General features: G+C 73.8%; 62 protein-coding genes and 3 tRNA genes (1 of these 65 only partly in view). 40 read left to right on the top strand and 25 right to left on the bottom strand.

All coding sequences use genetic code 11. The features are described 5' to 3' along the window. Positions 1–1,335 carry the 5' portion of a DUF1800 domain-containing protein gene (locus E8D37_RS10320; RefSeq protein WP_168929711.1) on the bottom strand. Its footprint begins 129 nt before the window's first position, so only the first 1,335 of its 1,464 coding nucleotides appear in the window; its start codon is at positions 1,333–1,335; its stop codon lies off the left edge, out of view. A gap of 178 nt (positions 1,336–1,513) precedes the next feature. Here E8D37_RS10320 and E8D37_RS10315 point away from each other — a divergent pair, with 178 nt between their 5' ends. The 5 genes from E8D37_RS10315 to E8D37_RS10295 all read left to right on the top strand — a co-directional run bounded on the left by E8D37_RS10315 (position 1,514) and on the right by E8D37_RS10295 (position 6,151). Continuing rightward, the gene (locus tag E8D37_RS10315; RefSeq protein ID WP_136569704.1) at positions 1,514–3,139 is read left to right on the top strand and encodes a M15 family metallopeptidase; all 1,626 of its coding nucleotides are present in this window, start codon (positions 1,514–1,516) and stop codon (positions 3,137–3,139) included. Beyond that, complete coding sequence (locus tag E8D37_RS10310; RefSeq protein WP_240770337.1) at positions 3,130–3,570, top strand: HIT family protein; 441 nt, start codon at positions 3,130–3,132, stop codon at positions 3,568–3,570. Before E8D37_RS10315 ends, E8D37_RS10310 begins: the two co-directional genes overlap by 10 nt. 134 nt (positions 3,571–3,704) lie before the next feature. After that, the gene (locus E8D37_RS10305; protein WP_240770336.1) at positions 3,705–4,052 is read left to right on the top strand and encodes a hypothetical protein; all 348 of its coding nucleotides are present in this window, start codon (positions 3,705–3,707) and stop codon (positions 4,050–4,052) included. Positions 4,053–4,108: 56 nt separating this feature from the next. Beyond that, a complete protein-coding gene (gene fabG / locus E8D37_RS10300) occupies positions 4,109–4,912 on the top strand; it encodes a 3-oxoacyl-ACP reductase FabG (protein ID WP_136569703.1) in 804 nt (267 codons plus the stop codon). Positions 4,913–5,083: 171 nt separating this feature from the next. After that, complete coding sequence (locus E8D37_RS10295; RefSeq protein ID WP_168929710.1) at positions 5,084–6,151, top strand: DUF3048 domain-containing protein; 1,068 nt, start codon at positions 5,084–5,086, stop codon at positions 6,149–6,151. A gap of 41 nt (positions 6,152–6,192) precedes the next feature. Here E8D37_RS10295 and E8D37_RS10290 read toward each other — a convergent pair whose 3' ends face one another. Beyond that, a complete protein-coding gene (locus E8D37_RS10290; protein WP_136569701.1) occupies positions 6,193–6,870 on the bottom strand; it encodes a TetR/AcrR family transcriptional regulator in 678 nt (225 codons plus the stop codon). 177 nt (positions 6,871–7,047) lie between these two features. Between E8D37_RS10290 and E8D37_RS10285 the strand changes: the two genes are divergently transcribed. From E8D37_RS10285 to E8D37_RS10265, 5 genes are all read left to right on the top strand, one after another. Beyond that, positions 7,048–7,599, top strand: a complete 552-nt coding sequence (locus tag E8D37_RS10285; protein ID WP_136569700.1) for a hypothetical protein — start codon at positions 7,048–7,050, stop codon at positions 7,597–7,599. A gap of 170 nt (positions 7,600–7,769) precedes the next feature. Beyond that, positions 7,770–8,372, top strand: coding sequence for a YqgE/AlgH family protein (locus tag E8D37_RS10280; protein WP_136569699.1), 603 nt, complete (start codon positions 7,770–7,772; stop codon positions 8,370–8,372). Positions 8,373–8,431: 59 nt separating this feature from the next. Beyond that, positions 8,432–8,716 carry a DUF3039 domain-containing protein gene (locus E8D37_RS10275; RefSeq protein ID WP_136569698.1) on the top strand — a complete coding sequence of 95 codons (285 nt, stop codon included), beginning with the start codon at positions 8,432–8,434 and terminating at the stop codon, positions 8,714–8,716. Between the two features lie 95 nt (positions 8,717–8,811). Next, positions 8,812–10,554, top strand: coding sequence for a DEAD/DEAH box helicase (locus E8D37_RS10270; RefSeq protein WP_276606490.1), 1,743 nt, complete (start codon positions 8,812–8,814; stop codon positions 10,552–10,554). A 100-nt stretch (positions 10,555–10,654) separates the two neighbouring features. Next, the gene (locus E8D37_RS10265) at positions 10,655–11,305 is read left to right on the top strand and encodes a helix-turn-helix domain-containing protein (RefSeq protein ID WP_136569696.1); all 651 of its coding nucleotides are present in this window, start codon (positions 10,655–10,657) and stop codon (positions 11,303–11,305) included. Positions 11,306–11,440: 135 nt separating this feature from the next. Here E8D37_RS10265 and E8D37_RS10260 read toward each other — a convergent pair whose 3' ends face one another. Further along, complete coding sequence (locus E8D37_RS10260; RefSeq protein ID WP_136569695.1) at positions 11,441–12,778, bottom strand: MFS transporter; 1,338 nt, start codon at positions 12,776–12,778, stop codon at positions 11,441–11,443. After that, a complete protein-coding gene (locus E8D37_RS10255; protein ID WP_206055687.1) occupies positions 12,775–13,290 on the bottom strand; it encodes a MarR family transcriptional regulator in 516 nt (171 codons plus the stop codon). The genes E8D37_RS10260 and E8D37_RS10255 overlap by 4 nt, the downstream gene beginning before the upstream one ends. Before the next feature lie 55 nt (positions 13,291–13,345). On the opposite strand from E8D37_RS10255, the gene E8D37_RS10250 reads away from it, so the two are divergent. After that, entirely contained in the window at positions 13,346–13,876 is a 531-nt protein-coding gene (locus E8D37_RS10250; protein WP_240770335.1) for a DUF1697 domain-containing protein, read from the top strand. A 528-nt stretch (positions 13,877–14,404) separates the two neighbouring features. Here E8D37_RS10250 and E8D37_RS10245 read toward each other — a convergent pair. From E8D37_RS10245 to E8D37_RS10225, 5 genes are all read right to left on the bottom strand, one after another. Beyond that, positions 14,405–15,700: an MFS transporter gene (locus E8D37_RS10245; RefSeq protein WP_136569693.1), complete on the bottom strand. Its 1,296-nt coding sequence runs from the start codon at positions 15,698–15,700 to the stop codon at positions 14,405–14,407. Next, complete coding sequence (locus E8D37_RS10240; RefSeq protein ID WP_136569692.1) at positions 15,697–16,329, bottom strand: helix-turn-helix domain-containing protein; 633 nt, start codon at positions 16,327–16,329, stop codon at positions 15,697–15,699. Before E8D37_RS10240 ends, E8D37_RS10245 begins: the two co-directional genes overlap by 4 nt. Before the next feature lie 89 nt (positions 16,330–16,418). Next, positions 16,419–17,084 (bottom strand): enoyl-CoA hydratase-related protein, encoded by a 666-nt coding sequence (locus tag E8D37_RS10235; RefSeq protein ID WP_136569691.1) that lies wholly within the window; start codon positions 17,082–17,084, stop codon positions 16,419–16,421. Beyond that, positions 17,077–17,652, bottom strand: a complete 576-nt coding sequence (locus E8D37_RS10230; protein WP_276606481.1) for an isochorismatase family protein — start codon at positions 17,650–17,652, stop codon at positions 17,077–17,079. The genes E8D37_RS10235 and E8D37_RS10230 overlap by 8 nt, the downstream gene beginning before the upstream one ends. Before the next feature lie 141 nt (positions 17,653–17,793). Further along, positions 17,794–19,077, bottom strand: a complete 1,284-nt coding sequence (locus E8D37_RS10225) for a nicotinate phosphoribosyltransferase (RefSeq protein ID WP_276606480.1) — start codon at positions 19,075–19,077, stop codon at positions 17,794–17,796. 196 nt (positions 19,078–19,273) lie between these two features. Here E8D37_RS10225 and clpS point away from each other — a divergent pair, with 196 nt between their 5' ends. The 14 genes from clpS (at position 19,274) to E8D37_RS10155 (ending at position 29,421) form a co-directional block, all read left to right on the top strand. Next, entirely contained in the window at positions 19,274–19,522 is a 249-nt protein-coding gene (gene clpS, locus E8D37_RS10220; protein WP_240770378.1) for an ATP-dependent Clp protease adapter ClpS, read from the top strand. Positions 19,523–19,526: 4 nt separating this feature from the next. Beyond that, a complete protein-coding gene (locus tag E8D37_RS10215; protein ID WP_136569689.1) occupies positions 19,527–20,111 on the top strand; it encodes a DUF2017 domain-containing protein in 585 nt (194 codons plus the stop codon). A 24-nt stretch (positions 20,112–20,135) separates the two neighbouring features. Beyond that, on the top strand, positions 20,136–20,603 hold the full coding sequence (locus E8D37_RS10210; protein ID WP_240770334.1) for an NUDIX domain-containing protein: 468 nt from the start codon (positions 20,136–20,138) through the stop codon (positions 20,601–20,603). A gap of 96 nt (positions 20,604–20,699) precedes the next feature. Continuing rightward, positions 20,700–21,134 carry a M67 family metallopeptidase gene (locus E8D37_RS10205; RefSeq protein ID WP_136569688.1) on the top strand — a complete coding sequence of 145 codons (435 nt, stop codon included), beginning with the start codon at positions 20,700–20,702 and terminating at the stop codon, positions 21,132–21,134. Positions 21,135–21,259: 125 nt separating this feature from the next. Continuing rightward, a complete protein-coding gene (locus E8D37_RS10200; protein ID WP_136569687.1) occupies positions 21,260–21,547 on the top strand; it encodes a MoaD/ThiS family protein in 288 nt (95 codons plus the stop codon). 121 nt (positions 21,548–21,668) lie between these two features. Continuing rightward, positions 21,669–22,250, top strand: a complete 582-nt coding sequence (locus tag E8D37_RS10195) for an NYN domain-containing protein (RefSeq protein ID WP_136569686.1) — start codon at positions 21,669–21,671, stop codon at positions 22,248–22,250. Between the two features lie 65 nt (positions 22,251–22,315). Continuing rightward, entirely contained in the window at positions 22,316–23,263 is a 948-nt protein-coding gene (locus tag E8D37_RS10190) for a cysteine synthase (protein ID WP_136569685.1), read from the top strand. Between the two features lie 56 nt (positions 23,264–23,319). Further along, a complete protein-coding gene (locus E8D37_RS10185) occupies positions 23,320–24,375 on the top strand; it encodes a DUF3152 domain-containing protein (protein WP_168929709.1) in 1,056 nt (351 codons plus the stop codon). Positions 24,376–24,547: 172 nt separating this feature from the next. Further along, complete coding sequence (murI, locus tag E8D37_RS10180; protein WP_136569683.1) at positions 24,548–25,396, top strand: glutamate racemase; 849 nt, start codon at positions 24,548–24,550, stop codon at positions 25,394–25,396. Next, a complete protein-coding gene (locus E8D37_RS10175; RefSeq protein WP_240770333.1) occupies positions 25,393–26,193 on the top strand; it encodes an MBL fold metallo-hydrolase in 801 nt (266 codons plus the stop codon). Before murI ends, E8D37_RS10175 begins: the two co-directional genes overlap by 4 nt. Before the next feature lie 77 nt (positions 26,194–26,270). After that, positions 26,271–27,188 (top strand): ATP-binding cassette domain-containing protein, encoded by a 918-nt coding sequence (locus E8D37_RS10170; protein WP_206055684.1) that lies wholly within the window; start codon positions 26,271–26,273, stop codon positions 27,186–27,188. Then, the gene (locus E8D37_RS10165; protein WP_136569681.1) at positions 27,185–28,021 is read left to right on the top strand and encodes a hypothetical protein; all 837 of its coding nucleotides are present in this window, start codon (positions 27,185–27,187) and stop codon (positions 28,019–28,021) included. Before E8D37_RS10170 ends, E8D37_RS10165 begins: the two co-directional genes overlap by 4 nt. Before the next feature lie 48 nt (positions 28,022–28,069). Further along, positions 28,070–28,792, top strand: coding sequence for a ribonuclease PH (rph, locus tag E8D37_RS10160; RefSeq protein ID WP_136569680.1), 723 nt, complete (start codon positions 28,070–28,072; stop codon positions 28,790–28,792). Further along, positions 28,789–29,421 carry a non-canonical purine NTP pyrophosphatase gene (locus tag E8D37_RS10155; RefSeq protein ID WP_276606479.1) on the top strand — a complete coding sequence of 211 codons (633 nt, stop codon included), beginning with the start codon at positions 28,789–28,791 and terminating at the stop codon, positions 29,419–29,421. The genes rph and E8D37_RS10155 overlap by 4 nt, the downstream gene beginning before the upstream one ends. A gap of 29 nt (positions 29,422–29,450) precedes the next feature. Here E8D37_RS10155 and E8D37_RS10150 read toward each other — a convergent pair. Continuing rightward, positions 29,451–29,532, bottom strand: a tRNA-Leu gene (locus E8D37_RS10150). Between the two features lie 88 nt (positions 29,533–29,620). On the opposite strand from E8D37_RS10150, the gene E8D37_RS10145 reads away from it, so the two are divergent. Beyond that, positions 29,621–30,262, top strand: coding sequence for a GNAT family protein (locus E8D37_RS10145; RefSeq protein ID WP_136570065.1), 642 nt, complete (start codon positions 29,621–29,623; stop codon positions 30,260–30,262). Positions 30,263–30,296: 34 nt separating this feature from the next. Here E8D37_RS10145 and bcp read toward each other — a convergent pair whose 3' ends face one another. After that, complete coding sequence (bcp, locus tag E8D37_RS10140; protein WP_136569679.1) at positions 30,297–30,767, bottom strand: thioredoxin-dependent thiol peroxidase; 471 nt, start codon at positions 30,765–30,767, stop codon at positions 30,297–30,299. 165 nt (positions 30,768–30,932) lie between these two features. Here bcp and E8D37_RS10135 point away from each other — a divergent pair, with 165 nt between their 5' ends. Genes E8D37_RS10135 through E8D37_RS10110 form a run of 6 tightly spaced genes read left to right on the top strand, consistent with a single transcriptional unit; the run spans position 30,933 to position 34,238 of the window. After that, entirely contained in the window at positions 30,933–31,694 is a 762-nt protein-coding gene (locus tag E8D37_RS10135) for an energy-coupling factor ABC transporter permease (RefSeq protein ID WP_136569678.1), read from the top strand. Continuing rightward, positions 31,691–32,047, top strand: coding sequence for a PDGLE domain-containing protein (locus E8D37_RS20090; protein ID WP_136569677.1), 357 nt, complete (start codon positions 31,691–31,693; stop codon positions 32,045–32,047). Before E8D37_RS10135 ends, E8D37_RS20090 begins: the two co-directional genes overlap by 4 nt. Further along, a complete protein-coding gene (cbiQ, locus tag E8D37_RS10125) occupies positions 32,047–32,835 on the top strand; it encodes a cobalt ECF transporter T component CbiQ (protein ID WP_136569676.1) in 789 nt (262 codons plus the stop codon). Before E8D37_RS20090 ends, cbiQ begins: the two co-directional genes overlap by 1 nt. Next, positions 32,832–33,605 (top strand): ABC transporter ATP-binding protein, encoded by a 774-nt coding sequence (locus tag E8D37_RS10120; protein ID WP_136569675.1) that lies wholly within the window; start codon positions 32,832–32,834, stop codon positions 33,603–33,605. Before cbiQ ends, E8D37_RS10120 begins: the two co-directional genes overlap by 4 nt. A 34-nt stretch (positions 33,606–33,639) precedes the next feature. After that, positions 33,640–33,888: a DUF3618 domain-containing protein gene (locus E8D37_RS10115; RefSeq protein ID WP_136569674.1), complete on the top strand. Its 249-nt coding sequence runs from the start codon at positions 33,640–33,642 to the stop codon at positions 33,886–33,888. A 50-nt stretch (positions 33,889–33,938) separates the two neighbouring features. Further along, entirely contained in the window at positions 33,939–34,238 is a 300-nt protein-coding gene (locus E8D37_RS10110) for a co-chaperone GroES (RefSeq protein WP_136570064.1), read from the top strand. A 161-nt stretch (positions 34,239–34,399) separates the two neighbouring features. On the opposite strand, the gene E8D37_RS19855 is transcribed toward E8D37_RS10110, so the two are convergent. Next, a complete protein-coding gene (locus E8D37_RS19855; RefSeq protein ID WP_168929708.1) occupies positions 34,400–35,737 on the bottom strand; it encodes a hypothetical protein in 1,338 nt (445 codons plus the stop codon). Between the two features lie 422 nt (positions 35,738–36,159). Here E8D37_RS19855 and E8D37_RS10100 point away from each other — a divergent pair, with 422 nt between their 5' ends. Beyond that, positions 36,160–37,635 (top strand): DUF1800 domain-containing protein, encoded by a 1,476-nt coding sequence (locus E8D37_RS10100; protein ID WP_136569673.1) that lies wholly within the window; start codon positions 36,160–36,162, stop codon positions 37,633–37,635. Positions 37,636–37,723: 88 nt separating this feature from the next. Then, a complete protein-coding gene (locus E8D37_RS10095) occupies positions 37,724–39,022 on the top strand; it encodes a DUF1501 domain-containing protein (RefSeq protein ID WP_136569672.1) in 1,299 nt (432 codons plus the stop codon). Between the two features lie 19 nt (positions 39,023–39,041). On the opposite strand, the gene E8D37_RS10090 is transcribed toward E8D37_RS10095, so the two are convergent. Further along, positions 39,042–39,440 carry a hypothetical protein gene (locus tag E8D37_RS10090; RefSeq protein WP_136569671.1) on the bottom strand — a complete coding sequence of 133 codons (399 nt, stop codon included), beginning with the start codon at positions 39,438–39,440 and terminating at the stop codon, positions 39,042–39,044. Positions 39,441–39,449: 9 nt separating this feature from the next. Further along, positions 39,450–40,220, bottom strand: a complete 771-nt coding sequence (locus E8D37_RS10085) for a GntR family transcriptional regulator (RefSeq protein WP_136569670.1) — start codon at positions 40,218–40,220, stop codon at positions 39,450–39,452. Positions 40,221–40,673: 453 nt separating this feature from the next. Here E8D37_RS10085 and E8D37_RS10080 point away from each other — a divergent pair, with 453 nt between their 5' ends. Further along, positions 40,674–41,387, top strand: a complete 714-nt coding sequence (locus E8D37_RS10080; protein ID WP_136569669.1) for a nucleoside/nucleotide kinase family protein — start codon at positions 40,674–40,676, stop codon at positions 41,385–41,387. 11 nt (positions 41,388–41,398) lie between these two features. Here E8D37_RS10080 and E8D37_RS10075 read toward each other — a convergent pair whose 3' ends face one another. From E8D37_RS10075 to E8D37_RS10045, 7 genes are all read right to left on the bottom strand, one after another. Continuing rightward, the gene (locus E8D37_RS10075) at positions 41,399–42,451 is read right to left on the bottom strand and encodes a biotin/lipoate A/B protein ligase family protein (protein ID WP_136569668.1); all 1,053 of its coding nucleotides are present in this window, start codon (positions 42,449–42,451) and stop codon (positions 41,399–41,401) included. A 57-nt stretch (positions 42,452–42,508) separates the two neighbouring features. After that, complete coding sequence (locus E8D37_RS10070) at positions 42,509–42,931, bottom strand: PPOX class F420-dependent oxidoreductase (RefSeq protein WP_136569667.1); 423 nt, start codon at positions 42,929–42,931, stop codon at positions 42,509–42,511. Positions 42,932–43,004: 73 nt separating this feature from the next. After that, entirely contained in the window at positions 43,005–43,625 is a 621-nt protein-coding gene (locus E8D37_RS10065; RefSeq protein WP_136569666.1) for a malonic semialdehyde reductase, read from the bottom strand. Between the two features lie 29 nt (positions 43,626–43,654). After that, positions 43,655–44,293, bottom strand: coding sequence for a hypothetical protein (locus E8D37_RS10060; RefSeq protein WP_136569665.1), 639 nt, complete (start codon positions 44,291–44,293; stop codon positions 43,655–43,657). 108 nt (positions 44,294–44,401) lie between these two features. Further along, positions 44,402–44,474: transfer RNA gene (locus E8D37_RS10055), tRNA-Lys, on the bottom strand. A gap of 115 nt (positions 44,475–44,589) precedes the next feature. Beyond that, entirely contained in the window at positions 44,590–46,176 is a 1,587-nt protein-coding gene (locus tag E8D37_RS10050) for an NAD(P)/FAD-dependent oxidoreductase (protein WP_136569664.1), read from the bottom strand. Between the two features lie 75 nt (positions 46,177–46,251). Further along, complete coding sequence (locus tag E8D37_RS10045; RefSeq protein ID WP_136569663.1) at positions 46,252–47,133, bottom strand: helix-turn-helix domain-containing GNAT family N-acetyltransferase; 882 nt, start codon at positions 47,131–47,133, stop codon at positions 46,252–46,254. 161 nt (positions 47,134–47,294) lie between these two features. On the opposite strand from E8D37_RS10045, the gene E8D37_RS10040 reads away from it, so the two are divergent. Continuing rightward, on the top strand, positions 47,295–48,203 hold the full coding sequence (locus tag E8D37_RS10040; protein ID WP_136569662.1) for a sigma-70 family RNA polymerase sigma factor: 909 nt from the start codon (positions 47,295–47,297) through the stop codon (positions 48,201–48,203). 192 nt (positions 48,204–48,395) lie between these two features. Here E8D37_RS10040 and E8D37_RS10035 read toward each other — a convergent pair whose 3' ends face one another. From E8D37_RS10035 to orn, 3 genes are all read right to left on the bottom strand, one after another. Beyond that, the gene (locus tag E8D37_RS10035; RefSeq protein ID WP_136569661.1) at positions 48,396–48,620 is read right to left on the bottom strand and encodes a hypothetical protein; all 225 of its coding nucleotides are present in this window, start codon (positions 48,618–48,620) and stop codon (positions 48,396–48,398) included. Positions 48,621–48,769: 149 nt separating this feature from the next. Next, positions 48,770–48,845, bottom strand: a tRNA-His gene (locus tag E8D37_RS10030). Between the two features lie 66 nt (positions 48,846–48,911). Then, positions 48,912–49,535, bottom strand: coding sequence for an oligoribonuclease (orn, locus tag E8D37_RS10025; protein WP_136569660.1), 624 nt, complete (start codon positions 49,533–49,535; stop codon positions 48,912–48,914). A gap of 163 nt (positions 49,536–49,698) precedes the next feature. Between orn and E8D37_RS10020 the strand changes: the two genes are divergently transcribed. The 3 genes from E8D37_RS10020 to E8D37_RS10010 all read left to right on the top strand — a co-directional run bounded on the left by E8D37_RS10020 (position 49,699) and on the right by E8D37_RS10010 (position 52,176). Further along, positions 49,699–50,268 carry a MauE/DoxX family redox-associated membrane protein gene (locus tag E8D37_RS10020; RefSeq protein ID WP_240770332.1) on the top strand — a complete coding sequence of 190 codons (570 nt, stop codon included), beginning with the start codon at positions 49,699–49,701 and terminating at the stop codon, positions 50,266–50,268. A gap of 10 nt (positions 50,269–50,278) precedes the next feature. Continuing rightward, positions 50,279–51,016: a thioredoxin domain-containing protein gene (locus tag E8D37_RS10015; RefSeq protein WP_136569659.1), complete on the top strand. Its 738-nt coding sequence runs from the start codon at positions 50,279–50,281 to the stop codon at positions 51,014–51,016. Positions 51,017–51,138: 122 nt separating this feature from the next. Continuing rightward, the gene (locus E8D37_RS10010) at positions 51,139–52,176 is read left to right on the top strand and encodes an adenosine deaminase (protein WP_136569658.1); all 1,038 of its coding nucleotides are present in this window, start codon (positions 51,139–51,141) and stop codon (positions 52,174–52,176) included. Between the two features lie 5 nt (positions 52,177–52,181). Here E8D37_RS10010 and E8D37_RS10005 read toward each other — a convergent pair whose 3' ends face one another. Further along, positions 52,182–52,976: a PIG-L family deacetylase gene (locus E8D37_RS10005; RefSeq protein WP_136569657.1), complete on the bottom strand. Its 795-nt coding sequence runs from the start codon at positions 52,974–52,976 to the stop codon at positions 52,182–52,184. Positions 52,977–53,086: 110 nt separating this feature from the next. Between E8D37_RS10005 and E8D37_RS10000 the strand changes: the two genes are divergently transcribed. Next, positions 53,087–53,827, top strand: coding sequence for a response regulator transcription factor (locus tag E8D37_RS10000; protein ID WP_136569656.1), 741 nt, complete (start codon positions 53,087–53,089; stop codon positions 53,825–53,827). The last annotated feature ends 182 nt before the right edge of the window (positions 53,828–54,009 follow it).

The raw sequence follows: 54,009 nt of genomic DNA, 5'->3' as shown, positions 1-54,009 counted from the left end.
GGCAAGCAGGCGCGCGTTGAGCGGGCGGTAGAGCAGCTCGCGGCACATGTGCTCGGCGATCGTGCGGAACGAGGCGGGCAGCGGGGGCAGCCAGGCGTCCGGCGTCCGGTAGACCGTGTCCTGGGTCGGGTAGTACCGGTTGGCCACGTTCCAGTGGACGCCCACCGACGCCAGCGCGCGCAGGGGAGTGGCGTAGAAGTCGGCCGTGAGGGGTGCCCCGTTCGGCGCGGGCCAGCTGCCGGTGGACAGGCCGAGGCTGCCCGTCCAGCTGCGCAGCACGGCGGGACCGGAGTTGCCGTCGACCTGCCCCGTGAGCCGCATCCGCAGCGCCCGGAACGTCGCCAGCAGGTCCTCGTCCGCCGTCCGGAGCTTCGCGTCGACGCTCGCCTTGAACGCGCTGCTGCGGACCAGCGTCCGCAGCACGGGGACGATGGCGGTGTCGTGCGCGAGGTACGTGCGGGCCAGGGTGCGCACCAGCGCGGCGGGCGGGTCGTCGGAGACGAACGCGGTCGCCAGCCTGGTGGCCAGGTGCGTCGCGGTGTCGGGGTGGTGGGCCAGGTAGCGCAAGTAGGCCTTCGTCACGGCGCGGCCGTCGGTGGAGCGGTTGGCGTGCCGGAACGAGCCCACCCTCACCGCGCCCGTCGCGTGGTACTCCGGCACGTACAGCCGCTGCCAGGTGTCGTTGATGTCCACCCGCCACCCGGTGAGGATCGCGGCCGAGCTCTTCACGTCCGACTCGGTGTAGTTCCCCACGCCCACGGTGTGCAGCTCGAGCAGCTCGCGGCCGAGGTTCTCGTTCGGGGCGGCCTTCGTGGAGATCGCGGCGTCGAGGTAGACCAGCATCGCCGGGTGGGTGACGGCGGCCTGGAGCATCTGGTCGAAGCGGCCCAGGGCGTGGGCGCGGATGGTGAGCGCGTAGTCGGGGCGCCAGACGAAGTGGCCGTCGGTGGTGAGGGGGACGTGCAGGTGGTTCTCCCAGAAGGCGGTCATCACCTCGTGCACGTGGCGGTTCGAGACCAGCCGCCGCGTCATCACCCAGCGGCCGTGGTCGATGTACATGTCGTAGTTGGACTTCGTGCCGTCCCGGTAGCGCAGCCACTGGTCGAGCGGGGTGCGCCAGAGGTCGGGGAACCAGCCGTCCACGCGGGCGCCCGGGCCGTCCTTCACGGACGCCGGCTTCAGCTGTGCCTCGAACCAGTCCAGGTGCCGTCCGCCGCGGACCGCGCGGGCCAGGCCCGGGGTGAGGCCGTGGCTGAACCGGTTGACCAGGTGCCGTGCCGCGGGGGTGGGCAACGGGGTGGCACGGGCGGCCGTGAGGGACGCAGGGTCGTCCACGAGGGGCTCCAGGGGGTCAGGGCCGCGGACCCGACCGCGCGCCTGGCGAGTCACGATGGTCCAGTCCGGATCACGCTGACGAACGGCGAATTCCGGGCACCTTCATGATTTCTTCACAGCCCGATCTCAGGGCTACCCGGGTGAGGTCATGTCACTCCTGCCCCAGCAGAATCACGTCATGCGTCCGGCGAGAACCCCCCTCTGTCCGCGCCGCCGCCCCCTCACCGGCCCCCGTGCCGGCTCGGGCCCCGCGTCGGCCGTGCTCGCCGCCCTGACCGCGACCTGCCTCGGCGTCGGGCTCGGCGCCTCCGGTCTCCTCGGGGCCTCCGGCTCGCTGGCGGCTGCTGCCGCGGCGGACGTCTCGGCCGGCCCGTCCGCGGCAGCGACGAGCGGGAGCGTCACCGCGACGGCCACGGCGACTGCCACCACGACCTCGACCGCCACCAGCACCGCCACCGCGACCTCGACCAGCACCCCGGCCGCCCGCACGGACCTCGCGCTGGCCCCCCGCGAGGGGCGCGCGGACGCGGAGGTCACCGTGCGCGCCCGCCTGACCCTGAGCGGCGACGGCACCGGGGTGGCGGACGCCGCGGTGGTGCTGCGCCGCCGCACCGCCGACGGCGGCTGGCGGGTCGTGGGTCGCACCACGACGAGCAGCACGGGCACGGCCCGCTGGGTCCTCACCCTGGCCCGTGACCCCGCCCGCAACCGGCTGCGGGCGAGCTTCGCCGGCGACACGGCGCTCACCTCGGCGTCCGACACCGCGCGGGTGACGCTGGTGCGCCGCACGCCGCGGCTGCACGTCTCCGGGCCGTCCTCGGTGGTGGACGGTCGCAAGGTCGCGCTCCGGGTCCGCCTCGCCACCCCGCGGGGCGCCCCGGTCTCGACCCGCGTCCGGCTCCAGCGCAAGGAGTCGGGGCACTGGCGCACGGTCCGCCTGCTGCGCACCGACGCCGACGGGATGGCCCGCCTGCGCGTGCGGCCCCGCGTGGACTCGGCCTGGCGCGCCGTCCTGCGCCGCTCCGCCTGGGTGGAGCGGACGCAGAGCCGCGTGCACCGCATCGACAACACCCCGCCCGGGCGGGCCGTCACGCTGCCCGCGGCGGCGCCGACCCCGCGCCGGCACCTGCCGCGGCAGGCGCGCGCCACGGAGAAGGGCGCGCACGCCGTGGTGACCCGCATCCCGGAGAAGGTGTGGTCCTCGATGGTCGGCCGTACCTGGCACTACGGCTGCCCCGTGGGGCGCGCCCAGCTGCGCCTGCTGCGCATCAACTACTGGGGCTACGACGGCTACCGGTACCGGGGCGAGCTCGTCGCCAACGCCGACGTGGTCGCCCAGATGGCCGCCGCCCTGAGCGAGATGTACCGCAAGAAGCTGCCGATCCGCTCGATGTACCGCGAGGACCGCTTCGGCTGGAGCTCGACGCTGCACGGAGCCAACGACTACGCCTCCATGGCGGCCGGCAACACCTCGGCCTTCAACTGCCGCCAGGTGGTGGGTCGGCCCGGGGTGATGTCGCCGCACGCCTACGGTCGGGCGCTGGACCTCAACACGTGGGAGAACCCCTACCGCTCGAGCGGCGGGATCGTGCCGGACGACTGGTGGCAGTACCACGCGCACCCGCGCGTCGCCTGGCGCTCGTCCTCGCACGAGGTGGTGCGGATCATGCGCGCCCACGGGCTGGCCTGGACCTACGGGCTGGGGGACACCCAGCACTTCGACGCCTATCCCAGCGGGGGCAAGCGGGCGACCTCGGCCTGGCCGACGCTGCCGCGGGTGTGCACCGTGCAGGTGTGCGACTAGTGCGTGAGCCCGGCTGCGCCTTCTGTGCGATCGCCGCGGGGGAGGCGGAGGCGGACGTCGTGCTCGCCACCGACGACCTCGTGGCGTTCCTCGACCGGCGCCCGGTCTTCCCCGGCCACGTGCTCCTGGTGCCCCGCACGCACGTCGTCACCCTGCCGGACCTGCCGGCGGCGCTGCGCGACCCCTTCCTGGCCGCCGCGCAGCGGATCGCCTCGGCGGTGGTGGAGGGCCTCGGAGCCCAGGGCTCGTGGGTGAGCGTGAACAACACGGTGAGCCAGTCGGTGCCCCACCTGCACCTGCACGTGGTGCCACGGACGAAGGGCGACGGGCTCAAGGGCTTCTTCTGGCCCCGCCGGGGCTACGCGGACGGGCAGCGGGCCGAGGTGGCGGAGCGGCTCCGGGCGGCGCTGGGTGGGGCTGCCCCGGAATGACCCAATAGTCCGGACAAAGATCGAGGACTAATGACCGTACAAATAACCCCTGGAGGGGTTATGGTGGTGTGCGTGGCCGTCACCATGGCCGCACCGGACCCGACGCCGGACCAGTACCCCACCTGGAGGCCCCCGTGAGCAGCAGCGCCCCGACCGCACCCCGCCGTCGCCGTCACCTGATGGACCCGAACGCCCCGGTGCGTGACACCGTGAACAGCGCCGGGATCACCACGGTGCAGAAGTGGGTCATGTCGACGCTCGCCGTCTCCAGCATCCTGCACATGGCGGCCGGCGTCATCGTCGCCGCCTGGTTCATGGACCCCTCGCAGCTGGTGCCGCGCCTCGGCCTCTCCGTCATCGCCGGCGCCTTCGGCGTCCTCGCCGTGGCCAGCGGGCTCGCGATCCACAAGCACCCGGTCCTCACCCCCTGGCTGCTCCTCGGCCTCGCGCCGACCGTGGTCGGCTTCTGGCTGTTCCTCTAGGGTCGCCACGGCGCCGCAGGAGTCGTCGGCGCCGGTCGACTGCGAGGAGGCAGGTCATGCAGGGCAACGAGCAGCAGGTGGCTGGTCAGGGCACCGGGCGGCACGCAGGGAAGGTCGTCCTCGTCACCGGCGCGGCGCGAGGGATCGGGCTCGCCACCGCCGCCCGGTTCGCCCGGGAGGGCGCCTCGGTCGCCGTGGCCGACCTCGACGCCGGCGAGGCCGAGCGCGCCGCCGCGGGGCTGCCGCTGGTCGAGGGGGCGTCCGCGATCGGGATCGGCTGCGACGTCGCCGACGGGGCGGCCGCGCAGGCAGCCGTGGAGCGGGCCGTCGCCGAGCTCGGCGGGCTCCACGTCCTGGTCAACAACGCGGGCGTCACCCGCGACAACCTCCTGTTCAAGATGACCGAGCAGGACTGGGACACCGTGATCGGCGTCCACCTGCGGGGCGCGTTCTGCATGGCCAAGGCCGCGCAGGTCGTCTTCGTGCCCCAGGCCTGGGGCCGCATCGTCAACATCTCCTCCACCTCCGCCCTGGGCAACCGCGGCCAGGCGAACTACAGCGCCGCGAAGATGGGCATCCAGGGGTTCACCCGCACCCTGGCCCTCGAGCTCGGGCCCTACGGCATCACCTGCAACGCGGTGGCGCCCGGCTTCGTCGTCACGGAGATGACCGACGCCACCGCCGCCCGCCTCAAGATGGACGTCGAGGAGTTCCGTCGCCGCACGGCCGACCTCACCGCCGTCCGCCGCATCGGGCAGCCGGAGGACATCGCGCAGGCGATCGCCTACCTCGCCGGCGACGAGGCGTCCTTCATCACCGGTCAGACGCTCTACGTCGACGGCGGCATGACGCTGGGCTGAGGCGGGGCTGAGCCCGGGGTTGACGCGGGCCCGGCCGCGACGCGCGGGGGCGCGCCGGTCGAGGTTGTGACCTCGGGGCCCTCGGCGCTGCACACTGGTCGACGGCCCACCCGGACGGGTGGGCCCGCCGTCCCTTCCCCGTCCCACCTCTCTGCTCCGAGGAGACCGACCGTGCGACCCACCCGCGCCCTGACGCGCCGAGGCACCGCCGCCCTGCTGACCCTGGCCACCGCCGCCACCCTGGCCCTGGCCGGCTGCTCCGGCGGCGACGAGACCAGCTCCTCCGACGCGAGCAGCAGTGCGCTCGCCTCCCAGGACGTGGCCTCCGGCACGACCCTCGACGCGACCTGGCCGCTCACGGGCCTCACTGCCAACGGCGGCTCGTCGAAGAAGTACCCGGTGCTGGTCACCAAGATCGACAACACCCCGTCGGCCGCGCCGCAGCACGGTCTCGGCTCCGCCGACATGGTCGTCGAGGAGCTGGTGGAGGGCGGCTACACGCGCCTCGCCGTCTTCTTCTACTCCCAGCTGCCCGACCTGGTCGGCCCGGTGCGCTCGATGCGCGCCAGCGACATCGGCATCGTCACCGCGGCCGACGCCGACATCGTCACCTCGGGCGCGGCGAACGTGACGATCCGACGCATCGACAACGCGGGCATCACCTGGTTCACCGAGGGCGACAAGGGCTTCTACCGCGACAGCAGCCGGTACGCGCCCTACAACCTCATGGACAACCTGAAGGAGACCTCGACGCTGGCCGCCTCCAAGACGGCGGCGCGACCTGACGACTACCTGCCGTGGGGCACGGCCTCGGAGAACCCGAAGGGCACCAAGGCCACCAGCCTGGTCGCGAGCTTCGGCACCCACGAGTCGGACTGGGTCTACAAGAAGGGCACCTACACCAACACCAACACGAACGCGGCCTCCGACGACCAGTTCAAGGCCGACAACGTGCTGGTGCTGCGCGTGAAGGTCGGGGACGCGGGCTACCTCGACCCCGCGGGCAACCTCGTGCCGGAGACCAAGTTCACCGGGACGGGCCAGGCGATGCTCTTCTCCGGCGGACGCATGGTGAAGGGCACCTGGCACAAGAACAGCCTCACCTCGACCGTGAGCCTCACGACCGGCTCCGGCAAGAACGCCACCGACATGGTCGTCCCGGCCGGGCACACCTGGATCGAGCTCGTCCCCGAGACCGGCGGCAGCGTCGCCAGCGGGAGCGTCTCGTTCAGCAAGTGACCCGCCCCCGGTGAACTGGTCCGCGTCGCGCCCGGTGCCCCTCAGCGGGGGGTGTCGGGCGCGACGTGCGTCGGGGCGGTGGCGAGGGCCTGGAGGCCGGCGATGATGAGGCCGACGGCCACCTCGACCCGCGCGGCCGCGGCCTCGGGGTCCTCGGCGCCGGTCACGGCCTCGCCGGCCGAGGAGAGCGCGCCGAAGAAGATCCGCGCGAACGTCCGCAGCATCTCCTCGTCGCGTGCCCACGGGTGCCCGGCCCAGGCCTCGTCGCCGAGGATGGCCCGCACGATCTCGGTGACGCAGGCGAAGGTGGAGCGCTCCTCGGACTCGCGGAAGCGCTCGTAGCCGAGCACCGCCGGACCGTCCTGCACGACGATCCGCCGGTAGGACGGCTCGCGCACGACGTCAAGGAAGGCCGAGAGCCCCGCGCGCGCGGTGTCCCACGGGTCGCCGGCGGCCGCGACCGCGGTGGAGATGCGGGCCGCCGCGTCGGTCTCGACCGCGTCGAAGACCTCGGCGAACAGCGCCGTCTTGCCCTGGAAGTGGTGGTAGAGCGCGCCCTTGGTGACGTCGGCCGCGGCCACCACGGCATCGAGGGACGTGGCGGCGTAGCCCTGCTCGGTGAAGAGCCGCCTGGCCTCGTCGACGAGGGCCTGCCGGGTCGACGCGGGGTACCGGCGCCGACGGCCGGCGCTCGGGGCGGAGGCGCGGGAGCGGGGCACCGCGTCATCGTAGCGACGCCGGCCCCACCTCGCTGACCTGCGGCGGGAGTCGTGCGCGGGCGGACGTGGGCGGGCTCACCCGGCCGAGGTGTTGTCGCGGTGCCGGGAACATACGTACCTTCGGTACGTACTCACGGTATGTGAGTGCCCACCCCCCCTTCACCCACAGGAGCACCGATGAGCGCCTCCACCCGCCGCCGCGCGGAGATCCTCCGCGCCGTCATCGCCGCCGCCGACACCCGCTGCGACGGCGTCCTCCCCAGCGACCTCCCCGGCGTCCGCGGACCGCAGTCCGCCTTCGCCGACGACCTCGACCTCGTCGGGGCCCTCCAGCTGCGCTGGCACGCCCGGCTCGTCGTCCGCATCGAGCGCGAGCAGTCCGCCGGGCGCGCGGCCGGCCACGGCACCCTCTCCGACGCCGTCGTGGCCGCCTGGCGCGCCACCGCCGACGAGATGCCCGGCGTCCGGCTCGTGCTGGACGCGGCGGCCGGCGCCGCCGCCGACGAGCGGACCGCCCAGGCGCTGGCCCGCGCCCGGGCCACTGAGCACGCCACCCTGGCGGTCGCCGCAGGGCTGGCCGGGACGGCCGACGTCCACGACCCCCGTGCGCTGGCCGCGGGGGAGCGCCTCGAGGAGGCCGCCCGCGCCACCTGGCGGGCGACGCCCGTGCGCGCCGCCGGGCACCGCCGGACCCTGGTGGACCGGCTCCGGGCGGCGCTGGCCGCCTGACCCGCGGCCGCCGCCGCTCGCCTCGCAGCGGCGCCGCAGTGGCGCCGCAGTGGCGCCGCTTCCTGTCCGGAACTGTCCGGTCCGGCAACCTGTGGGTCCTGATCCCTGTGAACGCGTGTCCCGACCCGGCACACTGGGTGGATGCGGAGGGGCGTATCGCGGGGGGAAGCATGGCGGAGGTGAGCACGCCGGCAGCGGGGATGCTGCTGGTGGCGACGCCTGCCCTGGAGGACCCGCACTTCGCCGACACGGTCGTGCTCGTCATCGACGCCGACGACGAGGGCGCGCTGGGCGTGGTGCTCAACCGCCCGACGTCCGTGCCCGTCGGCGAGGTGCTGGAGACCTGGGCCGGCGTGGTCGCGGAGCCGGACGTCCTCTTCGCCGGTGGCCCGGTGGGCCGCGACGGCGCGCTGGCGCTCGGCGTCCTGCCGCCGGCTCCCGACGGCGCGCCCGGGGAGCCCGGGGAGCGCGTCACGGCCGCGCCGGTCGGCTTCCGAGCCGTCTGGGGGGACGTCGGCCTGCTCGACCTCGACACGCCCGTGGAGCTGCTGGCCGAGGGCCTCGCCGGCATCCGCATCTTCGCCGGGTACTCGGGCTGGGGCCCGGGGCAGCTGGAGGCGGAGATCGAGGAGGGCAGCTGGTACGTCGTGCCCGGTGAGGCCGCCGACGTGTTCCGCCCCAGCACCGACACGCTGTGGCGCGAGGTCCTGCGCCGGCAGCCCGGTGACCTCGCGTGGCACTCGACACGCCCCTCCGAGCCCGGGCTCAACTGAGCGCGCCCGCGGCCTCGGCGAGGCCCGGACGTCCTCGCGACTGACGTAGAGTGGCGCCCGTGAGCGACTTCGGATTCGGGCCCGGCACCGCCGTCGACGAGAGGGTCCAGCAGGATCGCTCGACCCTGCCCACCGATGCCGGTGACCACGAGCGGTTCAGCCACTACGTGGACAAGGACAAGCTCACCGAGGCCATGATCAACGGCACCGCCGTCGTCGCGCTCTGCGGCAAGGTCTGGGTGCCGAGCCGGGCGCCGGAGAAGTACCCGGTCTGCCCGGAGTGCAAGGAGGTCTGGGACGAGCTGCAGGGCGACGAGCCCGGTGACGGGGGCTCCGCCGAGTGACCCCGCAGACCCCGGACCCGACCTCGGGCCCGTCGCTCACCCCTGCCCTCACCCCCGCCTTCCCGCACCGCGCCGCGTGGGGCACCGCGCCCTCGCTGCGTGCCTGGCAGCAGGCCGCGATGAGCAAGTACTTCGACGAGATGCCGAAGGACTTCCTCGCGGTCGCGACCCCGGGTGCCGGCAAGACGACCTTCGCGCTCTCGGTGGCCGCCGAGCTCCTCGGCCGACGCCAGATCGACCGTGTCATCGTGGTGGCGCCGACCGACCACCTCAAGACGCAGTGGGCCGAGGCGGCCGGGCGCGCGGGCATCCCGCTGGACCCGACCTTCTCCGCCGGCAAGGGCCGGACCTCCGGGGACTACGTCGGCGTGGCCGTCACCTATGCCGGTGTCGCGGTGAACCCGCTGGCCATGCGCATCCGCACCGAGCGGTTCAAGACGCTGGTGATCCTCGACGAGGTGCACCACGCCGGTGACGCGCTGAGCTGGGGCGAGGGCGTGCGCGAGGCGTTCGAGCCCGCCGCCCGCCGGCTGTGCCTCACGGGCACGCCGTTCCGCTCCGACGTGAACCCGATCCCGTTCGTCTCCTACGTGGAGGGTGAGGACGGCATCCCGCGCTCGGCTGCCGACTACGCCTACGGCTACGCGGACGCGCTGGCCGACCACGTCGTCCGCCCGGTGCTCTTCCTGGCCTACTCCGGCTCGATGTCGTGGCGCACGCGCGCCGGCGACGAGATCGAGGCCCGCCTCGGCGAGCCGCTGACGAAGGATCTGGTCAACCAGGCGCTGCGCACGGCGCTGGACCCGAAGGGCTCGTGGATCCCGTCGGTGCTCGCCGCCGCGGACAAGCGGCTCTCGGAGGTCCGCCGTCACGTGCCGGACGCCGGCGGCCTCGTCATCGCCACGGACCAGGAGTCCGCGCGGGCCTACGCCAAGACCCTGCGGCAGATCACGGGGGAGGGCGCCACCGTCGTCCTGTCCGACGACCCCACGTCGTCGAAGAAGATCAGCCAGTTCAGCGCGGACGACTCCCGCTGGATGGTCGCGGTGCGCATGGTGTCCGAGGGCGTCGACGTGCCGCGCCTGGCCGTCGGGGTCTGGGCCACCACCACGTCCACCCCGCTCTTCTTCGCCCAGGCCGTCGGCCGCTTCGTGCGTGCCCGCACCCGGGGCGAGGTCGCCAGCGTCTTCCTGCCGTCGGTGCCCAACCTCCTGGGCTTCGCCTCGGAGTTGGAGCTGCAGCGCGACCACGTGCTCGGCAAGAAGGTGCGCGACGAGGACGACATCTTCGCCGCCGAGGACGACCTGCTGGCCGCGGCCAACGCGAGCGAGTCCGCCTCGGACGACCTCGAGGGCAGCTTCGAGGCGATCGGCTCGGAGGCCAGCTTCGACCACGCGCTCTTCGACGGCGCCCAGTTCGGCCACGAGGGCGAGGTGAAGGTCGGCTCCGAGGAGGAGATGGACTTCCTCGGCATCCCCGGCCTGCTCGAGCCCGACCAGATGCGCGAGCTGCTGCACAAGCGGCAGAACGACCGGATGCGCAAGACGCGGAGCACGCGCGACGCCACCCGGGCGGCGGCCGACGCCGCGGACGCCCGCACCGCGGCGGCCGCGGAGGACCTCGCGGACGTGGCGACGCACGAGCAGCTCGGCATCCTGCGCCGGGAGCTGAACGGCCTGGTCGGCGCCTGGTACCACCGCACGGGCCAGCCGCACGGCGTCACCCACGCCGCGCTGCGGCGGGAGTGCGGGGGCCCGGCCGCGGCCGTGGCGAACGCCGAGCAGCTGCGCAAGCGGATCGACCGCGTCCGGGCGTGGGCGGCCGGCCAGACCGGCTGAGGCTCGCGCCGCGTGGTGCCGCCCCGGCGGTGACGGCCGTCTCAGGACAGGTGACGGCTACCTGACACGTGTCCGCTCAGGAGTCATTAGGATGGGCTCCATGTCCGCTGAGACCTCCCAGACCCTCGACCGCGGCCTGCGGGTGCTGTCCGTGCTCGCCTCCTCGGCCGGCGGTCTCACCGTCACCGAGCTGGCCGGGCAGCTGGGGGTCAACCGCACCGTCGTGTACCGCCTCGTGAGCACGCTGGAGCAGCATGCGCTGGTCCGCCGGGACGTGAAGGGCCGGCTGCACGTCGGCCTCGGCGTCCTGCACCTCGCCGGCGCCGTCCAGCCGGTGCTGCGCGACCTGGCGATGCCGGTCCTGCGCCAGCTCGCGGAGGACACGGGCTGCACCGCCCACCTCACGGTGGTCGAGAACGAGGAAGCCCTGGCGCTCGCGGTCGTCGAGCCGTCCTGGACCGACTTCCACGTCTCCTACCGCGTCGGCACCCGGCACCCGCTCAGCAGCGGCGCCGCGGGCAAGGCCGTGCTGCTGGGTCGCACGCACCGCGACGAGATGACCTACGTGCTCACCAAGGGCGAGCTGCGCACCGGCGCTCGCGGCCTGGCCTCGCCGCTGCGCGACGTCGACGGCATGGAGGCCTCGGTGGGCATCGTGACGCTCGGCGACCTGGACGAGTTCCGGGTGGCCGAGCAGGTGGTGGCCGCCGCCGCCGAGGTGTCCCGGCTGCTGGCCGGCGCCCCGGTCTGAGGCACCGACCGCGGCCTCCCTCGACGGCGGCGGCGGTTCGTGCGGGGCCCTCACAGCCCCTGAGACGACCCAGAGGTGCCCCGGCGGACCGGGGCACCTGGGTCAGGCGGAGGTCAGGCGTGGGTCACGCGGAGGTCAGTCGAGGTCGCCCACCAGGACGGCCTCGGCCTCGTCCTCGGAACCCACCTGGCTGTGCGGGGTGTGGCCGGTGATGGTGCGGCGGCCGAGGAACATCACGATCGTGCCGACGAGCACGGCGGCCGCGCCGAAGACGAACGGGGCGTGGGCGTTGACGCTCTCGCTGAGCTTGAGGGCCACGTAGGGGCCGACCGCGCCACCGCAGAAGCGGAGGAACGAGTAGGCGGCGGACGCGACGGGCCGCTCGACGGGGGCCGCACCCATGACGGCCTCGGTGACCAGGGTGTTGTTGATGCCGATGAAGGCGCCCGAGGCGATGATCCCGATCACCACGACGACCGTGTGCGAGGTGAACACGGCGAGCACGAGCAGGTCCACGGCGAACAGGAACAGCATGGTGATGATCGCCGGGACGGTGCCCATCGCCCGCTGCACGAGGGGCGCGACGGCCACCGAGGTGACGGCGAGCAGGATGCCCCAGCCGAAGAAGATCCAGCCGATCTGGAGGATGCCGGCGGTGGGCAGGGCGAACGGGCCCGCGGCCAGGATCGTGAAGAAGCCGATGTTGTAGAAGATCGCGGTGATGCCGATGAGCAGCAGGCTGCGGTGGCGCAGGGCGCGCAGCGGGTCCAGCGGGGTGGTCTTGCGGCCGGTCGGCGGGGTCTTCGGCAGGAGGAACGTCGTGGCGAGCAGGCCGATCACCATGAGGGCGGCGACGCCGTAGAACGGGCCGCGCCACGAGATCTGGCCGAGCAGGCCGCCGATGAGCGGGCCCGAGGCGATGCCGATGCCCAGCGCGGCCTCGAACAGGATGATCGCCTGACCGGTGGAGCCCCGGGCGGCCATCACGATGGTGGAGAGCGCGGTGGCCACGAAGAGGGCGTTGCCCAGGCCCCAGCCGGCGCGGAAGCCGACGATCTGGCCGACGGTGCTCGAGGAGCCCGCGAGGGCGGAGAACACGATGATCAGCACGAGGCCGGCCATGAGGGTGCGCTTGGGGCCGATGCGGCTCGAGACCGCGCCGGTCACGAGCATCGCGACACCCATGATCGCCATGTAGCTGGTGAACATCAGCGAGACCTGGCTCGCCGTGGCGTCCAGCTCGGCGGCGATGCTCTTGAGGATGGGGTCGACCAGGCCGATGCCCATGAAGGCGATGACGCAGGCGAACGCGACCGCCCACACCGCGCGGGGCTGGTCGAGGTAGGCGCGGACGCCCGTCCTCGGGGTCTCGGTGGTGGTGCTGGTGCCGGTGCTGCTGGTGCTGCCGGTGGCGTGGCTGCCTGCGTGGCTGCCGGCGGGGCTCTCGGGGGGAGAGGTGTGCTGGGTGGTCACTTCGGTCCTTCCTGGTGCGGGGAGTGCGGAGAGCGCTGGCTCTCGTGGGTCGGGGTGAGGAGGTCGGCGTGCTCGGTGAGGTCGCGGAGCACGTCGACCGCGGTGGCCAGGTCGGCCGTGCTGCGGCCGGTGGCGGTGAGGGTGGCGGCGAGGGACTCGGCGTTGGCTCGGCGTCCTGCACGAAGGGCCTGGCGGCCCTCGGGCGTGAGGCGGACGACGCTCGCGCGGGCGTCCGACGGGTGGGGCGTCTTGGTGACCCAGCCGCGGTCCGCGAGCTGGGCCACGGCGGCGGAGGCCGTGGGCTGCGAGCACTGGTCGAGCTCGGCGACGCGGGTGATGGACAGCCCGGTGGCGTCGAGGCCGGCGCGGGTCTCCTGCTCGTCGAGCAGGGACAGGAGGCGGTAGCCCGGCGGCAGGGCGTGGGTGACCCGGACGCGTCGGACGAGGCGGGCGGCGAGGACCAGCAGGTCGCCCGCCAGCTCCTCCTGCCGATCCCTCAGTTCGTTGACCACGACAACTGTTTTACAGAGGTTGCCTATGGATCGTCCAGTCCCCTTGGATGTGACCGTGGCGACGTACCTGGCCTTCCTCCGCGCGATCAACCTCGGAGCCGTGCGCAAGTTCGGCAAGGCCGACGTCCTGCGCGTCACCCAGGAAGCCGGGTTCACCGGCGTCGAGACGTACCTGAACACCGGGAACGTGCGGCTCGAGACGTCCATGCGCTCCACCGCGAAGATCGAGGCGGCGCTGGAGGCGGCCTACCTGGCGGACCGCGGCTTCGAGGTCCCCACCCTCGTGTTCACCCCGGCGGAGCTGCGCGAGGTGCACGAGGCCGCCGGCGCTGTCGAGCACGACGGCAAGCACTACGTGGCGCTGCTCCGCGACGCCCCCGACCCGGCCGCCGTCGACGTGCTTCGCCAGCGCTGTCAGCCGGGGGAGCGCCTGGAGATCGGCGGACGCGCTCTGCACTGGCTCGTCGGCGCCGACGGCGTCCACGGCACGAAGATCACCAACAACCTGATCGAGAAGGCCCTCGGCACCGTCGCCACCACCCGCAACCCGACCGTCGTCGCGGAGGTCTGCTCGCGCTGGTGCTGACTGGCTGTCTTCGGCGGCTGGGTTTCGGGTGGCTGGTCTACGGGTGGCTGGTCTCCGGGCGGCTGGGAAGCGTTCGGTCCTCGTGTGGACGAGGACCGAACGGGTCAGCGGGGCCGGGTCGCCCGCTCAGCCGAGGACTCTGGGGGCGGTTCGGTCCTCCTGGAGCGCGTGCCGGGCGTGCCGGTGGGGTGGGGGTGTTCGGTCCTCGTGTCCGCGAGGACCCAACGTGTTCGGTCCTCCTGGGGCACGAGCGGGGCGGGCCGGGACGCGTTCGGTCCTCGTGCCAGCGAGGACCGAACGCCCCGTCCGCGGCTGAGTCCACGCTCAGCGCGTCGGCGCTGGGGCGCTTCGGTCCTCCTGGGGGACGTGCGGGGTCGGCCGGGACGGGTTCGGTCCTCGTGTCGACGAGGACCGAACGCGTCGACCGCCCGCCAGCGACAGCCAGCAGCCAGTCAGCAGCCGCAAGCGACAGCCGTCCAGCAGCCGCCGGCCGGCAGTCAGTGAGCAGGTGACTGCCGGCAGGACGGGTCAGGAGGCAGGCGCGGAGTCGGAGGTGGAGGCGGAAGCAGGCGCGGAGGCTGGGGCGGAGGCGGTGGAGGGGGAGGGGGTGCGGCGCAGGTTTCGCACGGACGACGAGCACAGCACCAGCCCGCAGAGCAGGACGTACGCCAGGCCGGCGGCGACCATCACCGGGCCGAACCCGAATGCGAGGGCCAGCGGGCCGAAGGCGACCTGCCCGATCGGCATCGCCACGAACGAGCCGAGCGCGTCGTAGGAGTAGGCGCGGCTGAGCATGTCGTCCGGCACGTGCTCCTGCATCGCCAGGTTCCAGCCCATCCCGAACAGCTCGGTGCCGGCCCCGGCGATGAACGTGGCGACCACCAGTGCTCCGAGGTGCGGCTCCGCGCCGAGCACGATCATCGGCAGCGCGAGGGTGGTGATGCCGAGCATCCCCATCAGGAGCGGACGCTCGAGCCGCACGCGCAGCAGCACCAGCGTCATCACCAGCAGGCCCACCGCCTCGGCGGACAGCGCCAGCCCCCAGCCCTCCTCGCCGATCGTCGCCTTGGCGCGCGAGGGTCCCAGCGTCAGCCAGGCGCCGGCGTGCAGGGCGTTGAGGAACCCGAAGCCCAGCACCACCACCCACAGCCACGTGGTGGAGCGGACGTAGCCCCAGCCCTCCCGCAGCTCGGCGATCGTGCTGGTGCCGGCCGTCCGGGGCGGCTGGGCCGGCACGCGGATGAGCATGAGCAGCAGGGCGCTGACCAGCCAGGACGCAGCGTCCACCCCGAGGGCCCAGCCCGGCCCGACGCCGACCACGAGCAGCGCGGCCACCGTCGGCCCGAGCACGGTCACCGCCGAGCGCGCCAGCGAGACGAGGGCGTTGGCCTGCTGGAGCTGCTCGCGGGGCACGAGGGTCGGCATGACGCTGGACATGGCCGGGAAGCCGAGACCGGAGATGATCCCGTGCACCAGGCTCAGCGCCATCAGGGACCACAGCTGCGCCGTGCCGGTCAGGACGAGGGCCGCGATCGCGCCCTGCGTGAGCGCCGAGCCCAGGTTCGACACCTGGAGCACGGCCACCCGCCCGAACCGGTCGGCCACGACCCCGCCCCACAGCAGGAGCAGCACCAGCGGCACGGTGTGCGCGGCCAGCACGTAGCCCACGGCCGCCGGGTCGTCGTCCGTCACGTCGAGGACGGCGAACGCGAGGGCCACCGTGGCCATCGTGTTGCCGATCAGGTTCACCACGCGCGAGGCGTAGTAGAAGCGGAAGTTGCGCGCCCGGAGCGGAGCCAGGGAGGCGGTCAGGTGGGGGCTCATGCCCGCTCCTCAGAAGGGTCGGCAGGGGGATCGGCAGGGCGGTCGGCAGAAGGGCCGTCGTGGGCGTCCAGCGTCATCGCCCACGCTGTGGCGCTCACGTGGACGGTGCCGGGGGTGCGCGGCGGACGGTTGGCGTCGTGCAGCAGCCGTGACGCCTCGCGCAGGAGCTCCTGGGCGCGCTCCCACGTCTCCGGCGGGACCCAGCCCTCCAGGTCGCTGCTCCAGCGGCGCGGCGCCGCGGCCAGCACGCGTCGCTCCAGGTCCGTGGCGGTGGCCCGCAGGAAGAGCACCTCCTCGTGGCGGCCCACGTCGGGGTCGCCGAGCGATCCGCCTGGGCCGTGATCGGCCGTCGGCTCGCCCTCGGGCGGGTGCCCCTCCCGCTCGTGGGGGTACCGGTAGCGCTTGGCGACGCCGCCGCGGATCTTCTCCTCGCCGTCCACGACGAGCTCCCCGGCGTCGGCGAGCACACGCAGGTGGTAGCTGGCGTTGGCGTGGGTGAGGTCCAGCTCGCGCGCGACCTCGGCGGCGCTCATCGCGGTGCCGGTGAGCAGCGACAGCATCCGCAGTCGCACCGGGTGCGCCAGCGCCCGCAGCACGGCGACCTTCCGTGAGCTCTCCCGCTCGTCCATCCCGACCCTCCAAGAGTTCTTGGACAGTAGTGGACGACAGAGGGCCTCCCACTGTCAAACGGTTCTTGGGAGGTGGTGGGGAAGGCGGTTCAGCGGGCCGCGTGCCGCGCCAGGAGGGAGGCGGTGCGGTCCTCGTGGGCGAGGGCCTCCTCGAGCCGGGCCGCCAGGTCGGCGTCCAGCACCCGACGGGTGCCGGCGAGGGTGAGCGCGTCGGCCTCGAGGAGCGCCCGGACGACGGCATCGGCCCGGGCCCGCGCGGTGCTGCCCGACGGCGCGAGGTGGGTGACCACGCCCCAGTCGGCGGCCGAGACCGCGGTGACCGCCTCGCCGAGCAGCAGCATCCGCCGGGCGCGCAGGCGCCCCACCGCGGCGGGCAGCGTGAGGCTCAGCCCGCCCACCGCCGGGGGAGCGATCTGGACGCTCGTCGAGCGGTCGGCCACGACCGCGTCGCAGGCGAGCGCGACCGCGCAGGTGGCGGTCGTGACGCGGTCGCCCAGCACCGCGACCACCGGCAGGTCGGTCGCCAGCACCGCGCGCACGCAGCGCGCCAGCAGGGCGCGGTGGGCGACGTCGTCCCACGTGCCCTCCGCCTCCCCGAGATCCAGGACGACGACCCGCGCGCCGCGCTCGGCGCGCAGCCGTTCCAGAGCGACCGCCAGCGACTCGTCGACGCGGGGGCCGAGCCGCACCACGGGGTCCACGGGGTCCGCGGCGTCCCGGCGCGTCCCGGGGTCGCCGACGGGGCCGTCAGGCAACGACCACCCCGGCGGCCTCCATCTCGGTGAGGGCGCGGGTCGTGGTCTCGGGAGCGACGCCGGCGCACAGCCGGGTCAGCACCCGGGTGCGGAAGCCCGCGTCCACGGCGTCGAGGGCCGTGGCGCGCACGCAGTGGTCGGTGGCCAGGCCGCAGATCTCCACCTCGGTCACCCCGCGCTGCCGCAGCCACGAGGCCAGGTCGGACCCGTCGCCGCCCTTGCCCTCGAAGCCGGAGTACGCGGCCTCGTGCTCGCCCTTGAGGAAGACCTCCTCGAAGGTGTCCGCCTCCAGGGTCGGGTGGAAGGCCTCGCCGGGGGTGCCGACCTCGCAGTGGACCGGCCACGACGAGACGAAGTCCGGGCGCTCGGCCCAGTGGTCACCGGGGTCGACGTGGTGGTCCTTGGTGGCCACGACGTGGCTCCACGACGGCGCGCCGGGGACCCCCGCGCGCCACTCGGCCAGGACGCCCTCGATGGCGCCGGCCACGGCGTTGCCGCCCGTGACCGGGAGCGAGCCGCCCTCGCAGAAGTCGTTCTGGACGTCCACGACGATCAGCGCACTCACCATGCCCAGCAGGCTAGTCCCAGGTCAGGGGTGCTGGGCTGAGGGTCACGTCACACCCGTCCGGACGTGTGCGTCCGCTGGGCGGGCCTTCGCGACGTCCGCCCCTCGCGACGTCCGCCCTTCGCGACGTTCGCCCTTCCGATGTCAGACCCGCACGGTGGCCAGCACGGGCTCGCCGCGGGAGAGCTTGCGCGCGTCCAGGGGGAGCTCGGCCCGCGAGCGGTCGTGCCGGTCGCGGGCGGCGTCGAGGGGCTCGCGCCCGACGACCTCGCCGCCGAGCACCAGCGGCACCAGCAGGTCCCGCTCGTCCGCGGCGAGCGGTGGTGCCTCGCCGGTGCCGATCACCTCGGCCACGGCCGTCCCGTGCTCGTCGTAGCGACGCCGTGCCCACTTGCGCCCGCCCACCATCTCCTTGCCCGTCGACCGCTTCGCGACCGGCGCGAGCCGCCCGCTCGCGTCCTCGCGGGCCACGAGCTTGTAGACCAGCGCGCAGGTGGGGTGCCCGGAGCCGGTGACGAGCTGGGTGCCGACGCCGTAGCCGTCGACGGGCGCGGCGGCGAGCGCGGCGATGGCGTGCTCGTCCAGGTCGCTGGTGACGGTGATGCGGGTGCGGGTGGCGCCGAGGGAGTCGAGCTGGGCGCGCACGGCCCGGGCGCTCACGAGGAGGTCGCCGGAGTCGAGCCGGACGGCGCCGAGGTCGGTGCCGGCCACCTCGACGGCGGTCCGCACCGCCTCGGCCACGTCGTAGGTGTCGACGAGCAGCGTCGTCCCCGTGCCCAGGGAGCGCACCTGCGCGGTGAAGGCGTCCCGCTCGGTGTCGTGGAGGAGGGTGAAGGCGTGGGCGGAGGTGCCGGCGGTGGGCACGCCGTAGCGCAGCCCGGCGGCCAGGACGGACGTCGAGGCGAAGCCCGCCACGTACGCGGCCCGCGCCGCGGCCACGGCCGCCTCCTCGTGGGTGCGGCGCGCGCCCATCTCGATGCACGGCCGGCCCTCGGCGGCCATGGTCATCCGGGAGGCGGCCGAGGCGATCGCGGAGTCGTGGTTGTAGATGCTGAGCATGAGCGTCTCGAGGACGACGGCCTCGGCGAACGTCCCCTCGACCACGAGGAGCGGGGAGCCCGCGGTGTAGACCTCGCCCTCCGCGTAGCCGTGGACGTCGCCGGTGAACCGCCAGCCGGCGAGGTGCTCCAGCGTGGGGGCGTCGAGAACCGGCTCCAGGAACGCGAGCACCTCCTCGTCGAAGCGGAAGTCCTCCAGCGCGTCGAGCACCCGGCCGGTGCCCGCGACCACGCCGTAGCGGCGGCCCTCGGGCAGGCGCCGGCCGAAGAGCTCGAAGACGCAGCGCCTCGAGGCGGTGCCCGCGGCCAGCGCCGCCTGGAGCATCGAGAGCTCGTAGTGGTCGGTCAGCAGCGCGGTCGAGCGGGTCACGGCCACGACTGTAGGGCTGCGGGGGCGCCGCCCCGCCCCACCCGGTCGTGTCGCGGGGCGCCCGGGCGGGGGAGACGCGCGCCACGGGTGGGGAGGAGGTCGGTGACGGGTGGGGACGCTGTGCGAGCATGGGCGCGTGTCCGCACCCAGCCCCGTCGAGGTCGACCCGACGACCAGTGCCGGCCTCGAGGACGAGGTGCTGATCACCCCTGCCAAGCCCTGGGTGACCATCGTGTGGAACGACCCGGTCAACCTCATGTCCTACGTGACCTACGTCTTCCAGCACTACTTCGGCTACACCGAGAAGAAGGCCGAGAAGCTGATGCTCGAGGTGCACGAGGACGGCCGCTCCGTGGTCTCCGCGGGCAGCCGCGAGGAGATGGAGCGCGACGTGCAGGCCATGCACGAGTACGGCCTGTGGGCCACGATGCAGAAGGACGACTGAGAGCGTGGGCGCCTTCACCCGCCACCGACGCAGCAAGCACCTGATCGCCACCTTCACCGGCTTCGAGGCCGACCTGCTGCGGTCCCTGGCCGCGCAGCTCGTCGAGCTGCTGCACAGCGAGGCCGCCGTCCCCGACGACCGCGACCCGCTCGAGGCGCTGCTCGACTTCGGCGGCCCCACCACCGAGCCCGACGACCCGGTGCTGGCCCGGCTGTTCCCGACCGCCTACCCCGACGACGAGGAGGCGGCCGCCGACTTCCGGCGGTTCACCGAGAACGGCCTGCGCGAGGGCAAGGCCCGCGCGGCGTCCGCGATCATCGACGGCCTCGAGGACGCCGGCCTGCCGGCCGACCTCGACGAGGACGACCGGCTCACGATCGACGTGGAGCTGGACGAGCCGGGCGCCCAGCTCTGGCTGCGCTCGTTCACCGACCTCCGGCTCGCGCTCGCGGTGCGGCTCGGCGTCGAGGAGGACGACGAGGAGTACTGGGACTCGCTTCCCGAGGACGACCCCCGCGCCCGCGCGCACGACGTCTACGAGTGGGTCGGCGGTCTCCAGGAGACGCTCGTCCACGCGCTCACGCACTGACCCCCACCCCGCAGAGGAGCCCCCGTGCCCATCCCCCCGTTCGTCCTGGCGCTGCGCGAGATGGTGGGCACCCACCAGCTCTGGCTGCCCGCGGTCACCGCGGTGGTCGTGCACGAGGGGCAGGTGCTGCTCACGCTGCGGGCGGACAACGGCCGCTGGGCGCCGATCACCGGCATCGTCGACCCGGGGGAGGAGCCCGCGGTCGCGGCTCGGCGCGAGGCGCTGGAGGAGGCCTCGGTCGAGGTGAGCGTCGACCGGCTCGCCTCGGTCTCCGTGAGCGACGAGGTCACCCACGGCAACGGCGACCGGGGCGTCTACCTCGACCTCACCTTCGCCTGCACGTGGCTGGGCGGCGAGGCGGCCGTGGGCGACGACGAGAACCTCGAGGTCCGCTGGTGGCCCCTCGACGCGCTGCCGCCGATGGCCGCGGAGATGGAGCGGCGCATCGCCGACGTCCTGGCGGGGGAGACCGCCACGCGCTTCGTCCGCTGACGCGGTCCCCTGACGTGCTGTCCTGACGTGGTGCCCCGGCGTCCGGCACCCGGGCGGATGCGGGCAGGCACGCGCGCACGCCCTACGCTGGCGGGCGTGCTGACCATCGACCGCGCCACCCGAGACGCCATCGTCGCGCACGCCAAGCGGGACCACCCCGACGAGTGCTGTGGCATCGTCGCCGGCCCCGAGGGCAGCGACCGCCCCGAGCGGCTCGTCGAGATGGTCAACGCCGCCGGCAGCCCCACCTTCTACGAGTTCGACTCCACCGAGTTGCTCGACCTCTACAAGCAGATGTGGGCGAACGACGAGGAGCCGGTGGTCGTCTACCACTCGCACACGGCCACCGAGGCCTACCCGAGCCGCACCGACATCGGGCTCGCGAGCGAGCCGAACGCCCACTACGTCCTCGTCTCCACCCGGGAGCACGGGAATAACGAGGGCCCCGTGGACTTTCGTTCCTACCGGATCGTCGACGGCGTCGTGACCGAGGAAGAGGTCACCGTCGTGGAGTCGCTGCCCTCGGCGTGAGCCGCGGACGCACCCCGGTCCACCCCCGGAGGACACTCCGGGCCGCACCGAAGACCTGCACCACCGCCGGCCCCGCCACGGGGCCGGGAGAACCGCAACCAGCAGTCCCGAGCAAGGAGCACCCAGTGGCCATCGAGGTCCGCATCCCGACCATCCTGCGCACCTACACCGGCGGCGAGAAGGCCGTCACCGGCGAGGGCGCCAGCCTGAGCGCTCTCATCGACGACCTCGAGGCCAGCTACGCCGGCATCAAGGACCGCCTCGTCGAGGAGAAGAACGGCGAGATCGTGCTCCGCCGCTTCGTCAACGTCTACGTCAACGACGAGGACGTCCGCTTCCTCGGTAGCCTCGAGGCCCCGCTGGCCGACGGCGACCAGGTCGTCGTGCTGCCCGCCGTCGCGGGCGGCTGCTGACCCAGGTCGGCACGGTCCCGCAGCCGGGCTGCGGGACCCGGTCGCACCTGGTAGACCACCGGGTGGGACCACCCGTCAACACCAGGCACCACGAGGAAGCACCCGAGGAAGGGAGGACACCATGAGCGAACGGCGAACGGTCGTGCTCGTCGACGGCGAGAACATCGACGCCACGCTGGGCAACTCCCTCCTCGGGCGCCGCCCGAACCCGGAGGAGCGCCCCCGCTGGGAGCGCGTCATCCACTTCGCCGAGAAGCTGTGGGACCAGCCCGTCGTCGGGCTGTTCTTCCTCAACGCCTCGGCCGGGCACATGCCCACCCCGTTCATCCAGGCGCTGCTGGCCATCGGCTACCGCCCCGTCCCGCTGTCGGGCCGGCCCGACCAGAAGGTCGTGGACATCGGTATCCAGCGGACGCTGGACGAGCTCACCGCGCGGGCGAACGACCCCGAGAGCGAGGCCGTCCCCACCGACGTCCTGCTCGTCAGCCACGACGGCGACTTCGCGCCCCAGTCCGAGGCCCTCCTCGGCACCGGCGCGCGGATGGGCCTCGTCGCCCTCCGGGAGTTCTGTTCCACCGCCCTCACGTCGCTCGGGATGACGCTGTACGACCTCGAGGACGACGTCAACGCGTTCCGCTCCCCGCTGCCGCGGGTCCGCATCATCGAGCTGGACGACTTCGACCCGGCCGCGTTCCTGCGCTGACGCGCCGCGTCCCCCCTCAGCACGCACCGCCCGGCCCCGGCCGGGCACCGATCCAGAAGGCACCCATGAGGTTCGACAACCTGCTCGCGTCCGTCGGCAACACCCCGCTCGTGGGGCTGCCGCGGCTCTCGCCGAGCCCGGACGTCCGGCTCTGGGCCAAGCTCGAGGACCGCAACCCCACCGGCTCGATCAAGGACCGTCCGGCCCTGAAGATGATCGAGGAGGCGGAGAAGGACGGCCTGCTCCGTCCCGGCTGCACCATCCTCGAGCCGACGTCCGGCAACACCGGCATCTCGCTCGCGATGGCCGCCAAGCTCAAGGGCTACCGGATGGTCTGCGTGATGCCCGAGAACACCTCGGAGGAGCGCCGCCTGCTCCTGCGCATGTGGGGCGCCGAGATCGTCTCCTCGCCCGCGGCCGGTGGCTCCAACGAGGCCGTGCGGGTCGCCAAGCGCGTCGCGGAGGAGCACCCGGACTGGGTCATGCTCTACCAGTACGGCAACCCCTCGAACGCGCTGGCGCACGAGGAGGGCACCGGCCCCGAGCTGCTCGCCGACCTGCCGTCGATCACCCACTTCGTGGGCGGCCTGGGCACCACCGGCACGCTCATGGGTATCAGCCGCTACTTCCGCCGGGCCAAGCCCGACGTCCGCATCGTCGCCGCCGAGCCCCGCTACGGCGAGCTCGTCTACGGCCTGCGGAACATGGACGAGGGCTTCGTCCCCGAGCTCTACGACCCCGAGCTGATCGACTCCCGCTTCTCCGTCGGCCCGCGCGACGCCGTCCGCCGGGTGCGCGAGCTCATCGACAACGAGGGCATCTTCGCGGGCATCTCGACGGGTGCCATCCTGCACGCCGCCATGGGACAGGCCGCGAAGGCCATCAAGGCGGGGGAGAAGGCTGACATAGCCTTCGTCGTGTGCGACGCCGGCTGGAAGTACCTCTCGACGGGTGCCTACGAGGGCACGATCGACGAGGCCGAGGACAGGCTCGAGGGCCAGCTCTGGGCCTGAGCGGCCCCCTGCTCGCCTGCCTGCTGCTCGTCGGCGGGCTGCTCCTGGCGCCCCCGGTGGCGGCGGCCGAGGGGCGACCCGAGGCCACCGCGGCGCCCCAGGTGGAGGGCGAGGCCGTCTACGGGCAGCGCCTCGTCGCCACCCGCGGGTCCTGGGTGGACGGCGCGGACCTGGCGTTCACCTTCCAGTGGCTGCGCGGCGGCGCCCCGATCGCCGGGGCCACCGGCAAGGCCTACCGCCCCACGACCGACGACCTGGGCCGCCGCCTGTCGGTGCGGGTGACCGCCACGGACACCGCGGGGGAGTCGACGAGCCGGACCAGCGCCCGCACCGCCGGCGTCCGTCGTGCCCCGCTGGCGTCGCGCCGCGCGCCGCGCGTGCTGGGCACCGCCCGCTACGGCCACGTCCTGCGCGCCACCCCGGGCCGCTGGTCCAGCGAGCCGGGGCGCGTCCGCTGGACCTGGTACCGGGGCCACGGGGTCGAGGTCGGCACCGGCCGGCGGCACCGGGTCGAGCCGGGGGACGTCGGCCGGCGGCTCTACGTGCGCGCCGTCGCGACCGCCGCCGGCCACGTGCCGGCGGCGGCGCGCAGCGAGCGCACCGCCATCGTCCGGCACCGCGTGGACGTCTCCCGCTCGGTGACCTACCACGTCACCACCCACGGGCACGTGACGGCGTCGGTGCGCCGGTTCGCCCGCCTCGCCCAGCAGACCTACGACGACCCGCGCGGCTGGCGCGCGGCCGGCGTGCACTTCCGCCGCGTGGCCTCCGGGGGCGACTTCACCCTCGTCCTGGCCGAGGCCTCGACGATGACGGACTTCTCCTCGGAGTGCTCCGTGCACTGGTCCTGCCGCGTGGGCCGCTACGTCGTCATCAACCAGCGGCGGTGGCGGCACGCCTCGCCGTCGTGGAACAAGGCGGGCGGGACGCTGCGCGACTACCGGAACATGGTGGTCGACCACGAGACGGGGCACTGGCTGGGGCTGGGCCACGCGTCGTGCCCGGGCGCCGGCGAGCCGGCGCCGGTGATGATGCAGCAGTCCAAGGACCTCGGCGGCTGCACCTTCAACCCGTGGCCGGTGGCCTCCGAGCTCGCCACCGTGGCGGGCTGAGGACGCGCGGGGCGGCACCCCGGAGCGTCCTCGCAGCGTCCTCGCGGGGTGAGATCCGCGCCACGCGGGAGGTCCCGCTGAGCGGGGCACGACCGTGCTCTCCTACGGGTGACGTGCACGACGCGCCGCGTCGCCGTGCACGCGGGCGTCACCTGCGCTTAACCTCTCCGGTGTGCCTCCAGTGACGACCCCGGCGGGCAAGGACGCCCCCATCGGGATCTTCGACTCCGGCTTCGGTGGTCTCACCGTGGCCCGAGCCGTCATCGACCAGCTCCCGCACGAGTCGGTCGTCTACCTCGGCGACACCGCGCGTCAGCCTTACGGGCCCAAGCCGATCGGCGAGGTCCGCGAGTACGCCCTCGAGTGCCTGGACCACCTCGTCGACCTCGGGGTCAAGGCGCTCGTCATCGCCTGCAATTCCGCCAGCGCCGCGATGCTGCGCGACGCCCGGGAGCGCTACGACGTCCCGGTCGTCGAGGTGATCTTCCCGGCCACCCGACGCGCCGTGGCCGCCTCGCACAACGGCCGGATCGGCGTCATCTGCACCCGCGCCACCGCGGACTCCATGGCCTACGACGATGCGTTCGCCGCCGCGCCCCAGATCGACCTGCACACCCAGGCGTGCCCCGCGTTCGTCGACTTCGTCGAGGCCGGAGTGACCGGCGGCCAGGACCTCCTCGTCGCCGCCCACGAGTACCTCGACCCGCTCGTCGCGGCGGGCGTCGACACCCTCGTCCTGGGCTGCACCCACTACCCCCTGCTCACGGGCGTCATCTCCTACGTGGTCGGCGACGGGGTCACCCTCGTCAGCTCGGCGGAGGAGTGCGCCAAGGACGTCTACAAGATGCTCGTCGCGGAGGACCTCATGCGCCCTGGTGGCACGCCGACGTACACGTTCCTCACCACCGGCGCCCCCGAGGACTTCGAGCGCATCGGGCGCCGGTTCCTCGGCCCCGAGCTGGACGGCGTCGGCCAGTGGGCCGGCGGCCTGCCCGCCCCGATGACGGGCGGCCGCCCGTGACCGGCCCCCTGACCGGCCCCCGCCTCACCGTCCTCGGCTGCTCGGGCTCCTACCCGGGGCCGGAGTCGCCCGCGTCGTCCTACGTGCTCGAGGCGCCCTTCGACGACGGCACCGGCGAGCGGACGTGGCGGGTGCTCGTCGACCTCGGCAGCGGCGCGCTGGGCAACCTCCAGCGCTACAGCGACCCGCTCGGCATCGACGCGGTGCTGCTGAGCCACCTGCACGCCGACCACTGCCTCGACCTGTGCGGCTACTACGTCATGCGCAAGTACCACCCCACCGGCCAGCAGCCGGTGATCCCCGTCTGGGGCCCCGAGGGCACCGCGGGCCGGATGGCGCGCGCCTACGACCTGCCGGAGGACCCCGGCATGCGCGAGGAGTTCGACTTCCTCGACTGGGTGGACGCCCCCGCCGAGGGCATCGTCGTGGGCCCGTTCACCGTGCACGCCACCGAGGTCGACCACCCCGTCCTGGCCTACGGCCTGCGGATCGAGGTCGGCGGCAAGGTGCTCGCCTACACCGGTGACACCGGGCCCTGCGCCCAGCTGGAGCGGGTGGCAGCCGGCGCCGACCTCCTGCTGGCCGAGGCGTCCTTCCGCGAGGGCGTGGAGAACCCGCCGAACCTGCACCTCACCGCCGCCGAGTGCGGCGACCTGGCGACCGTCACCGGCACCGCCCACCTGGTGCTCACCCACATCCCGCCGTGGTACGAGCGGGAGCCGCAGCTCGCGGAGGCCCGGACCCGGTTCGCCGGACGCTGCTCGCTGGCCGAGCCGGGGATGACGATCGACCTCTGAGGCGGTCCGACGCCGACACGCGCGGCCGCAGGGGACCCCTGCGGCAGTCGTGACCACCCATGGTGCAGGGTAAAGGCATGATCACCGTCGAGTCCCTGACGAAGACCTACGGGGCCTACACCGCCGTCGACGACGTCACGTTCGAGGCCCAGCCCGGTCGCGTCACGGGGTTCCTCGGCCCCAACGGCGCCGGGAAGACCACCACGATGCGGATGATGGTGGGGCTCACCCCGCCGACCTCCGGGCGCGCCCTCATCGGCGGCCACGCCTACAAGGACATCCCCAACCCCGGCCGGCACGTCGGCGTCCTGCTGGACGCCTCGGCCCAGCACGCGGGCCGCAGCGGCCGCGAGGTGCTGGCGCTCGGCGCGAAGGTGATGGGTCTGCCCTCCTCCCGCGTCGACGAGATGCTCGCCCTGGTCTCGCTCACCGACTCCGAGGCGAAGCGGAAGATCCGCAACTACTCCCTCGGCATGCGCCAGCGGCTCGGCATCGCCCACGCCCTGCTCGGCGACCCGCAGGTGCTCATCCTCGACGAGCCCGCCAACGGCCTGGACCCGGCCGGCATCCGGTGGATGCGCGGGCTGCTCAAGGGCTTCGCCGACCGCGGCGGCACGGTGCTGCTCTCCAGCCACCTGCTGCACGAGGTCGAGATCATCGCGGACGAGATGGTCGTCATCGGCCAGGGCCGGATCGTGGCCCGCGGCGACCGCGAGAGCCTCACCCGCTCCGGACAGGCGGCCACCCACGTCACGAGCGAGGACAACGAGCGCCTCGCCGCCGCCCTGCGCGCCGGCGGCGCCCACGTCGAGCCCGCGGGCACCGGCCTGCGCGCCGACGTCGAGCCCGTCGTCGTGGGCCGCGCCGCGCTCGAGGCGGGTGTGGTCCTCACCGACCTGCGCGCCGCGACCGTGAACCTCGAGGACCTCTTCCTCCAGCTGACCTCCGACACCCAGCGGGAGACCCCCGCGACCGAGACGGGAGCCTCCGCATGAGCGCCACCAGCGCGTCCAGCCCCTCCGGGCCGGCCACCATCGACGTCTCGGCCACGTCCCGCGTGCCGTTCGGCCGGCTCGTCTCGGTGGAGTGGCGGAAGATGACCGACACCCGCGCCGGGTTCTGGCTGATGCTGGTCACGGGCCTGCTCCTGCTGGCGGCCATCGGCATCACCGAGCTCGTCGTCCAGCTCAACGACCTGGCGATCGGCTTCAACGGCTGGGTGCAGGTGATGGTGACGCCGCTGACGCTGCTGCTGCCGGTCTTCCCGATCATCGCGGTCACCAGCGAGTGGGGGCAGCGCACCGGGCTGGTGACCTTCACCCTCGAGCCGCACCGCCTGCGCGTCGTCCTGGCCAAGCTCGTCGCGGTGGTGATCTTCGCGGTCGCCATCATCGCCGTGTCCATGGGCCTGGCCGTGCTGGCCAACGTCGTCAACGCCTCGTTCAGCGGCTACGACACGCTCTGGAACCTCGAGGCCCACCAGCTCGTGTGGATCATCGTCCAGCTGCTCGCGTACTTCCTCATGGCCTTCGGCCTGGCGCTGGTGACCCTCAGCTCGCCCGGTGGCATCGCGTTCTTCTACGTGGTGGCGCTGCTGCTGCCCGTCGTCGTCTACAGCATCCTCATGGCGCTGCTCAGCTGGGCGCCGGACGTCATCCCGTACTTCGACATGAACTACTCGATGACGCCGTACCAGGCGGCCACCGGCGACCCGACGCTGCTGGTGCTGGACAAGAACCCGGTCGCGGTCGTCACCTCGGTGCTGCTCTGGGTCGTGGCTCCCTTCGTGCTCGGCCTGCGGCGGGTGCTGCGCTCCGAGCCCAAGTGAGCCCCCTGGGGGAACAGCCCCGACCCGGGGGCGGCTAGCGTCGGGGTCATGACTGCACGCGAGGACGGCCGGCGCGACGACGAGCTGCGACCGATCACGATCACCCGGAACTGGCTCGACCACGCAGCGGGCTCGGTGCTGATCGAGTTCGGGAAGACGAAGGTGCTGTGCGCCGCGTCGGCCTCCGAGGGCGTGCCGCGGTGGCGCCGCGGCTCCGGCCTCGGCTGGGTCACCGCCGAGTACGCGATGCTGCCCGCCTCCACCAACACCCGCTCCGACCGCGAGTCGGTCAAGGGCCGCATCGGCGGCCGCACGCACGAGATCTCCCGCCTCATCGGGCGCTCCCTGCGGGCGGTCGTCGACTACGAGGCGCTGGGGGAGAACACGATCCAGCTCGACTGCGACGTCCTCCAGGCCGACGGCGGGACCCGCACGGCCGCCATCACCGGCGCCTACGTGGCCCTCGCGGACGCGGTGGCGCACCTGCGCTCCACCGGCGCGCTGACCGGCGAGCCGCTGACCGGCTCGGTCGCGGCCGTCTCCGTCGGCATCATCGACGGCGTCCCGCGCTTGGACCTGCCCTACGTCGAGGACGTGCGGGCCGAGACCGACATGAACGTCGTGATGACCGGCGCCGGCTCCTTCGTCGAGGTGCAGGGCACCGCCGAGGGTGCGGCGTTCGACCGCGCCGAGCTCAACGCGTTGCTCGACCTCGCGGCCGGCGGGTGCGCCGACCTGACCCGGCTCCAGGCGGAGGCGCTCTCCTCGTGACGGCGCAGCAGGCCCCCGGCGTCCGCGTGCACCTGGCCTCGCGCAACGCCAAGAAGGTCGCGGAGATGCAGCGCATCCTCGCCGCGCACCTGCCCGGCATCGAGGTGGTGGGCCTCGACGACGTGCCCGCCTACGACGAGCCGGTGGAGGACGCGCCGGACTTCGACGGCAACGCGCTCATCAAGGCGCGCGCCGGCTTCGAGGCCACCGGCCTGCCGACGCTCGCCGACGACTCGGGGCTCTGCGTCGACGCCCTCAACGGCATGCCGGGCGTGCTCTCGGCCCGGTGGAGCGGCCCGCCCAAGAGCGACGAGCGCAACAACGCCCTGCTGCTGGCGCAGCTGGCGGACGTGCCGGACGAGCGGCGCGCGGCCTTCTTCCACTGCTCGGTGGCCTTCGTCGACGGCCCCGGTGTCACGGGCGAGACCGTGGTGCCCGGCCGGATGCGGGGGCGGGTGATCCGCGAGGTCCGCGGCGACGGCGGCTTCGGCTACGACGTGCTCTTCGAGGCCGACGAGCTGCCGGGGCGCACGACCGCGGAGCTCTCCCGCGAGGAGAAGGACGCGATCTCCCACCGGGGCCGCGCGCTGCGCGCCCTGGGCCCGGTGGTCGCGGCGCGGCTGGCCTGACGGTCTCCCGCGCCCGCCGCCCGGGTGGGTGCCGAAGGCGGGACTTGAACCCGCACGCCCTGGGGCACAGGAACCTAAATCCTGCGTGTCTGCCTGTTCCACCACTTCGGCTCGCCGGGCCTGTTCGGCCGTGGCCGGGACAGTCTAGGAACTCGTGTTCCGGACGTGGCGGCGGGCTCGTAGTGTGACGGGTGTGACGATGCACGCCGCGGCGCAGACCCTGGCGGCCGGCCCGGCCGTCCTGGTCCTCGCGGACGCCGGCCTGCTGCTGCGGCCGTTCACCGAGCCGGACCTCGAGCCGCTGGCGCGGGCGTTCGCCGACCCGATGGCGCTGCGCTGGAACCCGGGGCCGACCGAGCCCGACGCGGTCGCCGCGTGGGTCCGCAGCCGCAACGACTGGACGCTGGGCGACCACGCCTCGTGGGCGGTCGCCGACCTGGCGGGGGCGGACCAGGTGGCGGATTCGGTGGCGGACCCGGTGCTCGACCCGGGGGCGGACGACTCCCGCCGCACCGGGGGAGCGCTGCTCGGCGGGGTGTCGCTGCACCACCTCGACCTCGAGCAGGGCGACGTCGAGGTGGGCTACTGGACGGCGCCCTGGGCGCGGCGGCGCGGGGTGGCCGCCGCGGCGCTGCGGGCCGCGGCGACCTTCGCCCACGAGCACCTGGGCTGCCATCGGGTGCACCTGTTCCACGCGGTCGAGAACACGGCGTCCTGCGCGGTGGCCCGGCGCGGCGGCTTCGCGCTCGAGGGGACGCTGCGGGCCAGCTACCGGTACTCCGACGGGCTGCACCACGACGAGCACCTGCACGCGCGGCTCCGGGACGACCCCTGGCCCTGAGCCGGGCCGGCAGGGGCGTCCCGTCGAGGGGCCGTCAGGCCAGGCCGAGGTCCCGGCGCAGCTTGGCGACGTGGCCGGTGGCCTTCACGTTGTACTGCGCGAGGGTGACCACGCCCTCGGCGTCCAGGACGACGGTGGAGCGGATGACGCCCTCGACGACCTTGCCGTAGAGCTTCTTCTCGCCGAACGCGCCCCAGGCGGTCATGACGGCGCGGTCGGGGTCGGAGAGCAGCGTGATGCCCAGCGACTCCTTCTCGCGGAAGCGCGCCAGCTTCTCCGGCTTGTCGGGGGAGACGCCGAGCACCTCGTAGCCCTGCCCGCGCAGGGAGTCCAGCGACTCGGTGAAGTCGCAGGCCTGCTTGGTGCAGCCGGGGGTCATCGCGGCCGGGTAGAAGTAGACGATCACGTTCTTCCCACGCAGCGAGGAGAGGGTCACCTCCGCGCCGGTGTCGTCGGTGAGGGTGAAGTCGGGCGCGGTGTCGCCGACGGCGAGGCGGTCGCTCACGGGTGCTCCTGGAGGGTGACGGGGACGGTTCGGGGGCAGTCTGCCCGGTGCGCCGCCGAGCGGCTCGCGCCGGGTTCCCGCACTGCGGGAGACCCGTAGTTGCAAACTACTTGCAAGAGCGTACGGTGAGCGTCAGCACCGCCCGACCACCCCGCAGGAGCACCCGTGCACGTCCCCGACGGCTTCCTCGACGCCCCCACCTCGGTGGCCACCGGCGTCGTCGCCGCGACCGCCGTGGGCATCGCCCTCGGCCGCGCCCGGCGCGAGCTCGACGACCGCACCGCGCCCATGGCCGGCCTCGTCGCCGCGTTCGTCTTCGCCGTGCAGATGCTCAACTTCCCGGTGGCGGCGGGCACGAGCGGGCACCTGCTGGGCGGCGCGCTGGCCGCCGTCCTCGTGGGGCCGTGGACGGCGGTGCTCTGCCTGAGCACCGTGTTCATCGTCCAGGCGCTGCTCTTCGCCGACGGCGGCATCACGGCGCTGGGCACCAACATCACGCTCATGGGCCTCGTCACCGTCCTGGTCGGGTACCTCGTCTTCCTCGCCGCCCGCGCCGTCCTGCCGAAGCGGCTGGCCTCGGTCCCGCTCGCCGCCGGCCTGGGCGCGCTCGTCTCCGTGCCGGTCGCCGCCCTCGGGTTCGTCGGGCTCTACGCCGTCGGGGGCACGACGGACGTCGACCTGGGGCTCGTGGCCTCGGCGATGCTCGGCGTGCACACGCTCATCGGGATCGGCGAGGCCGTCATCACGTTCCTCGCCGTCGGCAGCCTGGTGGCGGTCCGCCCCGACCTCGTGCACGGCGCCCGCCCGTTCCTCCAGCGGCGCGAGCTGACGATCCTCGGCCCCGACGACGGGCTCGACGGGTCGGGCACTCTCGACGAGCAGGGCACCGGGGCAGAGCCCAGCACCTCCCAGGAGGCCTCCGCATGAGCCGCCGCCCCTCGCTGCGCTGGGTCGCCGCAGGCGTCCTGCTGCTCGCGCTCGTCCTCGCGGGCGTCGTGAGCTACTACGCCTCCTCCTCTCCCGACGGGCTGGAGTCGGTCTCGAGCGAGCAGGGCTTCGCCGACTCCGCCACGACGTCCTCGACCAGCGACAGCCCGCTCGCCGGCTACGGCGTGAGCGGCGTCGGCGACGCCCGACTCTCCGGTGGGCTCGCCGGGGTGGCCGGCGTGGTCGTCGTGCTGGTGCTCGCCGGCGGACTGACCTGGGCGGTGCGCCGCCGTCCCCGGCCGGAGTCAGCCGAGGACGCCTCCGCGACCCGCGAGCCGGCGGGGAGCCGGTAGTGGGCGCCGGTCACGGGCACGCGCTGCACTTCCACGGCCACTCGGCCGTCCACCGCGCGCCCGCCCACCTCAAGGTCCTGGCGCTCGTCTCCTTCGTGCTGGTCGTCGTCGCGACGCCGAACCACGCCTACCCGGTCTTCGCCGGCTATGCGGCGGTGCTGCTCGGGATCGCGGCCCTGGCCCACGTCCCGCTGACCTACCTGCTGCCCCGGCTCGTGGTCGAGGTCCCGTTCGTGGTCTTCGCGCTGCTGCTGCCGTTCCTCAGCCAGGGCGACCCTGTCCAGGTGCTCGGCGTGACGGTGTCCCAGCAGGGCCTCGTGGCGGCCTTCGGGCTGCTCGCCAAGGGCACGATCGGCGTGCTGGCCAGCCTGCTGCTGGCGGCCACCACCGAGGCCTCCGCGCTGCTCCTGGGGCTGCAGCGGCTGCGGGTGCCGGCCCAGCTGGTCCAGATCATGTCGTTCATGGTCCGGTACCTCGAGGTCGTCACCGACGAGCTCCGCCGCATGCACGTGGCGCGGGAGTCCCGCGGGTTCCGCGCCCGCGACCCCCGGCAGTGGCCGGTGCTGGCCCGTACTCTCGGCGCCCTCTTCATCCGCACCTACGAGCGCGGGGAGCGGGTCCACCTGGCGATGCTGGCCCGCGGCTACGACGGCACCATCCCGGCCGCGGCCCTCGCCGGGCCGACGGGGGAGGCCTCGCACGGGCACGTGGGGCACGGTCACCAGGCTCACGTCGCCTCGGAGACGCGTCCGCACCCCGGTCGCGCGGCGCGCGAGGTCGGGGCGTGAGCACGCCCGTCCTCGACGTCGCCGGTCTCGCCTTCGCCTACCCCGACGGCCACCAGGCGCTCTTCGGCGTCGACCTGCACGTCCACGCGGGGGAGCGGGTCGCCCTGCTCGGCCCCAACGGCGCCGGCAAGACCACGCTGGTGATGCACCTCAACGGCATCCTCGGGGCCGACTCCGGCACCGGCGCCGGGTCGGTGAGGGTCTCCGGGCTCCCGGTGGCCAAGGAGCACCTGCTGGAGATCCGGCGGCGCGTCGGCCTCGTCTTCCAGGACCCCGACGACCAGCTCTTCATGGGCACGGTGCGCGCGGACGTCGCGTTCGGCCCCGCCAACCTCGGGCTCACCGGCGCAGCCCTGGACCGGCGGGTGATGGAGGCCCTGGAGAAGGTGGGCATGACGGCGTTCGTCGACCGCCCGCCGCACCACCTCTCCTTCGGCCAGCGTCGGCGCGTGGCCGTCGCGACGGTGCTGGCGATGGAGCCCGAGATCCTGGTGCTGGACGAGCCGTCCTCGAACCTCGACCCGGCCTCCCGGCGCGAGCTCGCCGACGTGCTGCGCTCGCTCGACGTCACCGTCCTCATGGTCACCCACGACCTGCCGTACGCGCTGGAGCTGTGCCCCCGCGCGGTCGTGCTGAGCCAGGGCCGGGTCGTCGCGGACGCCCCGACCCTCGACGTCCTCACCGACGAGGCGCTGATGACGCGGCACCGGCTGGAGCTGCCGTGGGGGTTCGACCCCGCGGCCGCGGTGCGTCACTCCCCGGCTGGGTGACCTGCGGCCCGTCCGAGTTGGTAGGTTGCTTCCCGTGAGCACCGACCCCAGCGCCCTCGAGCGCGAGATGGAGGAGACCCGCCAGCGCCTGGCGGCCACGATCGACGAGCTGCTCCACCGGGCCAGCCCGAAGACCGTGGTCTCGCGCAAGGCCTGGTCGGTGAAGGCTCACTACGTCGACCCCGCCACGGGTGCGCCGCGCACCGAGAACATCCTCAAGACGGCCGGTGCCGTCGTGGGTGTGGCCGCGGCGATCCTGGTGGTCCGACGCCTCACCGCGTGAGCCGGGTGCTGCACGTGTCCGACGCGGCGTCCGAGAAGACCCCGATCAAGATGCTGCACGACCGCGTGCTCGTCGAGATCGACGCCGAGGCCGGCGAGCGCCGCTCGTCCGGCGGCATCGTCATCCCCGCGACCGCGGCGATGGGCGCCAAGCGGCTCTCGTGGGCGCGCGTCGTCGCCGTGGGCCCGCAGGCCCGCGCGGTGGAGGCGGGCGACCGCGTCCTCTTCGACCCCGAGGACCGCGCCGAGGTCGAGGTGCACGGCGAGACCTACGTGGTGATGCGCGAGCGTGACGTCCACGCCGTCGCCGCCGACCGCGTCGGCGACGAAAGCACCGGCCTCTACCTCTGACCTCCTGGCCCTGACCCGCTGGCCCTGACCCGCTGCCCGCTGGGTGGGCGCTGGTCCGTCGCGCTCTGCCGGGCACGACGAAGGCCCCCGCCTGGGGGACGGGGGCCTTGCGCCGTGGGGGCGCCAGATGGTTCGGGGGCCGCGGGTGCGGCCGGCGCGCGTCAGCCGTGGCGGACGACGCGCACCTTGAGGACGTCGGAGCGGGTGCCCGTGGCCAGCGACGAGCCGGCCGCGGCCAGCCGGAAGCGGACCGTGCTGCCCGCCTTGCGCAGCTTCGGGAAGCGGACGGTGGCCTTGCCGTCGGCCCTGGTCACGGTGCTCACCTTGACCCAGCCGGCCGCCGTGCGCCGCTGGAGCTCCAGCGGGCTGGAGTAGAGCGAGTCGGTGCGCACCGTGTCCGCGGTGGCGCGGGTGCCCGCGGCCACGGTGACCGTGCGGGTGGAGAAGCCCTTCACCGCGGAGACGGCCCGCGGCTCGGCGACGCCGTCGGTGACCACGCAGTCGATCGGGTCGGCGATCGCCGCGTTGTGGAAGGACTCGCCGAAGTGGTAGTTCGAGCCGCCCACCTGCGTCCACTCGACCTGGTACTCGGTCGCGCCGGACGGCCAGCCGGGGTGCTGGTCGTACTGGAACGTGAGGGTGTGGTCGGGGTCGTTGACCGAGTGCCAGTTCATCGTCACCGGGGTGCCGTCGACGACGACGCGGACGTTGACGTCGGTGGTCTGGCCGGCCGGGAGGTTGGACGGGTAGGGGACCGTCAGCGAGGTGCAGGTCGGGTCCGGGTAGGTCCAGTTCCAGTCGAAGCTGCCGTCGGGGTTGGTCGCCGGGTCGTTCGGGGTGAACTCCGGGGTGTCCGTGGTGTCGCCCGTGGACTCGCTCTCCGACGGGTCCGCCGTGGCGGTCTCGGTGGCGGTGGCGGTCTCCGTCGCGGTGGCGGTCTCCGTCGCGGTGGCGGTCTCCGTCGCGGTGGCGGTCTCGGTGGCGGTGGCGGTCTCCGTCGCGGTGGGCGCGGCGGTCGAGGTGGTGGCCGTGGCGGTGGGCGCGGCGGTCGAGGTGGTCGCCGTGGCGGTCGCCGTGGACGTCGTCGTGGACGCGTCGGCCAGCTGCACCGAGTAGTGCGAGATCGCCTTCCAGGTGGACTTGTCGGCGTCGTAGTACGTGAGCGTGATGGTGCTCGGGTAGGCCACGGCCCCGCTGCCGTCGGTCACGGCCGTGTCGACGTAGCGCGGGCCCAGGCCCTGGTTCACGCTGCCGGCCTTCACGCAGTAGGAGGTGATGACCTTCCCGGCGGGCGCGGTGTAGGTGACGGACGTCTGGCTGCCGGAGGGGGTGATCTTGCCGGTCGAGAGGTCCGCGCACACCTGGTCCTGGACGCCGTCGTTGCCGGTCGCCCAGGCGGTGCCGCCCGAGGACAGCAGCAGGCCCCCCGCCGCGACGAGCGCGACGGCGGTGGTGGCGGACGCGGCGGCGGTGGCGGCGCGGCGGGCGGTGCGAGGCATGGGGGTCTCCGAGCGAGGACGAACGTTCACGGGGGATGGGGGACGCGGCCAGGGCCGCGATGAGTCAACTCTGGCAGGCCCGGAGCTTCACGTACACGGGTGTCCTCTGAATGTTGACGTCCCGTGGCGATCCTGATGACGGCGCGAGGACGAGGACGCACCGGTGGTCTGGCGGTGCGCCGGTCCCGGGGGAGCGCGACGGGCCCACGGGCGGAGGCGGTGACCGGGACCTCGGGGCACGGTTCGTGTGGAGGCCGTGAAGACCGGGGCGTCCTGCTCAGGAGCCCGTGACGACGTCGTGAAGGACTCAAACGTTTTCTCCTCCCTGCCCGGAGGTGCGCCGAGAGACACCTCGAGACGACCCGGCCGGTCGTTCCAGGGGTGGGAGGAACGGCCGGCGACTCGACCACCAGGAGCCCTCCATGGCCCAGCAGGCCACCCGCTCGACCAGCACCGTCCTCGCCGCCGGCGACCGTCACCTCGTCGGCCGCTTCAGCTACGGGCACACGCCCGAGCTCGCCCGCCAGGTGCGTGCTGCCGGCGGCGCCCGGGCGTGGTTCGACAAGCAGCTGAAGCCGGGCACGGTCAAGGACCCGGGGACCGGCGAGCTGCTCGACTGGTTCCCCAGCCTCTCCCGGGGCCCGCAGGACCTCTTCCGTCGCCAGAAGGACGGCGTGGAGGAGAGCTGGGAGGTCATGGCGGACTACCAGTCCTGGACGCTGCTGCGCCGGACCTACTCGAACCGCCAGGTGCTCGAGGTGATGACCGAGTTCTGGGAGGACCACCTCCACGTCCCCACCAGCGCCGACCTGACCTACACCTGGCGCAAGCGGTACGGCGACGTCGTGCGGGCCAAGGCGCTCGGACGCTTCGAGGACCTGCTGGCCGCGGCCGTCCTGCACCCGGCGATGCTCCTCTTCCTCGACGCGGCGAACTCCACCTGGGAGCACCCCAACGAGAACCTCGCCCGCGAGCTCCTCGAGCTCCACACCGTCGGCCTGGGCCACTACGGCGAGGACGACGTCAAGCAGGTGTCCCGCATGCTCACGGGCTACGCCCTGGACATGTACAAGAGCTTCGAGCCCTCGTACCGGACGACCGACCACGCGCTGGGCCGGGTCACCGTCATGGGTTTCACCCACCCCAACAACGTCGCCGACGGCCGGGCCGCGACGCGCGACCTCCTGCGCTACCTGGCGCGGCACCCCGCCACCGCCGAGCGGCTCGCCCGCAAGCTCGTCGTCCGGTTCGTCCGGGACGACGCCCCCGCCTCGCTGGTCAAGGAGCTGGCCCGCGTCTACCTGGCGAACGACACCGACGTCCGCCCCGTGCTGCGCGCCCTCGTGGCCTCCGAGGAGTTCAAGGCCGCGCGCGGCCAGAAGGTCCGCGACGCCGGGCACGACGTGGTGGCCACGCACCGGGCGCTGGACGTGCGGGTGACCCGCCCGGGCAGCCGGACGACCGGGGGAGCCGGGCAGGGGTGGGCCGCGCACACGCTGCCGACGCAGTGCCAGCGCCTCGGCCTCAAGCCGTTCGACTGGCCGCGCCCCGACGGTGCGCCCCGCACCAACGACGCCTGGTCCTCCCCGTCCCGGCTGCTCGGCAGCGCCAAGAACCACTGGCTCATGGCGGGCGCCTACTGGCCCACCCGGGGCGTCACCTACCGCCGGCCCGAGTCGTGGCTGCCGCAGCGCCGCCTCCCGTTCGCCGCGCTGGTCGACCACCTCTCCCGCGAGCTCCTCGGTGTGCCCGCGACCCGCAAATCCATCACGGCGTGCTGCCAGGCTGCCGATGTGAGCAGGGACGAGGTCGTGCACGCGGACCACCCCGTGGTGTCCGCCCGGCTCGGCTTCGTGCTCACGACGCTGCTCGACAGCCCCGCTCACCTCACGCACTGAGCGCACCGGCCCGCCGCCGGTGCCCCGCACCGACCTGGGCCGTCGCCGACACCCACCCGTCCCGCAGCACTCCCGCCAGGAGCTCCCCGTGCCCCACCACCGTCCCGTCACGCCCACCGAGCAGCAGCCCTGCTGCGCGGAGATGTCCGCCCTCACCAGCGCCCTGACGACCGACCTGAGCCGTCGCGGCGTCCTGCGCGGCGGCCTGCTCGCCGCCGGCGCCACCGCCACCGTCGGCTCGGCCGTCCTCACCGCCTCACCGGCCGCGGCGGCGAGCGCCTCGTCCGTGCTCGTCGTGCTCTCGCTGCGCGGGGCCATGGACGGCCTCTCGGTGGTGGTGCCGCACGGCGACCCCGTCTACTACCGCGCCCGTCCGCGCATCGCCGTGCCGTCCTCGCAGCTGCTCGCCAAGGACGGCTTCTTCGGTCTCCACCCGGGCATGAAGCCGCTGCTGGGCCTGTGGCGCTCGGAGGAGCTCGCCTTCGTGCACGCGGCCGGCCTGCCCGCGCCGAACCGCTCGCACTTCGCCGCGATGGAGGAGCTCGAGGACGCCGCGCCGGGCTCGTCGCTGCGCGAGGGCTGGCTCAACCGCCTGGTCGGGCGCTCCTCCGACGTGAGCAGCAGCGACGGCGTGGCGTTCGGCCCCGGGGCGGCCCCCACATCGCTGGCCGGGCGCGCGCCCACGCTGGCGGCGCAGGCGCTGGACGACGTCTCGATCGCCGGCCCGACCTGGGACGCCTCCAGGGCCCGGCAGCGCGAGCGCGGACTGCGGACGATGTGGAAGGGCGAGAAGGGCGTGCTCGGCCGCGCCATGGACGAGACCTTCACCGCCGTGGAGGAGCTGGCGCCCGCCCGGCGTCAGCGCTCCCGCGCCTCGGCCTACCCGGACGGCGACCTGGGCGCCGCCCTCGCCGACGCCGCCCGGCTGATCCGGGCCGACCTCGGCACCGAGGTGATCACCGTCGACCAGGGCGAGTGGGACATGCACACCCGCCTCGGCACGCTGGAGTGGGGCCGGATGATCCGCAACGTCGACGAGCTCGCCCGCGCGGTCGCCGCGTTCTTCGGCGACCTCGGCTCCCAGCGGAGCAAGGTCACCCTCGTGGCGCTGAGCGAGTTCGGCCGCCGGGTCGAGGAGAACGAGGACCTGGGCCTGGACCACGGCTACGGCAACGTGATGATGGTGGCCGGGGCGGGCGTGCGTGGGGGCCGATACCTGGGACGCTGGCCGGGGCTCTCGCTGGGCGCCGACTCCGACCTGCTGGTGACCACCGACTACCGGCAGGTCCTCGGCGAGGTCGTGCAGAAGCGGTTCTCCGGCACCTCGGTGAGCGAGGTCTTCCCGGGTCTGCGCTACGACCCGGTGGGGGTGCTCAAGGCGGCCTGAGCCGCCAGGCTGCCAGGCGTCAGGACTCGTCGTCCTCGGGCCGCTGGAGGGTCCGACCGGCCCACAGGGCCCAGGCGATGAGGACCGGCTGGAAGAAGAGCCGCAGGAACCGCGCGCGGTCGCTGGTGAGCCCGAACGCGTCGGTCTGCTCGATCCACTGGGCGAGGTTGCCCGGGAAGATCGCGACGTAGAACGCCGCCAGCAGCCCCCCGACGAGGCGCTTGTGGCGCGGCAGGAGCACGAACGCCGAGCCGAGGGCGACCTCGGCGACCCCCGACCCGAGGACCACCCGGTCGTCGTCGACCGGGAACCAGTCGGGCACCTGCGCCTGGAACTCCTCGCGCAGGACGGTGAGGTGGGCGATGCCCACGGCGGCCATGAGCGAGCCCAGTACGATCCGGGCGACGGTACGCAGCATGGCTGGAGGCTACCTGGGTGTGCCGAGCGTCACGTCGAGGGGCGCGACGTCGGTGCGCACCCAGCTCTCCGCGGCGTCGTGCAGCAGCCCGGTGCGGGTCCACGAGACCGCCCGGATGCGCAGCACCGGGGTCTGGGGACCGGCCTCGAGCGCCTCGGCGACCGCACCCCGCGGGCTCATCGCGTGCAGGGAGCGCCGCGTGCCCGCGGCAGCCCAGCCGGCGGCGGCCAGCGCGGCGGTGAGGGAGCCCGCCCCGCGCAGCACCGGCTCCGCCGCAGCCACCGCCGCGTCGACCGGGGGCGGTTGGAGCCGGGTGCTCAGCAGGGCCGGCGTCCCGTCGAGGAGGTGGAGGCGGACGAGCTCGTGGCCGGTGGTCCCGTCGGGGACCTCGAGCAGCCGGGTGGCCCAGGTCGGCAGGGTCACCTGGCCGTGGCTGCGGACCTCGATCTCGACGAGCGGGTTCGTGCTGCCGAGCGCGCCCTCGAGGGTGGTGGCGGGGTCGTCCACCTGCCATCCGGTCGGAGCCTGCTCGCCAGCGCCGTCGTGGACGAAGACGCCGCGGCCGGCGACACGGCGTGCCACGCCCTGCTGCTCGAGGTGGGCGAGGGCCTGCCGGACGGTCGCGCGGGACAGTCCGTACCGGCCGCAGAGCTCTGCCTCGCTGGGCAGCCGCTGCCCGGTCGTGAGGTCGCCGGTCGCGACCTGGCGGCCGAGGGCGTCGGCCAGCTGCCGGTAGTAGGGGACCGGCGACGACCGGTCGATGGTGCGGTCCTCGGCCATGACGGCCTCCTGTCCCCGACGGTGCTCGCGCGTGTCTCGCAGCGTGCCCGGGAGCCTACGAGGGCGTCGTGCGGATGACCAGGGTCGATCCGTCGGGCCGGGCGGGCCGGTCGGGTGCGTCGGCCCGGGCGGTGCGCCGTGACCGGGTCAGGAGGTCGGCGCGGGCCATCCGGACGGACCTGACGGTTCGGTCTGTCCAGGCTGCCCATGCTGTCCGGTTTGTGCGGGCTGCCCGGTCCGCCAGGGTGGCGCGGGCCGTACGGCCATGGCCGACAGGACTCGCAGCCCGGACGCTCCGGACGAGTCGGCCACACCGGACGGGCCCGGCCGGTGTGGCGCCGGCGCGGTGCGAGTCGGGGCCGTCCCAGCGGGGCCAGCCTGCCGCCCCGACGCCACGAGGAGTGGGAGCCACGCCGGGAGGGACCGCCGTGGGTCGCCGGGCAGGATGGGCGCATGACGACGACGTCCTCGCCCGTGCCGCCCGCCCAGCCGGACCCCCTGACCTTCGAGGCGCTCCTGGACCGGGCGCGGGGCCTGGTGGCCGCCCCCGGCCGGCACGTCCTCGGCGTGGCCGGGACGCCGGGCGCGGGGAAGTCGACGCTCGCGGTGCAGCTGGTCCGCGCGCTCGCCGCCGGCCCGGTACCGGCGGGGTGCGAGGAGGGGTGGGTGGCCCACGTCCCGATGGACGGCTACCACCTCGCGGACGTCGAGCTCGAGCGGCTGGGGCGCCGCGGGGCCAAGGGTGCGCCGGACACCTTCGACGCGCACGGCTTCGCCGCGCTGCTGGAGCGGGTGCGGGCGCCCCGCGAGGGCGAGGTCGTCTACGCGCCCATGTTCGAGCGCGACCTGGAGCAGCCGATCGCGGGGGCGATGCCCGTGCTGCCCGCCTGCCGCCTGGCGGTGACGGAGGGGAACTACCTGCTGCTCGACGGCCCGGGGTGGGAGCGGGCGCGCGCGGCCATGGACGAGGTCTGGTTCTGCGAGGTGCCGGAGGCGGAGCGCGCCGCGCGGCTGCTCGAGCGGCACGTCCGGTTCGGGAAGACCCGCGAGGAGGCGCTCGCGTGGATCGCTGCGGTGGACGACCCGAACGCCGCGCTGATCCTCGCGACGGCCGGCCGGGCCGACCTCACGGTCCCGGTCGCCGTGGTGCCCCCGCTCGACGACTGAGCCTTCGCCGGTCAGGGCACGCGGTGGAGCCACTCCTCGCCGGTGTACTTCTCCTCCGCCAGCGTGGCGGCGTCAGCGAGGGTGGCGGCGTCGACGACGTCGCGGCCCAGCCCGTAGGACTGCTCGAAGTGGGCGAGCATGGCCGCCACGACGTCCTCGCGGGAGAGGCCGGTCTGGCTGCGGATCGGGTCGACCCGCTTGCCCGAGCTGGTGTGGCCTTTGTCGGAGAGCTTCTCCCGGCCGATGCGGAGGATGTCGAGCATCTTGTCGGCGTCCATGTCGTAGCTCATCGTCACGTGGTGCAGGACGGCGCCCTGCACCCGCTTCTGCGCGGCGCCGCCGATCTTCCCGGCGGGGGACACGATGTCGTTGACCGGGACGTAGGAGGCCTCCACCCCCAGCCCCCGCAGGGCCCGGACGACCCACGCGTCCAGGAAGGCGTAGGAGTCGAGGAAGGTGAGGCCGGCGACGAGGGTCTCGGGCACGTAGAGCGAGTAGGTGATCGTGTTGCCGGGCTCGACGAACATCGCGCCGCCGCCGGAGATGCGGCGCACGACGGTGGCGTCGTGGCGGGCGGCGGCCTCGAGGTCGACCTCGTTGGAGACGGACTGGAACGAGCCGATGATGACGGCGTTGGACGCCCACTCCCACACGCGCAGGCTCGGCCCGCGCTGCCCGGACGCGACCTGGCGCAGCAGCACCTCGTCGAGCGCCATCTGGGCGGGCGGGTGCAGGGGGCCGGCGTCCAGCAGCGTGAACGCGTGGTCGTGCCAGGCCGTGCTGCGACCGAGCGCCCGGAGCACCGCCATGGCGAGGCTACGTGCGTCGAAGCCGACGAGGACCGCGTCGCCGGCGGCCTCCGCGACCGCCTGCTCGAGGACGGCGAGGGGAGCGTCGACCTGCTGTCCGACCAGCGCGTCGGACATGTCACCGAGCGCCTCGTCGGGCTCGAGGAAGAAGTCACCGGAGACGACGACCCGGGTGAGGGTCTCCCCGTCGGTCTCGAGGTCGACGACGACCAGCTTGCCCTGGGGGACCTTGAACTCTCCGTGGTGCGTGCTCACGGCTGGCTGCAACCGCGACGTCCGCGCGGCTGTTCCCCGCCCGGCGAGCGGCCGTCCTCAGCGCAGCATGCCGTAGGCGTGCGTGGGGGAGAGGTGGACGACGAGGCGCCGGTCGGTGACGAGCGCGGCCCGGTACGCGTCCCAGTCCTCGTGCTCGCCGGCGATCGCGCGGTACAGCGCCACGGACTCCTCGGCCGCCGCGTCGTCCGGCTCGGCGACGACCTCCGACAGGCTCACGTCGCCCTCCAGCACGGCGTAGGACCAGAACGACCCCGCGGCCACGTGCAGCGCGGCCCACGGGGTGCGTCGGAGGTTGGCGTACTTGGCGCGGTCGGCGGTGATGGAGACCCTGACCAGGCCGTCCTCGCCCACCGCGTGCATGACGTTGGACAGCTGCGGGCGGCCGTTGCTGCCGCGCACGGTGACGAGGACGGACTGGTGGGTGCCGCGGGCCGCGGTGAGCGCCTGGGTGAGGTCCATCCGCCCAGTCTGCGCCCTCGCGGCCGGTGACCAGGGCCCGGATGCTCAGTGCCCGATGTTCAGTGCCCGGTGATCAGGCCCAGTCGAGGACGGTGGACTCGTCGAGGCGCGGCAGCCGCGGGAACCACGCGTCGGCGCCGGGGTGGCCGATGTTGAGCAGCAGGTGGCTGCGCCACCCGGACCCGCCGAAGAACTCGGCGTCCACTCCCGCCTTGTCGAAGCCGGCCATCGGGCCGGCGGCCAGGCCCGCGGCCCGGACGGCGAGGAGCAGGACGCCGGTCTGGAGGGCGGCGTTGTAGGTGGCGTTCTGCGCGCGGGCGTCGGCGTCGGCGGCGAACCGGTCGCGCATCATCTCGGCGCGGGCCGGGAACGTGGTGGCGAAGTGCTCGTGGAAGTCCGGGTCGAACGCGAGGACGGCGGTGACCGGCGCGGCGGAGACCTTGGCCTTGTTGCCGTCGGCGACGTGGGCGAGCAGGCGCTCGCGACCCTCGTCGGTGCGGACGAAGAGGACGCGCAGGGGCTGGCCGTTCGAGGCGCTGGGGGACCAGCGGGCGAGGTCCCAGATCTCCCGCAGCTCGGCGTCGGTGACCGGCTGGTCGGTGAAGGTGCTCGCGGTCCGGGCCTCGGTGAAGAGGGCCTCGCGGCCGGCCTGCTCCAGCAGGGGCAGGGTGCCGATCTCGGCGGTCGTGCTCATCGTCGTTCTCCTCGTCAGTAGATGACGATTCAACGAGCCGAATCACCTCGCGATTCCACCGACCAGGGGTGACGCGGCTCACGGGGCTCGCGGGGCTCCCGCTGTCGGACGGCCCGCCGGGCCGCCTCCTCCCGTGCCACGTCCCGGGCCTCGGCGACCCGCAGCGGCTCGACGAGGTGCAGCACGAGCTGCCGGGCACGGCGTCTCAGGCGGGGGCCGGGGCGGGCGTGCCGGTGCGCCTGCTGGGCGAGCAGCACCCCCGCGACCAGACCCACGAGGCCCACCAGGAAGCGCAGCAACGACACCCCCGGGTTCGCGTACGCGGAGGCCAGGCACACCGCGACGCCACCGGCGAGGAGGAACCAGGTGAGCCGGTTCGTCACGTCCCCGCGTCGCAGCCACTGCCAGCAGCCGGCGGCGGCCAGCGTGGCGAGCCCGGTCCAGAGCAGGGCCGCCTCGTCCAGCCGCTGGCGCTCCACGGCGACCGAGAGCCAGAGCGCCACGACCGGCGCCAGGAACCACAGGTCGGGCCAGGCGTCCGCGGCGTGCTCGACGCCCGGACGCTCTGGGCCGTGTCGCTCGGGGCTGTGTCGCTCGGGGCTGTGTCGCTCGGGGCCGGGCCGCTCGGGGCCGGGCCGAGGCGCCGGGGGTGGCAGCTGAGCAGTCACGCTGCACCCTGGCACGCCCCTGAGGTGGGCGCGCATCCCGCAGATGGGGGAGAAGTGCCGCAGAATGCACGAAGGGCCGGGACTGCCGTCCCGGCCCTTCGCCTGCTGTACGCCATCACGGACTCGAACCGCGAACCCGCTGATTAAGAGTCAGCTGCTCTGCCAATTGAGCTAATGGCGCCCGCTGCGGTCTGGGACTCGCGCCCCGCGCTGCAACGAGAAGAACATTACCAGCGGATGAGCGGACCGCGAAAATCGCGAGCGCCCGGCCGGACCTCTCTCGTTGTCGTCGCAGGTCAGAGCGTTGCCAGGACGGCCTGCGCCGCGTTGTGGCCGCCCAGGCCGGAGACCGCGCCGCCGCGCCGCGCGCCCGAGCCGCAGAGCAGCACCCGGTCCCACGAGGTCTGCACGCCCCACTGCTGGGCGGGGGTCTCCAGGCGGGCGCGGCCCGACGCCCAGGGCCAGTCGAGGTCCCCGTGGAAGATGTGGCCGCCGGGCATGGCGAGGTCGGCCTCGATGTCCTGCGGGATCTTGGCCTCCAGGCAGGGGCGGCCGTGGGCGTCCGTCGCCACGCAGGACATGAGGGGCTCCTCGAGGTGCTCGTCGAGGGCGGCGATCGCCCGCCGCACGGCCTCGGCCTTCACCTGCTCCCGCGTCGACGGGTCGGCGAAGAGGGCCGCCGGCGTGTGCAGGCCGAAGTAGGTGAGCGTGTGCCACCCGTGCGGGGCCGCGCCGAGGATGGAGGGGTCGGTGAGCGAGTGGCAGTAGACCTCGCCGGGCAGGACGTCGGGCAGCACGCCCGAGGCCGCCTGCCGGTACGCGGTCTCCAGCTGGCTGAGGTCCTCCGCGACGTGGAGCGTCCCGGCGAACGCCTCGGTCGGGTCCACGCCCGAGCGCAGCCGGGGGAGCCGCTCGAGCAGGAAGTTGATCTTGAGCTGCGAGCCGGCCGGCTTGGTCGTGTCGTCCTGCTCGCCGCCCAGCAGCAGGCCGAGCACCCACGGGGCGACCCCGGAGAGCACGTGGCCCGCCGTCACGGAGTGCCGGCCGCCCGCGTCGTCCCACGTGACCTCGGCGCCGTCCGCGTCGGCCCGCACGGCGCACACCCCCGCCCCGGTGAGCAGCTCGGCGCCGGCCGCCGTGGCGGTCCGGGCGAGGGAGTCCGTGACCGCGCCCATCCCGCCCACCGGCACCCGCCACTCGCCCGTGCCGTTGCCCACCAGGTGGTAGAGGAAGCAGCGGTTCTGCACCAGCGAGGGGTCGTGCAGGGAGGCGAAGGTGCCGATGAGGGCGTCAGTGGCGACCACGCCGCGCACGGTGTCGTCGCTGAAGCGTCGCTCGACGGCCTCGCCGAGCGGTCGGCGGACCAGGTCCGTCCACACCTGCTCGTCCGCGAGCGCGCGGGCCTCGGCCTCCGTCGGCAGCGGCTGCAGGAACGTCGGCGCCAGCCGGGCGGCGAAGCGCTCGACGTCCGAGTAGAAGGCGTGCCACGCCCGGTACTCCGCCTCGGTGCCGGTCAGGTCCGCGAAGGACGTCTCGGTGCGGTGGTCCTCCGGGCGGTGGACGTGCAGGCCACCGGCCCAGCCGTCGCGCAGCGTGGGCGTGAACGAGGCCGTGCGCCGGGAGCGGAGCGAGACGTCGAGGTCGAGCTCGGCCATGAGCTCGCGCGGCATGAGCGAGACGAGGTAGGAGTAGCGCGAGAGGCGGACGTCGTGCCCGGGGAACGCCGCGGCGGAGACGGCCGCGCCGCCGACGTGGTCGAGCCGCTCCAGCACCAGCACGCTGAGGCCGCGGCGGGCGAGCAGTGCTGCGGAGACGAGGCCGTTGTGCCCGCCGCCGACCACCACGACGTCGTAGTGGGGGCGGGCCGCGCGGGAGGTGCTCACAGGCTCAACCTAGCGGCGCCCAGGCGGAGGTCGGCCTCGTCGAGGTCGGCCGGGCAGCGGTCGGCCCTGTGGTGGTCAGTGCGGCAGGTCCTTGGCGTACCAGGCGTCCGCGTGCGGGTTGTCGTTGTAGCGAGGGACGTCGCGGTACCCGCTGCGCTCGTAGAGGGCGACCGCCTCGGCCAGCACCCGGTTGGTGTCGAGGACGACGCGGTCGTGGCCGAGGCCGGCGGCGAGCTCCTCGAGCGCCTCGAGCATCCGTCCGCCGAGCCCGGCGCCCCGCCACGTCGGGTCGACCCACATCCGCTTGACCTCGGCGGCCGTCGAGCCGTCCGGCATCGTCACCGCGCGCACCCCGCCCACGCCCACGACGTCCCCGTCGCTGGTCGCCAGGAGGTAGTGCCCGCCCGGGTCGACCAGCGCGCCGGGGTGGGCGAAGCCGTCGGTGAAGCGCGCCTCGATCTCGGCCACGTAGCGCCCGACCGCCGCGAGCACGTCCGGGTCGTCGTGGGGTCGCTCCTCGAGCTCGAGGGTGGCCGCGCGGACCAGCAGCTCCGCGGTGCGCAGGGCGTCGGCGAGCCGCTCCTGCCGGTGCGGGGAGAGGGCCGCCACCAGCCCGCCGGCGAGGGCGTCCGAGCGCTGGTCGATCTCGGCCAGCTCGGCGCGGCCGGCCTCGGTGAGTCGCGCGAGCCGTCGGCGCTGGTCGTCGGGGTCGGGGACCGTCGTCACGAGACCGTCCCTCTCGAGCCGGCGCAGGAGCCTCGAGAGGTACCCGGAGTCCAGCCCGAGGCGGTGCCGCAGCGTGAGCACGGTCGCGCCGTCGTCGTCCCGGCCGATCTCGAGGAGCAGGCGCGAGGCCGCCAGTGGCCGGCCGAGGCCGAGGAAGGAGTGCTCGAGGACGCCGGTGCGGCGGCTCCAGGCGAGGTTGAAGCGGCGGAGGGTGGCGACGGCGTCCTGCATTTGTCTGACTCTAGTCAGATAAATGGCCACCGGCCAGTCCGCCCGGTCGGTGGCGCCCGAGGGTGAAGGTTGAGGAACCAAAGGGGTGAAGGAGGTGTAGAAGGTTTGTCGATGGTCAATAAGGCAGGTGTCACGACCGTCCCCTCGATCCAGGAGCTCCCGTGAGCCTCACCCTCTCCACCGGCCCGGACGCCGTCCGTCCGGCTGTGCCGCGCCCGGCCGAGCAGGCCACCCGCGCTGTCGCTGCCCGCTCGCAGTCCGGGGCGACGGCCCTCGCCGACGTCATCGACCTCGACGCCACCCGGGTCCGTCGGCTCACCGACGCCCAGCGCTCGCACTTCACCCAGCACCTGCTCGAGCAGGCCGCGGCGGCGGGCGGCGAGGAGGAGCGGCGGGCGCTGCTCGACCGCGTGGTCGAGCTGAACATGCGGGTGGCCGAGGCGCTGGCGCGGCGCTACGACCGCAAGGGCATGGCGATCGAGGACCTCACGCAGGTGGCCTACCTGGCCCTCGTGCGCGCCGTGCGCTCCTTCGACCCCGGCCAGGGTCGTGACCTGCTCGCCTACGCCGTGCCGTCGATCACGGGCGAGATCCGCCGGCACTTCCGCGACCACGGCTGGACCATCCGGCCGCCCCGCGACGTCCAGCGTGCGCACTCCCGCCTCCTGCGCGCCCAGATCTCCTTCGACCGGCTCGACCAGGCCGGGGTGGAGGGCCTGGCGGCCGAGGTCGAGGAGTCCGTCGACACCGTGCGGGAGGCGCTGGCTGCGCGCTCGTTCTACTCGCTGCTCTCGCTCGACGCCCCCGCCCCGGGCGCCGAGGACGCCGGCCCGCGCGACGTGGCGCCCGACGGCGATCGCGACGCGGAGCAGTGCGAGGCCCGGATGCTGCTGCGTCCGCTCCTGGCCCAGCTGGCGCCCCGCGAGCGCGAGGTGCTCGCGCTGCGCTTCGTCCACGAGCGCAGCCAGCGCGAGATCGCCGAGGAGCTGGGGATGAGCCAGGTCCAGGTCTCGCGCCTCCTCCAGAAGCTGCTGGTCCAGCTGCGCCAGGCGCTGGGCGACGTCGCCTGACGCGTCCGGCTCCCCGGGTCGTCCACGACGAAGGACCCCCGGTACCTGCTCGAGGGGAGCGGGTGCCGGGGGTCCTTCGCGTCGGGGGCTCGGGTGGTGCGGGGTGAGGTTGGGGTGGACGGGAGGTGGCCTCGTCGCGCTTGGGGGTCGGGCGAGGCGGGGTGCTGCGGGGTGCTGCGGGGTGCTGCTGGCTCAGGCGACGCGACCGAGGCCGCGGGACGTCGCGGAGAGGGTCACGGCCCAGGCGAGCGTCGCGTTGCGGCGCTCCTGCTCGACCGCCGAGCGGCGGAGGTTCTCCGCCAGGAGGTCGACGACGACGCCACGGGTGCGGGCCGCGGAGCGGGCGCGGGCGGAGGTGGACGGGGTCCGGCGGGCGGGGGTGCCGGCGCCTGAGGAGATCTCGTAAACGTTTGCCATGGACAGAGACTGTGAGCCTCGTCCGACTGGTCGGAGTCTGGAAATCCGCAGGATTTCGACAAGCCGTCAGGACCACGGCGGGGGTGCCGACTCGGCGGGCCCCAAGAAGCGAGCAGGGCCCCGGCCTGCCGGCCGGGGCCCTGCTTCGATGGGGTGAGCGACGGGACTCGAACCCGCGACCCTCGCGACCACAACGCGATGCTCTACCAGCTGAGCTACGCCCACCATCGGGCCCGGTCACCGGGCCGCGGACGAGTCTAGGGGAGGGGGTCCGGGAGCGCCGAATCGGCGTCAGTGATGGTGCCCCTGGAGGCCCGTGAGGGAGCCTCCGTGGCGCGCGGCAGCGGCCTTGGCGGTCTCGCTGTCGGGCCCGGGCTGCGGGACGAAGACCGTCTCGCGGTAGTAGCGCAGCTCCTCGATCGACTCCTGGATGTCGGCCAGGGCGCGGTGGTTGCCGCGCTTGTCCGGCGCCGAGAAGTAGGCGCGGGGGTACCAGCGGCGCGAGAGCTCCTTGATGGAGGAGACGTCGACGATCCGGTAGTGCAGGAACGCGTCGAGCTCGTGCATGTCCCGGGAGAGGAAGGCGTGGTCGGTGGCCACCGTGTTGCCGGCCAGCGGCGGGCGGGAGCCGTCGGGGCACTGGGCGCGCACGTACTCCATCACCTGGCGCTCGGCCTCCTCGAGCGTCACGCCTGAGTCGAGCTCGGCGAGCAGGCCCGACTTCTCGTGCATCTCGCGGACGAACGGCACCATCTGCTCCAGCGCCTCGGCCGGGGGCTTGATGATGATGTCGACGCCCTCCCCGAGGACGTTGAGCTCGAAGTCGGTGACGAGGGCGGCGACCTCGATGAGGGCGTCGGCCCTCAGGTCGAGGCCGGTCATCTCGCAGTCGATCCACACGAGTCGGTCGCTCATGACCAGGAACCCTACCCATCCGTCCTGTGTGCACGCCTGCCCGCCCACAGGCGCGGACATCTGTCGTGCTGGGTGGCGCCGAGGGTCAGCGCCTGCCGGGACCTAGGTCATCGGCACGGCTCGCGGCCCGCTGCGGACGCCCGCGGTTGCCTACGGTGGTCGGGTGACCGTGCTGCACAGCCCCGCCCCCGGCCATGACGAGCGCTCGCGGCGCGGGGCGAGGGCCCTGCTGGGACGCCTGGACGGACCGGCCCCCTGGATCGGGCTCGGTGCCCGGCTCGTCGTCGGTGGCGTGTGGGTGGTGGCGGCGCTGCTGAAGCTGCCGGACCCGCAGGGCAGCGTCCAGGCGGTGCGGAACTACCAGGTGCTGCCGGAGTCCGTCGTGCCGATGCTCGGGCACCTGCTGCCGGCTGTCGAGCTGGCCCTCGGCCTGCTCCTGCTGCTCGGGCTGCTGACCCGGCAGGCGGCGGTCGTCTCGGCCGTCCTGCTGGCGGTGTTCGTGGTCGCGATCGCCCAGGTCTGGGCGCGGGGGATCAACACCAACTGCGGCTGCTTCGGCGGCGAGGGGCCGGTGGCCCACCCGCAGCTGGCCTACTTCACGGAGATCCTGCGCGACCTCGGTCTCCTGGCGTTGTCGGTGTGGCTGGTGGTACGTCCGCGCACCCGCCTTGCGCTCGACCCCGTACTCTTCCCTGCGACCGCCGTGGTCCCCGACGAGTCCGAGGAAGGCTGAGCCCTCAACGATGGCGAAGAAGCAGAACACCAGCAACGAGCGAGCCGCCCGGGCGGCCGCCGCGCTCGCTGCGCAGCAGAAGGCCGAGAAGCGCCGCAACCTCATCACGGTCGTCTCCGTGGTGGCCGTGCTGGTGCTCGTCATCGGTGGCGTGTACGTCTACCTGACGAACCTTGACGACCCCGCCGACGTGGCCGCCGCCGGCGCGGGCGAGGGCACGTACGGCGTCACCATCGGTGACGACGACGCCCCGCACTCCCTCGTCATCTACGAGGACTTCCTCTGCCCCTACTGCGGCGAGTTCGAGTCGGCGACCCGCACGAAGCTGGAGAAGGCCGCGAACGCGGGCAACGTCCAGATCGAGTACCGCCCGTTCAACCTGCTCTCCAGCATCTCGGACTACTCCGAGCGGTCCGCCAGCGCCTTCTTCGTCGTCCTCGACAAGGAGGGCCCGACGGTGGCGAAGAAGTTCCACGACATCCTCTACGAGAACCAGCCCTCGGAGGACTCCGAGACCTTCCCCGACAACCAGCAGCTGCTCGACTGGGCGGTCGAGGCCGGCGCCGACGAGGACACCGTGAGCGACGGCATCCTCAACGAGTCCAAGAAGGCCTTCGTCGCGAAGGCCACCACCGCCGCGACCGACGCCGGCGTCCAGGGCACCCCGACCGTCATCCTCGACGGCGAGCAGGTCAGCGGCAGCTCGGTGGACGACATCGCGCAGACCGTCATCGACACCGTGAGCTGACGCCACCGCGTCGCCCGGCTCGACAGAGCGCGCCGACGGCCCGCCACCCCGCCCGGGGTGGCGGGCCGTCGCCGTTCGCGGGTGCTGATCGGTGCTGGTCGGCGCAGGTGAGAGCATGCGCCATGAGCACCACCGCACCGCACCCGCTGGCCTCGTTCGTCGCCGGTCTGCCGAAGGCCGAGCTGCACGTCCACCACGTCGGCTCCGCCAGCCCGGAGATCGTCGCCGGCCTCGCGGCCCGACACCCCGGCACGGTGCCCACCGACCTCGACGAGCTGCGCCGGTTCTTCGAGTTCCGCGACTTCGCGCACTTCATCGACGTCTACCTCGCCGTCGTCGCGCTCGTCCGGACCCCCGAGGACGTCCGCTTCCTCACCTACGAGGTGGCGCGCGGGCTCGCCGCCCAGCAGGTGCGCTACGCCGAGCTCACGTGCACGCCCTACACCTCGGTGCTGCCGTACCGGCCCGGCGAGGGCATGTCGGCGCAGGCCTACACCGAGGCCATCGAGGACGCCCGGGTGGCGGCCGAGCGGGACCTCGGGGTCGTGCTGCGGTGGATCTACGACGTGCCCGGTGAGGCCGGCGTACGTGCCGCCGACGCCACGCTGGCGATCGCCATGGACCACCGCACCGAGGCGCTCGTCGGCTTCGGGCTGGGCGGCCCCGAGATCGGGGTGCCACGGCCCCAGTTCGCCCGGCACTTCGCCCAGGCCCGTTCCGAGGGGCTGCGCAGCGTCCCGCACGCCGGTGAGACCACCGGCCCCGAGACCATCTGGCACGCGCTGCGGGACCTGGGGGCCGAGCGCATCGGGCACGGCACCTCGGCCGCCCAGGACCCGGCACTGCTCGAGCACCTCGCCCTGACCGGCGTCCCGCTCGAGGTGTGCCCCTCCAGCAACGTGGCGACCCGCGCTGTCCCCGACCTCGCCTCGCACCCGCTGCGACAGTTCGTGGAGGCGGGGGTGCGGGTGACGATCAACTCCGACGACCCGCCGATGTTCAACACCACGCTCAACCAGGAGTACCTGGTGGCGGCCGACCTGCTCGGCCTGGACCGCGAGGGCCTGCGCGAGCTGGCGCGGGAGGGCGTGCGGGCGTCCTTCGCGCCGGACGACGTGCGGGCCCGCGTGCTGGCGGAGATCGACGCGTACGAGGGCTGAGCGCCTCAGCTGGCGCCGGCGGGCTCCAGCCGGGGGTCGGCGCTGTCGTCCGACTCGGACTGCGGCGCGACGAGCACGTGCTCCACGCACGCCTCGAAGAGGGCGAGGCTGGCCGGGCCGACGCTCGCCTCGGCGTCGCCGTCGCCCAGGTCACGGGGCCGCACCTGCGAGGCGTGGCAGCGGATCGCCTCGCGCTTGGCCTCCACGACGTCCGCGTCGAGCGCCAGCACCGACATGCGCTCCCAGGGGGCGTCGGCGGGCTCCACGTGGCGCCACATGAGCAGCGGGTACTCGACGAGGCGCGCACCGGTGGCCTCCGCGACCTCGGCGGCGGCCCGGCCGGCGGCCTCGTGGTCGGGGTGACCGTCCTCGCGCCAGGGCGCCACGAGGAGGGTGCGCGAGCCGTCCCCGACGATCTCGGTGAGGGCCGTGACCACCTCGCGCTCCACGGTGGTGACGCCGGTGTCGGGCGCCCCGAGGAAGACGACGGGGGCACCGGGGGCCAGGTGCTCCACGGCGCGGTCCAGCTCGCCCAGCCGCAGCGTGGCCAGCGAGTGCCGGCTCATGTCCTGGCGGGGCGGGTGCGAGGACTCCCCGGCGGTGAGCAGCACGACGTAGACGGAGAGGCCGGCCCGGTGCGCGGTGGCGATGAGCCCACCGACCCCCAGGCTCTCGTCGTCGGGGTGGGCCGAGACGACCACGAGCCGGTCGCAGGCGCGTCCGGCGTTCTCGAGCTCCAGGGCAGGTCCGCGGCCCCAGGAGGGGTGCTGCTGCCAGGTCTGCTGCCAGGTGTGGTGCATGGGGGGATCGTCCCTTCACTTGGCGACCCACCCGGCTGATGGGTGGGTCGCGACGGTACGACGCACCTCATCGTGAGGCATCCTCCGCGCGGGTGAAATAGGCTGGGGCTATGGATTCCCCCAGTGCTCCCCGTCCCGTGCCCGACGTGCGCGGCGACGCCCCGGTGGGCATCTCGCTGGTCAACGACTACCAGGTGGTCCTCGCCGGCCTCTCCGCCCTGCTGGAGCCCTTCGGTGACCGGGTGGTGGTGCGCGAACGCGCGGCCGGTGTGGGCTCGGCGGAGCCGGTGGACGTCGTCCTCTTCGACACCTTCGCCCAGACCCCCGGCACCGGCTTCGGCCTGGAGGACGTGCTGGCCTCGGGGGAGAGGGTGCTGGTCTACTCCTGGCACGACGAGGCCCCCGCGGCCGACGACGCGCTCGCGCGCGGGGCCCACGGTTTCGTGAGCAAGCGGGCGACGGTGGAGGACCTCGTCGCCGCGATCGAGAAGGTCGCCGCCGGGGACCCGGTGCGGCTGCTCGGCCCGGACGTCGAGCCGGAGACGACCGACGAGCCGGCGACGGGCGAGGACGGGACGACTCCGCACGACGCCGACGAGGCCAGCGCCGGCCAGCCCACGTGGCCGGCCCAGGAGCACGGTCTCTCGGCCCGCGAGGCCGAGGTCGTGGCCCTCATCTGCCGCGGACTGTCCAACACCGAGATCGCGCGCTCCTGCTGGCTGTCGGTGAACTCCGTGAAGACCTACGTGCGGACCGCCTACCGCAAGATGGGCGTCCACTCCCGGTCGCAGGCGGTGCTGTGGGGCCTGGCCCACGGGCTCGGCGTCGAGCAGGAGCGCGAGGCGGAGTGAGCGTGCCCGCGGGCTGGTGAGTGGCGGTGGCTGAGCAACGGTTCTGCGGGCGAAGAAGGTTGCTGGCGCACCGCCCACCCCGGGGCCGGCTGAGGAGCGGTGGCTGAGCAACTGGTTGGCGGGGGTGGATTCAACCCGCGTCTGCAACACCATGTTTTGGTGGGTGGGACAGTAGCCGGTCG

The organism is Nocardioides sp. GY 10127 (genome assembly GCF_004919085.1).
In the GTDB taxonomy this organism is placed as follows: Bacteria; Actinomycetota; Actinomycetes; order Propionibacteriales; family Nocardioidaceae; genus Nocardioides.
The sequence above is the reverse complement of the archived record's forward strand: the minus strand, read 5'-3'. Positions and strand labels throughout refer to the sequence as shown.

What these genes read in the sequence shown, in the direction of transcription:
- E8D37_RS10195 (WP_136569686.1), top strand. Translation starts at nt 21,669, where the DNA reads ATGAGCGAACGGCGAACGGTCGTGCTCGTCGACGGCGAGAACATCGAC.
- E8D37_RS10100 (WP_136569673.1), top strand. Translation starts at nt 36,160, where the DNA reads ATGGCCCAGCAGGCCACCCGCTCGACCAGCACCGTCCTCGCCGCCGGC.
- E8D37_RS10315 (WP_136569704.1), top strand. Translation starts at nt 1,514, where the DNA reads ATGCGTCCGGCGAGAACCCCCCTCTGTCCGCGCCGCCGCCCCCTCACC.
- E8D37_RS10230 (WP_276606481.1), bottom strand. Translation starts at nt 17,652, where the DNA reads ATGGTGAGTGCGCTGATCGTCGTGGACGTCCAGAACGACTTCTGCGAG.
- E8D37_RS10035 (WP_136569661.1), bottom strand. Translation starts at nt 48,620, where the DNA reads ATGGCAAACGTTTACGAGATCTCCTCAGGCGCCGGCACCCCCGCCCGC.
- E8D37_RS10080 (WP_136569669.1), top strand. Translation starts at nt 40,674, where the DNA reads ATGACGACGACGTCCTCGCCCGTGCCGCCCGCCCAGCCGGACCCCCTG.
- E8D37_RS10005 (WP_136569657.1), bottom strand. Translation starts at nt 52,976, where the DNA reads ATGCACCACACCTGGCAGCAGACCTGGCAGCAGCACCCCTCCTGGGGC.
- E8D37_RS10285 (WP_136569700.1), top strand. Translation starts at nt 7,048, where the DNA reads ATGAGCGCCTCCACCCGCCGCCGCGCGGAGATCCTCCGCGCCGTCATC.
- E8D37_RS10085 (WP_136569670.1), bottom strand. Translation starts at nt 40,220, where the DNA reads ATGGCCGAGGACCGCACCATCGACCGGTCGTCGCCGGTCCCCTACTAC.
- E8D37_RS10170 (WP_206055684.1), top strand. Translation starts at nt 26,271, where the DNA reads ATGATCACCGTCGAGTCCCTGACGAAGACCTACGGGGCCTACACCGCC.
- E8D37_RS19855 (WP_168929708.1), bottom strand. Translation starts at nt 35,737, where the DNA reads ATGCCTCGCACCGCCCGCCGCGCCGCCACCGCCGCCGCGTCCGCCACC.
- E8D37_RS20090 (WP_136569677.1), top strand. Translation starts at nt 31,691, where the DNA reads ATGAGCCGCCGCCCCTCGCTGCGCTGGGTCGCCGCAGGCGTCCTGCTG.
- E8D37_RS10265 (WP_136569696.1), top strand. Translation starts at nt 10,655, where the DNA reads ATGTCCGCTGAGACCTCCCAGACCCTCGACCGCGGCCTGCGGGTGCTG.
- E8D37_RS10240 (WP_136569692.1), bottom strand. Translation starts at nt 16,329, where the DNA reads ATGGACGAGCGGGAGAGCTCACGGAAGGTCGCCGTGCTGCGGGCGCTG.
- fabG (WP_136569703.1), top strand. Translation starts at nt 4,109, where the DNA reads ATGCAGGGCAACGAGCAGCAGGTGGCTGGTCAGGGCACCGGGCGGCAC.
- rph (WP_136569680.1), top strand. Translation starts at nt 28,070, where the DNA reads ATGACTGCACGCGAGGACGGCCGGCGCGACGACGAGCTGCGACCGATC.
- E8D37_RS10280 (WP_136569699.1), top strand. Translation starts at nt 7,770, where the DNA reads ATGGCGGAGGTGAGCACGCCGGCAGCGGGGATGCTGCTGGTGGCGACG.
- E8D37_RS10045 (WP_136569663.1), bottom strand. Translation starts at nt 47,133, where the DNA reads ATGCAGGACGCCGTCGCCACCCTCCGCCGCTTCAACCTCGCCTGGAGC.
- E8D37_RS10015 (WP_136569659.1), top strand. Translation starts at nt 50,279, where the DNA reads ATGGCGAAGAAGCAGAACACCAGCAACGAGCGAGCCGCCCGGGCGGCC.
- E8D37_RS10110 (WP_136570064.1), top strand. Translation starts at nt 33,939, where the DNA reads ATGCTGCACGACCGCGTGCTCGTCGAGATCGACGCCGAGGCCGGCGAG.
- orn (WP_136569660.1), bottom strand. Translation starts at nt 49,535, where the DNA reads ATGAGCGACCGACTCGTGTGGATCGACTGCGAGATGACCGGCCTCGAC.
- E8D37_RS10165 (WP_136569681.1), top strand. Translation starts at nt 27,185, where the DNA reads ATGAGCGCCACCAGCGCGTCCAGCCCCTCCGGGCCGGCCACCATCGAC.
- E8D37_RS10145 (WP_136570065.1), top strand. Translation starts at nt 29,621, where the DNA reads ATGCACGCCGCGGCGCAGACCCTGGCGGCCGGCCCGGCCGTCCTGGTC.
- E8D37_RS10000 (WP_136569656.1), top strand. Translation starts at nt 53,087, where the DNA reads ATGGATTCCCCCAGTGCTCCCCGTCCCGTGCCCGACGTGCGCGGCGAC.
- E8D37_RS10010 (WP_136569658.1), top strand. Translation starts at nt 51,139, where the DNA reads ATGAGCACCACCGCACCGCACCCGCTGGCCTCGTTCGTCGCCGGTCTG.
- E8D37_RS10245 (WP_136569693.1), bottom strand. Translation starts at nt 15,700, where the DNA reads ATGAGCCCCCACCTGACCGCCTCCCTGGCTCCGCTCCGGGCGCGCAAC.
- E8D37_RS10065 (WP_136569666.1), bottom strand. Translation starts at nt 43,625, where the DNA reads ATGAGCACGACCGCCGAGATCGGCACCCTGCCCCTGCTGGAGCAGGCC.
- E8D37_RS10070 (WP_136569667.1), bottom strand. Translation starts at nt 42,931, where the DNA reads ATGGACCTCACCCAGGCGCTCACCGCGGCCCGCGGCACCCACCAGTCC.
- E8D37_RS10190 (WP_136569685.1), top strand. Translation starts at nt 22,316, where the DNA reads ATGAGGTTCGACAACCTGCTCGCGTCCGTCGGCAACACCCCGCTCGTG.
- E8D37_RS10090 (WP_136569671.1), bottom strand. Translation starts at nt 39,440, where the DNA reads ATGCTGCGTACCGTCGCCCGGATCGTACTGGGCTCGCTCATGGCCGCC.